The organism is Alishewanella sp. HH-ZS, from assembly GCF_001704375.1.
Classification (GTDB): domain Bacteria; phylum Pseudomonadota; class Gammaproteobacteria; order Enterobacterales; family Alteromonadaceae; genus Alishewanella; species Alishewanella aestuarii.
The window spans coordinates 1-52,500 of record NZ_LZEJ01000023.1; the positions used below are offsets into that span (position 1 = coordinate 1).

Below are 52,500 nucleotides of genomic sequence, written 5' to 3' on the forward strand. Positions count from 1 at the left end.
CATGCTGGGCGCACACAAAAAAGGTGCCAGAGCGGCACCTCAGAACTTCAGCGCCGGTCTCAGGGCTGCACGCTTTGGCTTGGCTGCTGATAACGCTGTTGATAGCGCCGGTGCAGTTGCTTGTGCCGGTTATCTAAATCCACACTACGGCCGTCGATCCACATCTGTTCAACCTGATGGCCGCGATAATCAAAGATATCACCGCTGGATACCACCAGACTGGCGCTTTTACCAACTTCAATCGACCCTAAACGGTCGGCAACGCCGGCAATGGCAGCGGCATCCAGCGTCAGGGCACGTAGCGCCTCGGCCTGATCCAGACCATAGCGGGTAACATGACCGGCAGCGAATACCAGATTCCGGGTATCCCAGAAACCATCCAGCGACAACGCGAATTGCACCCCGGCCCGTTTTAACACGCCCGGCGCACTAAAGGCCTGATCGTAGGCTTCATCGCCACGGGTTGGCAAACCATAGGGCGCGGTATAGATCACAGCGACCTTATTCGCCGCCAGCTCATCGGCAATGCGCCAGCTATCGCGCCCACCAACAATCACCAACTTGACGCCATACTGCTGTGCTAACAGCATCGCCTGGCGCATTTGTCGCGGGTCATCAGCATGCACAAACAGCGGTAATTTGCCTTCGAAGAAGCTTAACATGGCATGCCAACGCGAATCCCGGCCACGATTCAGGCCGGCTTGTTCGGCCAGGTAATAGGCATGGGCGGCGCTGAAGTAATCCTGCAGCTGCGCTAATTGCTCTGCCTGACGTTTTTGCTGCTGCTCGACACTGTCACGCACCCACCAGCCGGTTTGAATCCCCATCCGCGGCCAATTGACATGCAAGCCAACACTGGACTGCACCAGCGCGTCCTGCCAGTTCCAACCATCCAGTTGCATCAGGGCTGAGCGCCCGGTGATCAGCGAGCCGGACGGGTAAATCAGGCTGTGGCTAAAACCATTGCTCCGGATCGTTGGGATCACGACCGAATCGGCATTAAAGGCCACTTCCGTGCGTAGATCCGGATTGGTCGCGCTGATTTCCCGATCGTCACGGGTAGCCCGTACCGCTTCCACCTCAATCAAGCCCAGTTGATTAATCAGCGCAATCAGTCCCGGATACAGGTTCTTGCCGCTAAGATCCTGCACTCTGGCATTGGCAGGTGCCGTCAGGTTAGTACCGACGGCAGCAATTTTGCCATCCTGAATCAGCACATCCTGCACCGCAGGTGCAGCAACCACAGAGTGCACTGTGGCGTTTTTTAGTAACAAGGGTTCAGTCTGTGCCGTGCCCGGGACCGGATTCACCGCACCAGCACTGCCGGCTGCCAGCACACAGGCGACAGCCAGTAAGGATTTAATCAGTTTCATCAGTGTTGTCCTCCGTGGGCATGACCATGGCTATGTAAATGGTCGCCAAAACCAAAACGCAGTTTCAGCCAGTCGTCGTTATCCTCACAATGCCAGATCGGATCGTCCTGTTTGTAACTGTTGGTACTGCCCTGGCGCGCCGATTCACCGGCGGTTAGCACTTTTTGGATCAGCTGCTGGCGCTCGTTTTCCAGTTGCTCACGCTGTGCCAGGTCGCTATTGCGGTCAAAGTAGCGGGCGCCTTCAATCCAGGTTTGCTGTACCACACTGTACACCGACAACGGATGCTGATCCCACAGCACGAAGTCGGCTTGCATACCCTCAGCGATAGACCCCACTCTGTCGTCAATCTTTAGCTGTTTGGCCGGATTAATGGTGACCATCTTCAGCGCTTCATGCTCATCCATATTGCAATACATGGTCGACTTGGCCGCTTCCTGATTCAGCCGGCGCAGCAGGCCCGGATCATCAGAGTTAACACTCACTAACAAACCCTGCTCATGCATCAGACAGGTATTGGTTGGGATGGCATCATTCACTTCCATCTTAAAGCCCCACCAGTCGGCGAAGGTTGACACGCTGGCACCGTGTGCCTGCATCTCACTGGCCACCTTATAGCCTTCCAGAATATGGGTATAGGTATTGACCTTAAAGCCCATCTCATCGGCAACTTGCATCAGCATCAGAATTTCTGAGGCAACATAAGAGTGGGTATGGATATGGCGTTTTCCTTCCAGAATTTCGACCAGCGTTTCCAGTTGATAATCACGCCGCGGCGGCACGGTACGGCCTTGCTCGCGACGCGACAGCTTGTTGTAAACCTGCCAGGCGGCCTGATACTCTTTGGCGGCCTGGAACTGGTCGCGGATAAAGGTTTCAACGCCGATACGGCTTTGCGGATAACGGGTATTAAATTCCGTGCCCCAGTTTGACTGTTTCACGTTTTCACCCAGTGCGAACTTGATGCTCGGTGGCGCGTTACGGAACTTCATGCCCTCGGCATCCGCGCCCCAGCGTAAGCTGATAATCTGCGCCCGGCCACCAATAGGGTTAGCACTACCGTGCAATACCTGTACCGTAGTTACACCGCCTGCCAGGGCACGGTAGATATTAATATCATCCGGATTAATCACATCGCCCAAATGTACTTCAGCAGTATTGGCATGAGAGCCTTCATTCACGCCCTGCTCAGTTGCAATGTGCGAGTGCTCATCGATAATACCCGGTGTCAGGTGCAGGCCGCTGGCATCAATTACCCGGTAGCCACGTGGCGTTGCCAGATTCTGGCCAATTTTCTCAAACTTACCGTTACTGACCAGCAAGTCAGTATTTTGCATTACACCAGCACTGGTCGCGGTCCAGATAGTGGCATTTTTTATATGCAGTTTTTCCGTAACCGGCAAGGCGCTCAGGCCAAAGGCACGGTTTGGATAGGTCAGTCTGGAGAGTTGTGTTGCCGGCTCTGCAGCCGCTTTAGGGGCCTTGGGCTCTACCGCACTGCGTTGCAGAGTCAGCAGTTGCTGCTTACCGGCGGCATCCAGCCAGTAGCCGCTTAACTGCTCGCCAGTCAGCACACCATTAAACTGCAGCACTATCGCCTGCTCAGTTAAGGCTCTTAACGGCAAACTAAATTGCAGCCGCTGATCTTGCACCCGCAGATGCTCCAGTTTGGCTTTTTTCTCACCCAGTACTGCTTCACCTGCAAGCTTGGGTGCAGTACCGCTAATCGTGATATCGATGCTTTGACCGTCGAGATTAAACTGGTACTTACCGGCAAAAACCGGCGGCTGCACCGGCGTAAAGCGATTTTCCTGGCCGCGCAACCAGGTTGCAACAATTTCGCCTTCGGCGAACAGGTCACCACGGCTGATCACCAGATCAGCCTGATAGCCCGGCGCCACCTTACCCAGTTGTTGTCCCAGCCCCAGCAGCTCTGCCGGTACAGTAGTCAGTGCGGCCAGCGCCTGCTGCTGACTAAGGCCATGCTGCACTGCTTTACGCAGATTGGGGATAAAGTCGGCTTTCTTTGTTAAACCATGACTGGTAAAGGCGAAGCGCACACCCGCTTGAGCCAGTACTGCCGGGTTCGCCGGTGCCCGCTCCCAATGCCGTAAATCCGCCAGATTGACGTCCAGTCGCTGCTCAGCAATCGTGACATCCGGCGCAGCCGGGAAATTGAGCGGTAATAGTATCGGCTTGCCGGTCGCTTTAATCTGCTCCAGCCGGCTGTATTCATAACCCGAGCCCAACAATAAGGCATTGCTGATATCAAATTCGGCTAATAAGCGGCTGGCCCGCAGCAAAGAGCGCTCATCGCTGGTATCGAACAATACGCCCTGCTGCTTTATCGTCGCCAGACCCGCCAGAGCGGCATTAAACTCCAGCGGCTGACCATTGACAGTAGTCACTTCGCGCGAGGTCGCCGCCTGATACCAATTGGCATCGGATAAGGTCTGACGGATCAGCGCAATAGCGCCCATCAACGACGAGGGATAGGTTTGTTTCGAACTGCCCTTACTGAAGGCCATAAAATGCTGCGCATCGGCCTTTAGTACCAGATTATTGGGTAAATCATCAGCCAGAGAAGCAACAAAAGCCGTACCGCGGAAAATGCCATCCTGCCGCGCACTTTGTACCACGGTAATACCCTGTTTCAGAAAGTCAGCAGCGGCCTTACTATCCGGCTTAAACTGGGTTACCCAGCGCTGCTGCGCATGGATCGCATCATTGGCGGCATTACCACCACGGCGCTCGTTTTCATACACCGGGCGGCGGCCAAAACTAAAACCTTCCCCCTCACCTGCCTTTGGCACCCCATACTGAGTATAGGGATCAATAAAGCCAGCATAGACCGTATAACCGCTGAGATCCCGCTGCTGATAGCCCGCCGGCACCCGGCCATTACTGCTGACGGCCTCAATTTTACCATCCCGGATCAGGATGGTGGCAGCGGTTAGGGTTTTACCGGGTTCGGTTTGCACAGTGGCATTGGTCAGCGCGACCAGATTTGGTGTTTTATCGCGGATCCCAAGCTGCGGTGTTGTCTGAGCCGCGATACCGGCAGCACTGTAGCCACCGAATAGCGCCAGGCTCAGCAAAGACAGGCGAGCTGATGTCATAACATTTTCCTGAGTGAAGCGGGGTTTACCCCTGCGTTTTTATATTAAAAGTCAGCTGACTTAACTCCTGCTCGGCCAGCGGCATACTAAAATAGTAGCCCTGTACCAGATAGCAGGCATTCTGCTTTAAAAACTCGGCCTGAGCTTCTGACTCCACCCCTTCCGCCACCACCCGCAGCTGCATCTTCTGCGCCATAGCGATGATAGCAGCCACGATATCCATATCATTTTGATCTTCTGGAATATCTTTGACAAAGGAGCGGTCAATTTTCAACTCATCAACCGGAAAGCGTTTTAAATAATTAAGCGAGGAATAGCCTGTACCAAAGTCATCAATAGATAAAGAGACACCGAGACGCTTTAACTGATTTAGCTGTTTAATAGCCGCATCGGTGTCACCCATTAACATACTTTCGGTAATTTCAAATACCAGATAAGCCGGATCGACGCCGGTGCGCCGGATAACCTGCTCGATAATCACCGCCAGTTGCTCATCATTAAACTGGCGGGCCGACAGATTGATTGACACACTGACGGCATAACCGCGGCTATGTTGCCGAGCCAGAAAACGACAGGCTTCCAGGATAATCCATTCGCCGATCTGCACAATTAAACCGGTACTTTCCGCAACCTGAATAAAACGTGCCGGCGGCACCAGGGTATTATCCGGCCGCAACCAGCGGATTAGCGCCTCGTAGCCGACCAGCGTCTCCTCAGCCAAGTCAATTTTCGGCTGATAATAAAGAATAAACTGCTGCTCGCGGATTGCTTCCCGCAGCTGATTCTCAATTAACAACCTTTGGTTGGCGGCATCATTAAGCGCCTGCGAGAAAAAGCGGTAAGTGTTTTTACCGCGGGCCTTGGCTTCGTACATGGCAAGGTCGGCGTGTTTTAGTAACAGCTCCTCGTCAATACCATCGTCAGGTGCAATGGTAATACCAATCGACGAGCTGATCGCCACTTCCTGACGGCCAAGACGTACCGGGGAAGCAAAAGCCTGCTGTAACTCTGCCGCAATCTGCCCAACATGGCCTTTATCTTTAATATCACTCAGAATCACGGCAAATTCGTCGCCGCCTAAACGGGCGATTAAATCGTCGTCACGCAAACGACCGGTCAAGCGGCGGGCAACTTCAATCAACAGCTCATCACCGGCATCGTGGCCCAGCGTATCGTTGATCAGCTTAAACTCATCTAAATCAAAATAAAGCAAAGCAAAACTATAATAACCGCGTTGTGACATGCTGATCGCTTTGCGTAGCTGATCCCGGAAATAGCTACGGTTCGCCAGTCCCGTCAGGGCGTCATAATACGCCAACTGCTCCATTTGCTTCTGACTTTGTTTAATAAAGGAAATATCCTGCATCGTCGCCACATAATGGCTAAGCATACCCTTATCATCCCGGATCGGTGCAATGGCAAGTGTCACCCAGCGCGGTACCTCATCCTGTCCCTGACTGGGTTGTAAAATCACATCGCCATGCCAGTGCTGGCGGTGCTCCAGGGTATGACTGATGTCAGACTGCAACTGTTGTAGATCGGTGGCAAATAACTTTAATAGCGAACTACCGTTGAGTTGGCTGCCGTCCTGCGCCAACATTTCCAGTAGAAAAGGATTCAGGTATTCAATTTCCAGATGACGGTTGGTAATCGCAATGCCCGAACTGGAAAACGACACCGCTTTGCTGAGTTTTCGCGCCTGTAATTCCGCCTGCTCTTTTTCCGCGATCCGGCTATTTAGACCTTCGACCAAATCACTGATTTCGCGTGACATACTAACGAATGCCCGATTCAGCATCCCCAGCTCGTCTGTCTTGTTATCCAAAAATAAGCCAGGTAGTAAGCCCTGCCCCAGCCGGTCAACTGCAAATGCCAGCCGTTTTAACCGTTTCAGTAATAACTGATGAATAAACCAATACAGCAGTAAGGTAAGTAACAGCGCTATTGCGACACAAAGCAATAAGGCTTGCCGCTGCAGTTGTTGCTGTTCCGCCAGCAACTGTCGCCGGTCCTGATACAACAAGAGATACCAATTAAGCGTAGGTAAAGCACTGACCGTCAGCAAGTAGTCCGGTGCCAGCGGAGCCAACGGCTGTGAGAGCCCCGTTTTGGCCAGTGACCTGGCCACCTGCTCTAACTGCGGCTCCGCTGGTCCGCCGGCCCGATAAATGCTGAACATCGGCAGCGACTGCTCCTGGCGCGCCACCAACAGTGATTGTCCGTTAGCGTCCAACAGCTGACTCCGGTTCAGCGGGCTCCAGAAGCCCAGGTTAGCGCGATTTTGCGTCAATTCCTGCAAGTTCACACTAAAGCCCATCACGCCAAGGAAGCGATCCTGCTGATAAACCGGTAGTAACAGACTGACAAACCATTTCTGCCACACTGCATCGTAATAGATTGGGCTCCAGCGCAGTGCCCGCTCCGGATTGGCCACCGGGGCGACCAATTGAAACAACGGATTTTCGGTCGCAGATACCGTGGATTCAACGTGCATCACCCAATCGGCCGGCGCTATTCGTAAATAACCACTGGCAGACATAAAAAATACACTGGCAAATTCTTGCTGTAGCAGCGGCATCATTTGCTGCCAGGCTCGCGCTGTATTATTCAACTCTGGCGAATTAGCTGCTGTCGCACTTCCTGCTGGCAGATAGACGCCTGACCATTCATCGCGAAGACGTTGGCTACCATCATTAGCGTTCAACCGTTCGGTTACAGAGGGAACAGGCAGTTCTGATCGCATCAGGTGCCGCAATAGCACCTGCTGCGCTCTGGACGCTTTTAACTGTAGTTCCTGCAGCTGACGCTCAAACTGCTGCTGATAATTTTCAGCGGTACGATTGATCCCCTGCTGCTGTTGCTGCAGTATGATATTCTGTTGATATGTGGTAAATGCTAAAGTAATAGTCAATCCGGTTAACAGCACCGCCAGAAAAACAATGGCCGATACCTTTAAACCGATTGAGTTTATCCCTGTCGCCTTATTCTGAGTAAGATCCTTCACCTATAGGGCTCGCTACTGTTATAGTGACTTGGAGTGCCAATGACAGGTACAGTTACACCTGTTTAATACTTTACCGTGTTTTACGTTAATCTAACAGAAGAGACTACACAAATGAAAAAAGCCCTGCTTGCTACTCTGTTATCTGCATCCCTGGCCTTGCCGGTAGTTGCCAACACCGCCTTTACTAACGGCAAAGACGCTGTGAGTTACCGCCAGGCCAGTTTCCAGTTAATCCGCCATAATATGGGCGATATTCAGGATATGATCCGTGGTAATGTTGCCTTTGATGCAGAACGGGTGCAACGTCGTGCTGAAGCCCTGGCATTACTGAGTCAGTTACCCTGGGAAAGCTTTACGGTACCCGGTGCTCAGGAAGCTGGCGGCAAGGTTAAACCTGCCATCTGGAACAATTTGCCGGAAGTTCAGGAGCGCGGCGAAAAACTGGCAGCTGACGCTGCAGCACTGTTAGCTGCGGCGAAAACCGCTGAACAGGCAGAAATTCGCAAAGCCTTTGGTGACTTTGCCCGTAACTGCAAAGCTTGTCACGACAAATATAAAGCGGATTAACCGCAGTTTACGTCTGACCAAGAGGGGCAGTACTCGGCACTGCCCCATGTCGATTAATCATTATTAGATAAAACGCAGTAATACTGCGCCCTGCCAGTAATAAAATAGCGCCAGCAAGGCTGCAACCAGCACAAAGTAACTCCAGCTGGCACGCAGTTTCGGTGCATCATTGCGATTCGCTGTTTTACTATAGCCACTTAACATCGCCCAAATCACGTTATCGTAGCGAATACTGTGCCAGAGTGCGGCCAGAATATGCACCGCTACGCACAGTAGGATCAGATCAATATTCAGCTTATGAATTTTCGATGCCAGTGACACCCATTCCTCTGATAAATAGCGTACCAGCGGGCCATCACTGATATAGCTGTTATCAAAAGTCGCCAAACCGGTCAGTAATTGCAGACTCAGCAGCAGTATCAATGCCAGGATCATATAGCCTCCCGCCGGATTATGCCCCAGTACCGGTACCGGCCGCCGTAAATAGCGCACAGCCGCCAGTGGCGACGCAACAAAGTGACTAAAACGGGCACTGGCACTGCCATAAAATCCCCAGCAAATACGGGCGATCAGCAAGGCCGCCAGCGTGTAGGCCAGTAGCTGATGCTGCGCCATCAGGCCTTCATTACCGGTATACCAGAGCCCAGCCAACAGCACGACTTGTGACCAATGAAATACCCGCACCGCTAAATCCCAGACTTGTACCTTGATCAACATTGAGCTTTCCTTTTGTTGTGCTAACCTTTTGATTTTATACCAGCGGATTAGAAAGATGAAAATATTAAGCTGGCTGTTTGCGCTACTATTACTGCTGATTTTAGTCTGTTCCGGCAGCCTGTATCTGTTTTTACGAGGCAGTTTACCGGACTATAATGGCCGCTATCAGGCGGCAGTGGCGGATCCCGTTACCCTGGCACGCGATGCCCTGGGCTACCTGGTGATCCGCGCAACGGAGCGTACTGATGCCGCCTACGCGCTGGGCTTTGCCCATGCACAGGAGCGTTTTTTTCAAATGGATGTCAGCCGCCGTTTCGCGGCCGGTGAGCTCTCTGCGTTATTTGGCTTACGCGCTCTGGCTCAGGACCAACAGCAAAGACCCCACCTTTTTCGTCGCCGTGCTGAGCAACTGCTGACCACATTACCGGCAGACGAATTGCAATTGCTGGCCGCTTATAGCCGTGGCGTAAATGAAGGCCTTGCCAGCTTAGCCCGCCCGCCTTTTGAATACAGCTTACTTAAAGCTGAGCCTGAAGCCTGGCTGGAAGCCGATACCTTACTGGTGATCTATAGCATGTACCTGGATTTACAGGGCAAGGCGGGACGTGACGAATATGCGATGACCAAGCTCAGTGCTGCCCTGCCCGCAGACTGGTATCAGTTTCTGCAGCAACACAGTGCCGACTGGCAAGCAGCCATTGATCACAGCCGGGTTAACGCCGTCCCTGTACCCGATAGCCCTTATCCGGCGATCTTAAGACAACAGCTAAGCTGCAGCCATTGTGCTATTAAAGATGCCACTGACCTTGGCAGCAATAATTTTGCCGTAGCAGGCAGCGCCACCCCGCACGGTGCGGCTATTCTGGCCGATGATATGCACCTGTCACAGCGGGTACCCGGGATCTGGTACAAGGTACAGCTGAACTGGCAGCAACAGGGACAGAGCCGGCAAGTCACGGGTTTAAGCTTACCCGGTACCCCGGCTATCGTCGTTGGCTCTAACGGTCATATTGCCTGGGGTTTTACTAATACCACCGCAGACTGGCATGATCTGGTCAAAGTGACCTTGTCAGAGGACCAGCAGCAATATCTAAGCCCCCAGGGCTGGCAAGATGTAAAGCACTATCAGGAGCAGATCCACATTAAAGATGCCCCGACGGAGCAGCTAACGGTGCTTTACACCGAGTGGGGCCCGCTGCTCCCCTTTCCTGACGAGCAACCTTATGCGCTGCGCTGGATTGCGCATCAACCCTATGCGGTAAACTTTAATCTGCGGCAACTGGAAGTCACCACTGGCGCAGCCGAGGCCTTAGCACTGGCACCGACTATCGGCATTCCGGCACAGAATCTGTTAGTCGCAGATGCCGCCGGCAATATCGGCTGGACAATGTTTGGCCCGATCCCGGAACGTCAGGTCGCCGACTGGGACACCGCTCAGACCTGGCATCAGGGCAGTAATTTTTGGGGAGAGATACTGCCAGCCGACGCTTATCCCAGCATCCTCAACCCGGACTCCGGCCATCTCTGGTCTGCTAATGCCAGAACCATAGGGGGAGATGCCTATCATCTGATTGGCAACGGCGGCTATGATTTAGGTGCCCGTGGCCATCAGATCGCCAGCAGCCTGCAACAGTTAAATGACGCCGACGAAAATGCCCTGCACCGTATTCAACTCGATCATCGCGCTGTGCTGTTAAGCCGCTGGCAACAGCTGCTGTTAGCCGAGCTCAGCCCTACTGTGGCGGAAGAAACGGGATTAAGCGATTTTCGTCAGTATATTGCCGAATCCTCAGATTACGCCGCACCGGATGCCATAGGTTATACCCTGCTGCGGCAATTCCGGCTTAGCATGCTGGAGCTGACCTTTGCCCCCATAGCTGCATTACTGGAACAAGCCGGTGCCCGCAGCAGCGATCTAAAATATTCGCTGGAAACCCCGTTTTGGCTGCTGTGGCAACAGCAGCGCCCGGATACCTTACCGGCGGCATATAGCAGCTGGCAGGAGCTGCTGTTAAGCGCCGCTCGGGATAGCCAACAGAAGATCCTGGCGCAGTATGGCAGTTTGCAGCAGGCCAACTGGGGCAAACGCAACAGTGCGCGCATCGAGCATCCGCTGGCTTCAGCCATACCACTGCTCGGCCGCTGGCTGAATATGCCAGCCACGCCGCTCGCCGGCGACAGCCATATGCCGCGGGTACAGCATGCGGCCTTTGGCCAATCGCAACGTATGGTGGTGGCTCCCGGTCAGGAGCAAAACGGCATTCTGGTGATTCCGGCCGGGCAATCCGGGCACCCGCTGTCGCCCTTTTACCGGGCGGATCATCGTTACTGGCAAGCAGCGATAGCGCTACCCTTTTTACCGGGGCCGGAAAAATATCAGCAACAGTTGCTGCCGGCCCCTTGACTTTGGCCATCCAGACGGATTATGGTGCTGATATGAAAACAGTATCAGTTGTGCTCGGTTTTTTTAGCTTTACCACCTTAGCGAGGAGGTAGCTGACCGTGCGCGCGTGTTAAGCAGAAACCTCCCAAGCCGGGAGGTTTTTTTTTGAATCGTTTTTAGTAGTTATCAGCACAGAGGCCGTTATGGAATTAGATCAGATCAGAACCGCGATCAGCGATACCGATCAGCAGTTATTGGGGTTACTGGCAAAAAGGCGTGCACTGGCATTGGCCGTCGCCGAAGCGAAATTATCGCGGAACAAGCCCATTCGCGATCAGAAGCGGGAACAGGAATTATTACTGTCGCTGATTGAGCAAGGTAAGCCGCTGGGACTGGATGCGCAGTATGTGACACGAATTTATCATGTCATTATCGAAGACTCAGTGTTACAGCAACAAGCCAAAGTGCAGGGCCAGTTAAATGGTGAACATACCCCGGCGGTAAGGGTAGCCTTCCTCGGCGGTCAGGGCTCTTACAGCTACTGGGCAACGCAAAAATACTTTACCCGTCGCGCCGAGCGGATTATTGAACTGGGCTGTGACAGCTTTAATGAAATTGTCAAAGCGGTGGAAACCGGCCATGCCGACTATGCGGTATTGCCGATTGAAAATACCTCATCCGGTTCTATTAACGAGGTGTATGACTTATTGCAGCACACCCGCCTATCAATAGTTGGTGAGTTAACCCATCCGATCGAGCACTGCTTGCTCGGCCTGCCCGGTACTGACTTAAGCAAAGTACGCCAGGTCTGCTCCCATCCGCAGGTCATTGCCCAGTGTAGCCAGTTCTTACTGGGGCTGACTAACGTTAAAATTGAATACTGTGAAAGTTCATCCGCCGCCTTTGCCAAGGTAAAAGCCTTACAGGACCCCACTATTATCGCGATTGGCGGCGAAGAAGGTGGCAAACTCTATGGCCTGGAGGTATTAACCCGCGAGCTGGCGAATCAGAAACAAAACGTCAGCCGCTTTATTGTGGTTGCCCGTAAACCGGTGCAAGTGGCAAAAGCGATCCCGGCCAAAACCACCTTTATTATGTATACCGGCCAGCAACCCGGTGCTTTGGTTGAAGCGCTGCTGGTGCTAAAGCAACATGGCATCAGTATGAGCAAACTCGAGTCACGCCCTATTCCGGGTAATCCGTGGGAAGAGATGTTTTATGTCGATGTCAGCGCCAATCTGAATGACTACGCCATGACGCGCGCGCTGGAAGAGCTGAACAATCTGACCAAGTTTGTCAAAGTGCTGGGCTGCTACCCGAGTGACGAAGTCACGCCAACCGAGATCCAGGCATAAGTCTGCATAGCCAGGCCTGAACAGCCAAGCCTTAACAGAGAAGATCGAGGGCAGCCCAGAGGCTGCCCTCACTGTATCAGAACAGGATCTGCTGGCCCTGCTCCGGGATCTGCGCCTGAATCCCCGCCTCAGCCAGCACCTCTTGCAGCACCTGCTGTGCCTCAGGTTCACCATGCACCAGATAGAACTCGGGCGCACCGCCAATGGCGGTGGCCCAGCGTACGAGCTCAGTTTGTCCGGCGTGCGCAGAAAAGCCGCCAATGGTATGCAATTTGGCTTTTACCACTGTATCCTGCCCGAAAATTTTCACCCGCTTTTCACCATCCACCAAACGCCGGCCGAGCGTGCCTCTGGCCTGAAAACCAACAAAGATGAGATGGTTAGTGTTTTTCCATAAATTATGTTTCAAATGATGTACGATGCGCCCGCCATTACACATGCCGCTGCCAGCGATAATAATAGCGCCATGAGTCACCCGGTTGATTGCCATTGAGTCTTCGACGGTTTCAGACACTTTCAGCATCGGTAACAACTGCTCCAATGTCATGCCTTTCTTATAACCAATCTTGTCCAAATCACTTTGCTCAAGTCGGTGCAGATACTCGCTATAGATCCGGGTGATGCTAATCGCCATCGGGCTATCCAGAAATACCAAACGTTGCTTTAGCCGCCCCTGACGGTGCAATAGTGCCAGGTAATACAGAATTTCCTGCGAGCGCCCCAGGGCGAAGGCCGGAATAAACACATTACCGCCATCGTTATAGGCTTGCTCTAACGCGGTCGCAAACTCCTCAATGGTATTATCCAGCGGTTGATGGTTACGATTGCCATAGGTACTTTCCATCAGCACAATATCGGCCTGGTCAATCTCGGTTGGTGCCGGCAGCAGTACAGTCGCGGGATTCCCCAAATCACCGGAGAACACCAGTTTTTTCATCGCCTGCTTACCCTTTAGCCAGAGCTGCACTATGGCCGACCCCAGAATATGGCCGGCATCAGCAAACTCCAGCTCAACGCCCTGCAGCGGAAAGGCCCTTTTGTTATAGCCCAGCACCCGCACTAAGTCACTCACCCGTTCAGCATCTTGCAGCGACATCACCGGCTCATAAATCTTCTTACCGGCACGGGCGGCTTTGCGGTTTTGCCATTCCAGATCTTTTAAATACAAATTGACGGAGTCCTTTAACAGCACCGGTAACAGTTCGGCGGTGCCCGGAGTACAGTAAATATTGCCGCCAAAGCCTTTCGCCACCAGCAAAGGCAATAAGCCGCTATGATCAATATGCGCATGCGACAGGATGACGGCATCTATGTCCTTTGGTTTAAACGGGAAGCGGAATTTGTGCCATTCTCTGACCTGATCCGCGCCCTGCACCATGCCACAATCGAGTAAAAACTGTTGTTGATTCATCTTTAACAGATAACAGGAACCGGTGACCTGCCTGGCGGCGCCGATAAAGGTTAAACTGGCATTAACTGGCATGGTTAATTTCCTCATGGTTCACCGCGCTAGTTTGCGGTGCTTGTTGGGGTCCATGCAATTTGGCAAGTGCCAGCATAGCCCGGGTTAATTGTTGGTTAAAACGACGCAGCTCGGCAAAACGCAACAGCTGATCGCCGCCAGAGTCATTACTTAAACGTTCGGTCAGCACCAGCAGATACAGCTGTTCTTTCAATTTTTGCCGTTGCCGCATCAAATCACGATAACAGCTACGGATCTGCTGTGCTGCATCCGGCCAATGTGCCGAACTGAGTTGTTGCCATAAAGTCTGTTCTGGCACAAAGGCTTGCGGATCGCGCTCGGCTTGCTCTGCTAACTCAGGTAGTAACTGTAATGTCATTTCTAACCTTAGCTGATTTTTGATTAGTTCGTTTAGCGCGTGCGATTCCTGCTCTGCCAGCTGGCTTTTGCCCAACAAGGTTAAATAGTGACTGATCTCACTTTGTAGCTGCCGGATCTGCTCAATACTCTGGCTTGATAATGTCTTGCCCTGACTTAACAGCAAAGCCTGACCGCTTATCAATTGCCCAACCCTTAAACTCTCCATACTCAGGGTCTTAATGGCTACTGCCGGAATACTCAGGCTGGAGGTATCCAACACTCGTAATTGGCCGGCTTTTTGTGCCCGAAAGCGGCTATTTAAAAACTTTACCAACCTGCTGGTCAGCGGCCACATCAGCAGCACGCCTAAAATATTAAATAAGGTATGAAACAGCGCCAAGCTAAGCGCCGGATTCGGGTCGTGAAACAGCGCGCTCTGTAGCAGGCTGATTAACCACAGCAAGGGCGTCAGGATAATGATAGCGACGACACCGGTTACCACGTTAAAGATCACATGTAGCATGGCTAACCGCTTGGCTTTTGCCGTCGCAGCTAAGGTCGAGATAATGGCGGTAGAGGTAGTGCCTAAATTTGCGCCGATCACAAAGGCAGCCGCCACTGACAACGGAATAACCCCAGTTGAGGTCGCAGTAATAACCAGCGCCAGTACCGCAATTGAAGCCTGCATCACCACTGTCAGCAAGGTGCCAATTAACACCCCGAGTAACAGGCCCCAGGCACCAAGCTCACTGAGCAGGGAAAACTCAATATCAACAAAGACGGTATCAAAGCTGTCTTTTAAGTAAGCCAGCCCCAGGAAAAACAAACCGAAGCCAACCAATGCCTCACCAAAACCTTGTCGCCGAGCCGATTTTGCGAAGAGTTTTAATAAGGCCCCCACGCCGATCAGCGGCATCGCCAGCGCATCAATTTTAAATTGCATGCCGACTAACGCCACAAACCAACCGGTCAGGGAGGTGCCGACATTACTGCCATAAATGACAAAAGCAGCATTTTGCAGCGACAAGATACCAGCATTGACAAAGCCGATGGTGGTAACAGTAATTACGGTTGAGGATTGCACGGCGACGGTGGCGGCCGTACCAAATAGCAAGCCCTGCCAGGATTTTTGCGTGCCGCGCTCCAGAAAATGCATCAGCGCCTGGCCGGCGGCGGCCTTCAGGCCCTTACTCAGCCAGTCCATTCCGAGCAGAATCAAGCCCAGAGCGCCCAGGCCAATTAAAATATCCGTCAATACTGCCTCCCTGTTACCTATCTATGTTATAACCCAACTTTACAACGTCTTAGCTGTTTTGTATCAAGAAAATGTCTGACTTTTTAAAAGGACCTTGTGATGACTGAGCGCAACGCTTTATCGAAACGCCACTTTGCTACCGCCCAAGAGTCGTTAGATGCCATCTCCCGACTACAGGACCATGATTCCTACAAACTGGCCTTTGCCGATACCGGCTTTTTAATGCAGGATGAGCTGCGGCATGTCCGGTTGCAACTGGAGTATCTGAAACCGCAACTGGTACTGGAGCAGCATCAAATTAATGCCACCATAGTGGTATTTGGCAGCGCACGTTTCCTGGCACCTGCTGATGCAGCAAAGCAGCTGTCGGACGTGAAACAGTATGTTATTACAGAGCCAGATAATCCGGCTGCTATTCATGCATTACAGCAGGCCGAACGCGATCTTAAGAATAGTCGCTATTATACTGCGGCGCAGGAATTCGCCCGTCTGGTCACTCAGCATAGCTGTCAGCATCCTGACTGCGCGCTGACCATTATCAGTGGTGGTGGCCCGGGTATTATGGAGGCGGCAAACCGCGGCGCCATGGAGGCTAATGGCAAAAGCATCGGCTTAAATATTGTGCTGCCGAAAGAGCAGCACCCTAACCCCTATATCACCCCGGAATTCTGTTTCCAGTTTCATTATTTTGCCATTCGCAAAATGCATTTCCTGCAACGGGCGCGGGCGCTGGTGGCCTTTCCGGGTGGCTTTGGTACGCTAGATGAGTTGTTTGAAACCCTGACCCTGATCCAAACCAAAAAAGCCGAACGGGTACCGGTGATTCTGTACGATAAAGCTTTCTGGCAACGTTTGATCAATTTCGAGATGCTGGCAGAAGAGGGACTGATTAGCCCGCAGGACCTGGAACTGATTCAGTATGTCGACAGCCCTGAGCAAGCCTGGCAGGTGATTTATGATTTCTATCAGTTGGGTATATAACGCCAGTAATTTCGGGCGCTAACTGCGCCCGTCTGCTGCTTTTTGCAGTAATTGCTTACTTTCCTGCAGAAATTGCTGCGCCAGCTCGCCGAAGAACTGCTGGCCCTTGGCAAATTCCGCCATTAAACCGGCTTTATCCTGTACTGCCAACAAGCCCAATAGCTGAGTAAAACGCTGCTGATAACGCTGCAGCAACGCCGTCACATCAGCCGATGACAGCATAATATCGGCATAAAGTTCAGCATTCTGCGCAAACAAACGCCCCACCATCGCCAGTTCCAGCCGGTAAATCGGTGAACTGAGTGCCAACAGCTCATTTAAATCAGCCTGCTCTTCGGCTAGATGCACACCATAGACCAAAGAGGAAAAATGCCGCATCGCCTGGATCAGTTGCATGGCGCTATCATGTTCTTCTGCCGCTTTGGTCGTCAGCTCCGCGCCCCAGATCACCAGTTGCTTTAATAACCACTGATAGTCTTCCGGCTGCCGGCCGTCGCAGACTACGACGACTTGCTTAATCAGGTTATTGATGTCCGGACCAAACATTGGGTGTAAGCCAACGACAGGCCCGCTATGCTGTGCCAGCATCGCTTGCAGCGGCCGCGCCTTAATACTGGTTAAATCGGCCAGTACGCACTGCGCAGGCAGTGTCGGTAACTGCGCAATCACCTGCTCGGTCAGCGTAATAGGTACCGCCAGTAATACCAGGGCGGCATCCTGACATAACTGGGCCGCCTGCGGCCAGTCCTGAGGTTCCAGTATTGCCACCTGATAGCCGGAGCGTTGAAACAAGCTGACAAAACGATTGCCTAAGGCCCCGGCGCCGCCGACCACCACCACCTTGCCGCCACTGGGCCGGCAACAGACAAAGTGCTGATCCTGGGTGGCATAAGACTCGCGCATCACCCGGCGTAATAAGTCCTCAACCAATTCCGGCGAGACGCCTTGCGCCAGCGCTTGCTGTCGTCTGGCGGCAAGTAATGCCTGCTCCCGCTCCGGTACATAGACCGGCAATGCATAGTGTTGCTTCACCTGCCCAACCTGGGCGGTGACTCTGGCCCGGCGCGCCAATAGCTCGACGAGCTCACTGTCCAGCTGATCAATTTGCTCTCGCAGCGGCTGTAACGCCGCTGCAGCTGCATCACTGGGCTTCACCTTAGGCCACCGCCGCCAGTTGCCGCATTTGTTGCGCTAAACTGTCCAGCAAATCCGCTGTTGTTGGCCAGTCAATACAGGCATCCGTGACTGAGACACCGTATTTTTCCGCTTTGCCATTAACGATATCCTGCCGCCCGGCCTGTAAGTGGCTTTCCAGCATAATGCCGATAATGGCATTATTGCCGGCCAGGCGCTGCGCCAACACCTCTTGTGCCACCTGCGGTTGCCGGTTATGGTCCTTATTGGAATTGCCATGGCTACAGTCTACAACAATGCCGTGCGGTAAATTAAGTTTATTCAACTGCGCCAACGCAGCCTCGATGCTGGCGGCATCATAATTAGGTTTGGCACCACCACGCAGGATAATATGCCCATCCGGATTACCGGCGGTTTGGATCAGGCTGACCTCACCTTTTTGGTTAATGCCAAAGAAGGTATGACCGCTGGCAGCCGACTGCAGGGCATTAAGTGCGACGCTTAAGCTGCCATCAGTACCATTTTTAAAACCTACCGGCATCGACAAGCCGCTGGCCATTTCACGGTGAGTTTGCGACTCCACAGTGCGGGCACCAATCGCCGCCCAGCTAATCAGATCCGACATATACTGCGGGCTGATCGGATCCAAGGCTTCGGTCGCCACCGGCAATTCCAGCTCGACCATTTTCAATAGCAGCTCACGGCCCCAGGTTAAGCCGGTCTCTAAATCGAAAGAGTCATCCAGGTGGGGGTCGTTGATAAAGCCTTTCCAGCCGACTGTGGTACGGGGCTTTTCAAAGTATACCCGCATCACGATATACAAACTGTCCTGATAGGCTAACTGCAGTGCTTTTAACTTATTGGCATATTCAATGGCGGCAACAGGATCATGGATTGAACACGGACCTGTTACCACTAACAGACGTTTGTCACGGCCGTGAATAATATTGGCGATATCAGCGCGGGCTTTGGCAACAAAGTCCGCGCCTTGCTCCGATAACGGCAATACCCGTTTTAATACAGCCGGCGAACTTAAAGGTTTCTGCGCCACTATGCGCAGGTCATCGACGATCATGGACACGATTGAGCTCCTTTGCAGTGCCGCAGAGACTAAGCATAGGCAAGAATCTGGGCTGTGCCGCTTGCTGACGCAAAAAAGCGTTATCTTCCGCCCTCTGTGCTAAGTAAGCTGTGCAAAACCCAACTCAAACCCGTAAACTTATTTATACAGCACGTATCTATAAAATTACAATAGGCTGGAGTGTACGGATAGATGGCTATTAGGTCAACCCTGCAAGGCAATAAAAATAAGGAAAACCCAGCTTTAGCCAGGAAAATAAAATGTACACATATTTTTACAGTGAAGCTAGCAGAATAGCGAATTCAGATAATTAACAGCGAAAAGGGTTATAAACGTTGTAAGATTTTTTGATAGGCCAGCGAGATACGGACAAAGGTGGTTTTATCACCGCCCCGATCCGGATGATGTTTTAGCGATAAACGCCGAAAGGCCTTTTTCAGCTCGCTCAGGCTGCAGGGCCAATCCAGTTGTAGCAGCTGTAACGCCTCTTCATCATTGAGCTGGATCACGCTACTGCTAACGCCATGGCGCTGCTGATAATACTGCCAGAAGCTCGCCAGTCGTTTACTTAATGCCACCGGCGTCATCCGCCAATAGTTTTGCCAGTCGGCATAATAGGCTGCCTTGCTGTCGGTAAGCAGCGGTAGATGGTCTTGCCAGGGCGAAATTTTAATTCGTGCCAGGCCAATATCCAGATAAGCGGTACTGCTGAGCGCCCAACGCTCTGCCAGTCGGTACAGCAAGTGATACAGCACAAAATGGCGTTGGAATAGCGCAAATTGGCTGTCTTGAATGGTACTAAGGGGTTTTAAATCCAGCAGGGTTAACAGTTGTTGCTCGGTCAGCTCGCCAAAACGGCGTAACAGGATCTGCTCCAACCGAAGCTCCAGTTGTTGCAGCTGAGTGGGATTAAGCGGTGCTGTAGCAGTCAGTTCTGCCATAAAAAAACAGGGCCGGCATAGTGCCGGCCCTTAACAGCTTAGTTAAGCTTTTCGCGGATACGCGCTGATTTACCTGAACGATCGCGTAAGTAGTAAAGCTTAGCACGGCGAACGGCACCACGACGTTTAACGGTGATGCTGTCTACCAGCGGGCTGTGCGTCTGGAATACACGCTCAACACCTTCGCCATTAGAGATTTTACGTACGGTGAATGAAGAGTGCAGACCACGGTTACGCTTGGCGATAACAACGCCTTCGTAAGCCTGTAAACGGGTTTTGTCACCTTCTTTAACTTTAACCTGAACCACTACAGTGTCACCTGGAGCGAATGCAGGAACGTCTTGTTTCAGTTGTTCCTGTTCAAGTTGCTTGATGATGTTTTGGCTAACTTTGCTCATAACAATCTCACTTTACCTGGAGTTAACTATCTTGCTGCTGCAACGCCTGGTATTCCTGTTGGAATTCTGCCAGTAACTTGCGTTGCTCCTTAGTCAGAGCCAGGGAATTTAACATATCCGGCCGTCTTAACCAGGTTCTACCGAGAGCCTGTTTCAGACGCCAGCGTCTAATTTCTTCATGGTGCCCACTCAGCAATACGGCGGGTACCTGTTTGTCTGCTAACACCTCAGGGCGGGTATAATGTGGACAATCCAACAAGCCGGCTGCAAACGAATCCTGCTCAGCAGATAAATCATGTCCCAAAACCCCGGGCACCAGTCGCGACACGGCATCAATTAATACCATTGCCGGCAACTCGCCCCCACTTAGTACGTAATCGCCGATTGACCATTCTTCGTCAATTTCGGTTTCGATCACGCGCTCGTCAATTCCTTCGTAACGGCCTGCTACCAGGAGCAGTTTCGGGTGTTTTGCCAGTTCAGCCACACCTTGCTGGTCTAATTTACGGCCTTGCGGCGACAAATAAACCGTATGTACCTTATCCCCTGCTGCGGCTTTCGCCGAGCGAATGGCATCGGTCAGTGGCTGCACCATCATCAGCATACCGGGGCCGCCGCCATAAGGCCGGTCATCAACAGTCCGATGTTTGTCCGTGGTAAAATCCCGCGGGTTAAAACACTCGAGCCGAACAATGCCCTGCTTTACAGCCCGACCAGTGACACCGTATTGCGTAATCGCCTGAAACATCTCCGGAAACAGTGAGACAACGCCCACCCACCTTGGTTGTTCCTGCATTAAAACGCCGGGTCCCAATCTACTGTGATTTGCTTCGCGGTTAAATCCACCTGCTTGATCACGGTCTGATCAAGATAGGGAATTAAGCGCTCACCCTTACCAAAGGCATCAGTCCGGTTGGCTTTCACCACTAACACATCGTTAGAGCCGGTTTCCATTAAGTCGGTTACCACGCCCAGATCGTAGCCTTGCTCATTCACGACTTTTAGATCCATCAGATCTTTCCAGTAGTACTCGCCATCGTCCAGCGCCGGTAAGGCGTTGGCGGCAACCGCGATTTCAGCATTGACATAAGTCTGCGCCTGTTCCCGGACATTAATGTCAGTCAGTTTGGCAATTAAGCCATTACTATGCCGTTTCCAGCTGCTGACTGTTACTGTCTGCCAGTTACCCTGAAATTTGACCTGCCAGGGTGTGTAATCAAAAATCCCTTCCGGGATGTCCGTGTAGGAGTTAATTTTTAGCCAGCCATTGATGCCGTAAACCGCACCAAACTTGCCAAGTACTACAAAATCTTTTTCACTCAACAGTGACAACTCCACACGCCTTGCTAATTAAGCAGCTGCTTTCTTAGCGTTTTTTACCAGAGTGGCCACGCGATCACTCAGTGCAGCACCTTGTGCTACCCAGTGGTCAACGCGATCCAGGTCCAGACGCAGTTTCTCTTCAGTACCGTTGGCGATTGGGTTAAAGAAACCCACGCGCTCAATAAAACGGCCATCACGAGCAAAACGGCTGTCCGCTACCACAACTTGGTAAAATGGACGCTTTTTCGCGCCACCACGTTGTAAACGAATAGTTACCATACCGTCCTCTAATTTCAATCGTTCAGGTTTTAAAAAATAACAAAGCCCGCAGTCGGACTGCAGGGCTGCTGCATTGTACGGATTTTTGCCGCGAATGCAAGGCATTTCGCGGCCTGGCAACCCATCAAGCCAGGCTTAGCGTGGCGGTAACATACCGGGTGGTAACTTGCCGCCCATGCTGCGCATCATCTTCATCAAACCGCCTTTGCCGCTCATTTGCTTCATCATTTTCTGCATCTGGGTAAATTGTTTCAGCAGCTGATTGATCTCCTGCACCTTGGTGCCGGAGCCGGCCGCAATCCGCTTTTTGCGTGAACCTTTTAGCAAGTCCGGAAATTCCCGCTCTTTCGGCGTCATCGAATTAATAATGGCTTCCATCCGCACAAACTGCTTTTCATCTAACTGACCGGCGGCACCGGCCGGCAGATTTTTCATCCCCGGCAGCTTGTCCATCAGTGACATCATACCGCCCATGCTACGCATCTGTACCAGCTGCTCGCGAAAATCTTCCAATGAAAAGCCTTTGCCTTTCATCATCTTCTGCGCCATTTTCGCGGTTTTTTCTTTATCGACCTTCTGCTCAAGCTCTTCAATCAGGCTCAGCACATCGCCCATACCTAAAATGCGCGAGGCGATACGATCCGGATGGAACGGCTCTAAGGCGTCGGTTTTCTCACCGGTACCGATAAACTTAATTGGCTTGCCGGTAATATGGCGGATAGATAAAGCGGCACCACCACGGGCATCACCATCGGCTTTGGTTAAGATCACCCCAGTTAATGGCAGGGCTTCGTTAAAGGCTTTGGCCGTATTAGCCGCATCCTGACCGGTCATGGCATCGACCACGAACAGGGTTTCAATCGGCTTTACCGCGGCATGCAGCGCCTTGATTTCATCCATCATCTCGCTGTCGACATGCAGACGACCGGCGGTATCGACCAGCAGCACATCAAACATCCGGGTTTTGGCATGCGTGATGGCAGCATTAACAATAGCAACCGGCGCCTGCGAGATGTCGCTGGGGAAAAACTCAACATTGACCGCTTTGGCCAGGGTTTCCAATTGTTTAATTGCGGCAGGCCGGTAAACGTCAGCCGATACCACCAACACTTTTTTCTTTTTCCGTTCGGTCAGAAACTTTGCCAGCTTACCAACAGAGGTGGTTTTACCTGCCCCCTGTAAACCCGCCATCAGAATCACCGCCGGCGGTTGGGTATTAAGAGCCAGCTCTTCATTCGCCTCGCCCATGGCTTCTTCCAGGGCTTTACGGACGATTTTCAGAAATTCCTGCCCCGGGGTCAGACTCTTGCTGACCTCCAGACCAACAGAGCGCTCTTTGATCTGGTTGATAAAGTCTTTAACAACCGGCAATGCCACGTCAGCTTCGAGCAGTGCCATTCGCACTTCCCGTAGCGTTTCTTTAATATTGTCTTCAGTAAGACGACCACGACCACTAATATTTTTCAGGGTCCGGCTTAAACGATCTGACAGATTTTCAAACATAGCGGAGATCCAATTCGGTAATTGCGCCGATTATAGCGCGTTGTACTGTTATCGTCAGCCTTAAGCGCATCTTACTGTATGCTGCTGGGCTTTACCCGAAACTTGCAATACAATAATCCACTTACTGCGTCACAGGAGTGTTAAGTATGCCGATGTTGTTACCCGCGCTGGCTTTGGTTGCCTATACGGTTGCAACTGTTACCCTGCTATTGCGGCTATTCCATCCGGCCGGGCCAAACTTTAAACTGGTTTTCAGTGCCGGCACCCTGGGTGTGGTATGCCATATGCTAAGTCTGGCGGGCAGCATCTTTACCGAGCAGGGACAAAACTTTAGTTTGTTGAACGTCAGCTCATTGGTCGCCTGGCTGTTAACCCTGGCGGTAACCCTGATTTCCCTGCGCAGTCCGGCTGTGTTGCTATTACCTATAGTCTACACCGCCGCTGCCTTACTGCTACTGGCCGGTCTGTTTATTCCCGGCACTGCACTGTTACAGCACCTGGGACAAAGCCCGGGGCTGCTGGCCCATATTGGCCTGGCCTTTAGCGCCTATGTGGTGCTGATTATGGCCACGCTGTACTCAATTCAAGTGTCTTATATCAGTTATAAACTGAAACATAAAAATTTCTCTGGTGTCAGTCGCTTTTTGCCGCCATTATTACAGGCAGAGCAACTGCAATTTCGCTTGCTGGCAGCCGGTACCGCCTTGTTAATCCTGGCACTGGCTAGTGGCGTACCCTATATGAAAAGTTGGGTCGACCATAAAACGCTGCTTAGTTTGCTGGCGCTAATTGTATTCGGAGTGCTGTGCTGGGGGCATGCCCGTCAGGGCTGGCGCGGTAGAGCCGCGGTATCTCTGACTTTAGTCGGCAGTGTTGTCCTCACCCTGGCCTATTTTGGCAGCCGCTTTGTAAAAGAAGTCCTGCTGGGCAGATTCTGAAACCGCTCTACACTTTGTCAGGCAATAAAGGTAATTAACTTTTGGACGCAATCTCAACCAGTACACTCTTTATTATTTTGGGAGTGCTACTGTTTATCTCAGCCTATTTCTCGGGTTCAGAAACAGGCATGATGTCCGTTAACCGCTACCGGTTAAAACACCTTGAAAATGAACAACATAAAGGCGCAAAGCGGGTAGCCGAATTATTGGACCGGCCAGATCGGCTGATCGGTTTGATCCTGATTGGCAACAACCTGGTGAATATCGCTGCCTCAGCGATTGCGACCATCATCGGGATGCGACTGTATGGCGATGCCGGTATTGCTATTGCAACCGTGATCCTGACACTGGTGATCCTGGTATTTGCGGAGGTCACGCCAAAAACCCTGGCGGCACTGCATCCGGAGCGGATCGCTTTTCCAAGCTCCGCCTTACTAAAACCGCTGTTAAAACTATTTTATCCGCTGGTCTGGTTAATTAACTGGATCACCAATGGCTTACTGGCCGTGATGGGCATTAGCCCGGAAAAGCATCAGGGCAACAGTCTGAGTGCGGAAGAACTCAGAACCGTGGTGCATGAAGCCGGCGCCCTGATCCCGGAGCAGCATCAAAATATGCTGGTGGGGGTACTGGATTTAGAGAATGTTACCGTAGATGACATTATGACGCCGCGTAACGAAATCGCCGGTATCGATATTAACGACGAATGGAAAGATATCGTGCGCCAGCTGGCAAACGCCCAGCACAGCCGGGTATTGCTGTATCGGGACAGTATTGACGATGCCCTGGGTTTTATTCACCCGCGGGATCTGGTGCGGCTGCTGCTTAAAGATCAGTTTAGCAAAGCAACCTTGCTACGCTCTGTACACGAAATTTACTACATTCCGGAAGGCACCCCACTTAATACGCAACTGCTGAAATTTCAAAGTACCAAGGAACGTATTGGTCTGGTAGTTGATGAATACGGCGATATTCAGGGGCTGGTAACGCTGGAAGATATTCTGGAAGAAGTAGTGGGAGAATTTACGACTGATGTCATCGAAGATAACCACGAGGAAATCATTCAACAGCCAGACGGTTCCTACCTGATCGACGGCAGTATTAGCCTGCGGGATTTGAACCGGCAAATGCAGCTGGAATTTCCAACCGACGGCCCGAAAACACTGAATGGTCTGTTACTGGAACATCTGGAGGAAATCCCGCAGGGCGCGATGAGCGTGAAACTAGCCGGCTATCCACTGGAAATCGTCGATGTGCAGGATAATATGATTAAAACGGTGCGGCTGGTTCTGACACGTTAGCCAGCCGCCGAAACACAGACTAGCCAAATAGCAGGCGGCGTAACCAGCCGCGCTGCAGTTCGTTCTCACAACCGTTCAATTGCTGCTGGTAAATTCGGGCTCTGTCGTCAACCTGACGCGCAGTTCTGAGCAACCAGGCCTTTTGCTGATGGCTGCCGCGCCGATAACCACCCCAGCCCTCGTGGTAGTTCAGATAAAGCCGGTAAGCATCATCTTTCGGCACCTTATTCACCTGATGGGTTTTATCGATATACCAGCCGATAAAATCCACCGCGTCCGCAAAGTTGCTGCGGCTGGCAAACAATCGACCGGTATCCTTGACATAGTCGTCCCAGGTTGGGGTTTTTGCCTGAGAATAGCCATAGGCTGAGCTCGCCCGACCATAAGGGATAAAGCCAAGAAAATAACGCATGGGCGGCCGGGCGTTGTGCCTGAAACCACTTTCCTGATACATAAAACTGATCGGCACAGCGATCGGCATGCCCCATTTGTCACTGGCACTGGCGCTGGCTTTATACCAGGAGCGGTTCTCACGAAAGATCTCGCAGATATCGCTTTTATTCTGCGGTGGCGGCGTCGCACAGCCAGTTAGGGCCGCGGAAAAACCTATAGTGATCAGGAGTTTATTTTTTTTAATCTTTTTTTGAACTATCAGCATAAGGGGGATTCTAACAAGGTGCATGGATGCAACCAAGTTTTTTGTTTTCCCTGGATTCTCCTTTACGGCTACCACCTGGTAGCCGTTTTTTTATCTGCTATTCGCCGGTACAAGCCGGCACTTCACGGAAATAGTCTGCCAGATACTGTTCAAAACTCAGGGTATCAGCCGCTTCGATTTGCTGCTGGCGTATTAAAGATTGCGCAGCCGCCGCAACAAAATCCTGTTCGCTGTAATACTGATATGGCTCTGCCAGTAGCTGGCTACGATAGCTTTCTGCCAACTGCCGCATGTAGGGACCATTGTCCTGCCGGGCGCTCAGCAGATGGTTGAGGATTTTACCAGACGGTGTTTGTGCTGGATCTAATAAGCTCAAGTAATACTGGCGCATTGCCGCCTGATAGCGGTCGGTCTGATACGCCTGATCCAGCCATTTGGCTATTGGCATCATATCGGCAAACAGTTGTTCAGCCCAATCCTGCATCAGGCGTGGCTGACCATCCTGCAACAGCTCCAGATTTGTGCGCCGGCCATCAGTCACCACCTTTTTCAGGTTCTGCTCAGTAACCTGCTGCTCGGCAGCTGATAACGGCGGGCTTTGCTCCAGTAAACAGTACAGTAGGAACACATCGAGAAAACGCATTTGTTCAGCACTAATACCAATACTACTGAACGGATTGACATCCAGCGCCCGTACTTCGATATATTCCACGCCCCGCTTGGCCAGGGCACAGGTCGGCCGCTCGCCCGATTCGGTGGTGCGCTTAGGACGAATAGTCGAGTAAAACTCGTTCTCAATCTGCAGCACATTACTATTCAGCTGCTGAAAAACACCATCCACCTTGACACCAATGCTCTGATACTCGGCAGAGGGCTGGGTTACAGCCGCATGCAAACCACTGATATATTCCGGCAAACTATTATAAGTAATATTTAAACTGGATTGAGCGCTGTTGGTATAACCTAAATCACTCATCCGCAGCGAGGTCGCATAAGGCAGGTAAAGCGAACCCTTACCCAGTTTCTGGAACGCATAACGCGACTGACGGCCTTCTAAAAAGGACTGACACATCGCCGGCGAGGCGCCAAACAAGTAGACAATAAGCCAGGCAACACGCTTGTAATTGCGGATCAATGACAGATACTGTGCCGAGACAAAATCTTGCAGCGTCGCGTCGTCCTGTAACAACTGCTGATACGCTTGCCAGAAGCTTTGCGGTAACGAGAAATTAAAATGCACGCCACTGATGGCCTGCATCATGCTGCCGTAACGGTTTTTCAGTCCTTGCCGGTACAGAGTTTTCATCTTCCCGACATTCGACTTTCCGTACTGTGCTAACGGGATCTGGTGCTGATCGGTAATAAAACAGGGCATACTGGCCGGCCATAACCGTTCATCACCCAGTTGTCGTAACGTAAAGCGATGAATATCCGCCAGTTGCGCCAGAGTTTGTTCAATGTCCTCACCGGCAGAGGTAATAAACTCGAGCAGTGATTCTGAAAAATCGGTGGTGATCCAGGGGTGTGTCAGGGCAGAACCCAGCGCACTGGCATGGGCGCTTTGTGCCAGACTGCCATCCTGATTAACGCGTAAGGTCTCGCGCTCGATCCCACGCTTAATACCAAGGATACTCTGCTGTAGTCCCTGCTGTTGCAGCGACGACAAAACTGCGGTGATGCTAGCGCTCAAGATGATTCCTTACTAAGAATGGCGTTCCCCAATGATTGGGGAACGCCAAGCTGATATCAAGAGGTGGAACACAAAATTGGGTATAACGCTGTGAGCCTGGTAGCAGGATCAGTTGCCGGCGTCAGTTTTTTCGGGTTTGGCGCTCTCCGCGTTAGCGGTTGTCTCATCCAGAAAATCAGCATCTTCAGAATCGCCCACCACATGCTCCAGTTTAAGTTTGCGTACGCTACGAAAGGTCGTAATGGGTCCCGAGCAGGCATAAGCAAAGAAAATGATAAATAACATTTGCGCCGGCCGTGCAGCGATAACCACAAAGACCAGCACTACCAGCAAGATCGTCAGAAAGGACACCCGATCGCGCCAGTTCAGGTTTTTAAACGAGTTGTAGCGGAAATTACTGACCATCAAAAAGCCAGCGGTGATAGTCAGTAAACCGACCAGATAGCCGTACTTATCACCATCAATCTCAAAACTGGCACCGTTCCAAACCATACCGGCCACCAGGGCAGCCGCCGCCGGACTGGCTAAGCCCTGAAAGAAACGGCCATCTGTTACGCCCAGATTGGCGTTAAAGCGTGCCAAGCGTAACGCGGCACAGGCAACATAAATAAAGGCCGCCAACCAGCCGAACTTGCCAAGATCTGCCAGCGCCCAATTATAAGCAACTAACGCCGGTGCCACACCAAAGGCCAGTAAATCAGACATGCTGTCGTATTGTGCCCCAAATTCACTTTGGGTATTGGTTAAACGCGCTACGCGGCCATCCAGGCCATCGAAGATCATTGCGATAAAAATCGCCACAGCAGCGGCTTCAAAACGACCGTTCATTGATGATACGATGGCAAAGAAACCCGAAAAAAGCCCGGCGGTTGTCAGCAGGTTAGGTAACAGATAGATCCCTTTACGCGGACTAGTATCACTGTTTTTTAATTCTGTCATAAGGCAACTTCTAAAATAACGATTACACTGATTATAAGGGACATAACATAACATGGATAGAACCATGGCAAAAGTGAAGTACATCTTTCTCGGCACCCTGTTATGCCTTGCTCCGCTGACCATCGCGCAAACGGTTTACAGCTGGCAGGACGCAAAGGGTGTGATCCATTTCTCACAACAGCCGCCCGCTGAGGGAGAATATCAGTTAGTCACGATTAAGGTCGGTAGTGGTTCTTCTGCCGTCACCGCCGTCGCACAAGGCGTAAGTTCAGGCGCAGTGCTGGATCCGGTGTTGTGTCAACAAGCCCGCGATCAGCTAACGCTGTTAAATAGTGAACAGGAACTCTTTACCAAAGAAGCCAACCAGGAGGCAGTGCGCTTACTGACAGCAGAAGAGCGCCAGCAGCAGATCCTCCTGGCGAACTTTGAGATCAAAAGACGCTGCCCGGCCACACCTTAGCCGGGCTGCTTCGCTGACGCTAATGCCGGCTCTGCACCCTAAACTGCTGACCATCGTGGTCAACCACTATCGTGCTACCCGGCAAAAAGTTGCCTTGTAATAACGCCTGTGCCAGTGGGTTCTCCAGATACTGCTGAATCGCCCGTTTTAGTGGCCTTGCACCATATAAGGTGTCAAAGCCAACCTCTGCCAGTTTCTCCAACGCCGCATCACTGACTTCCAATTGGAAGTCACGTTGCTGCAAGCGTTGCCGCAACCGCTGCAACTGAATACTGGCAATTTGTTTAATTTGCCGATCATCCAGCGGATGGAATACCACCGACTCATCCAAGCGGTTTAAAAACTCCGGCCGGAACTGCCTGCTTAGCACATCCATTAGCATGGTTTTCATTTCGGCGTAGCTGTACTCGCGATAATGCTCCTGGATCAGATCTGATCCCAGATTCGAGGTCATGATGATCACGGCGTTTTTAAAATCCACCGTCCGTCCCTGACCATCGGTCAGACGACCATCGTCCAACACCTGCAATAAGATGTTAAAGACATCAGGATGAGCTTTTTCAACCTCGTCCAGCAGGATCACTGAGTAAGGCTTCCGTCTGACGGCTTCGGTCAGATAACCGCCTTCTTCATAACCAACATAGCCCGGCGGTGCGCCAACCAAGCGGGACACCGCATGTTTCTCCATAAACTCCGACATATCGATCCGCACCATCGCATCCGGGCTGTCAAACAGGAATTGCGCTAACGCCTTAGTCAACTCCGTTTTCCCTACCCCGGTTGGCCCGAGGAATAAGAAAGAACCAATGGGTTTATTCGGATCAGACAGACCGGCCCGCGAACGGCGGATTGCATTTGCCACCGCACTGACCGCCTCATGTTGCCCTACCACCTTATCGTGCAAGGCCTCTTCCATCCGCAGCAATTTGTCACGCTCGCCTTCCAGCATTTTACTGACCGGAATGCCGGTGGATTTTGACACCACATCCGCAATTTCCTGATCGGTCACCTTATGCCGCAACAGCGTCATTTCCTGCATTTCCGCCTGCGAGGCTAAGTCCAGCTTTTTCTCCAGCTCTGGAATGCGGCCATACTGCAACTCAGACATCCGTTGCAGATCACTTGCCCGCCGTGCGACTTCCAAATCCAAGCGGGCTTGCTCCAGATCGGCCTTAATATACTGGGTGCCCTGCAATGCCGCCTTTTCGGATTCCCATACCTCATCCAGCTCGTTGTATCGTTGCTCCAGCTCGTCAATTTGCTCGCGAATACTATCGCGACGCTTTTTACTGGCATCGTCGGTTTCTTTTGCTAAGGCATTATCCTCCAATTTCAACTGGATAATACGCCGCTCTAAGCGGTCTAACTCTTCTGGTTTGGAATCCATCTGCATCCGGATACTGGAAGCCGCTTCATCAATTAAATCAATGGCTTTATCCGGTAACTGCCGATCACTGATATAGCGGTGTGACAGTGTTGCTGCCGCGACGATCGCCGGATCGGTGATCTCTACCGCATGGTGCAGCTCGTAACGCTCTTTTAAACCGCGCAGAATCGCGATGGTATCCTCAACCGTTGGCTCCTCCACCAAAACTTTCTGGAAACGCCGCTCCAGCGCAGCGTCTTTTTCAATATATTTGCGATATTCATCCAGGGTGGTGGCACCAAGACAGTGCAACTCACCGCGTGCCAGCGCTGGCTTTAGCATATTGCCGGCATCCATAGCACCATCAGCCTTACCAGCGCCAACCATGGTATGAATTTCGTCAATAAACAGGATGATCTGGCCTTCTTCTTTGGCAACTTCGTTCAGTACTGCTTTTAACCGCTCTTCAAACTCACCGCGATATTTGGCCCCTGCCAGCAGCGCGCCCATATCCAGTGATAATACCCGCTTATCTTTTAAGCCTTCAGGAACTTCTTTATTAACAATGCGCTGCGCTAAACCCTCTACGATGGCGGTTTTACCGACACCGGGTTCACCAATCAATACCGGGTTATTTTTAGTGCGTCGTTGTAATACCTGCACGCAGCGGCGAATTTCTTCATCCCTGCCAATCACCGGATCCAGCTTGCCGGACTCTGCTCTGGCTGTCAGATCAATGGTATATTTGCTCAGCGCCTGACGGGTATCTTCCGCATTGGCATCATCCACCTTCTGACCAGCACGGATTTGCTCTATCGCAGCACTGACCTTGTCTTTATTTATCCCCAATAACTGCAGAATGCGGCCCAGCTCTGATTTATCCTCAGTCGCGGCCAACACAAACAGCTCACTGGAGATAAACTGATCTTTACGCTTTTGCGCCAGCTTATCGCATTGTTGTAACAGCTGAGCTGTGGCTGCTGATAACTGTAAGCTACCGGCATCACCTTCTACTCTTGGCAGACGCTCTATCGCCTGGCTGACTTTTGAGCGCAGTTCATTAAAGTTTACCGCCAGCTTATTTAATAATTCGCGTACGGTGCCGCCTTCCTGATTCAGTAAGGCAAACATGATATGTACCGGCTCGATAAACTGTTGATCACGCCCCAGTGCCAGCGATTGCGCATCGGCAATGGCTTCCTGAAACTTACTGGTGAATTTATCTAAACGCATTGGCAGGCTCCCGCTCTTACCCTAACTATGATGTGTAATAAGATTGGGCGCTGTTGTGGATTTTTCAAGCAGCGAACGTCAAAAAATTGACTTGCATCAACTTAGCGCGTCTACCTCAGGGTTCTAACCAGATAGCGCTGGCCTGGCGGCCGGTTTGACCATCACGCCGGTAGGAGAAAAAACGTGCTGAGTCAGTAAAGGTGCAATACTCTGCACCATAGATGGCTCTGACTCCGGCACGCTGCAGCCGCAAACGGGCCAACGCATAGATATCTGCCAGATACTTGCCGCCAGCTGAGCCGGTAAAAGCGGCTTCAGCCTCTGGCATCATCGCCACAAAGGCCTGACGCACCTCAGCGCCAACTTCAAAAGCCGCCGGCCCAATTGCCGGCCCGAGCCAAACCAATAACTCTGCTGCCGGAGCCTGAAAATGCTGCAGGCTTTGTTCAATCACCCCGCCAGCAAGACCACGCCAACCAGCATGCACCGCGGCGACTTCGGTGCCGGCTGTGTTACAAATTAACAACGGCAAACAGTCTGCTGTCATCACCAGACAAACCTGTCGTGGCTGTCTGCTGTAGCTGGCGTCTGCAGTCGGTAATGGCTCAGGCGAGTGCAGCGGTAAAGTTAGCACCTGATTGCCATGCACCTGATTCATCCATGTCGGAGCTGCCGGCAGCCGGGCCAGTTGTGCAAAACGCTGGCGATTAGCACTGACGTTGACAGCATCATCCCCAACATGCCCACCAAGGTTCAAACTGGCGTATTGTCCGCCGGATACCCCGCCAAGCCGGGTTGAACTAAAAGCTTTAACACCGGCTGGCGCCGGCCAGTCAGGGTAAAGTAACTCAGATGGCAGATCAGGGCGCATAACGTTAATCAGGTCCATACTTTGACTTACACAAAGTCCATACCGTGTAACTGGGTATCGGCTTTTAAAGCGGCATTCAGTGCCACCATATCGTCCGGCAATGGCGCATGCCACTCCAGCAACTGGCCGGTTATCGGGTGCGCCAGTTTAAGCATAATGGCATGCAGCGCCTGGCGTTTAAAATTACGCATTAACTGCAATAACTGTTCGCTGGCCTGGCGTGGCGGTCTGGGCCGGCCACCATATACCGGATCGCCAACCAGAGGATGGCTGATAAAGGTCATATGTACGCGGATCTGATGCGTCCGGCCGGTTTCCAGCCGCAGTCGCAGGCGGGTATGCGCCCGGTACTTTTCCATCACTCTATAGTGGGTAACAGCCGGTTTACCATTTTCATTAACTGCCATCAGGGTTCTTTTGGTCTGGTGCCGGCCGATCGGCTGTTTTACCGTCCCGCCGCCGGTCATAGTGCCGTAACAGACCGCTTCATATTCACGGGTAATTTCCCGCGCTTGCATCGCCTCGACCAGATGCGTTTGCGCTGGTATCGTTTTCGCGATGACCATCAGGCCGGTAGTGTCTTTATCCAGCCGGTGAACTATACCGGCACGGGGAACTTCTGCAATACTCGGGCAGTGATGTAACAAGGCATTGAGTAAGGTACCGTCCTGATTGCCTGCTCCCGGGTGCACCACCAGACCGGCAGGCTTATTGATCACCAGAATATGTTCGTCTTCAAACACGATATCCAGGGCGATCGGCTCGGCGTCAAAACGTTCTTCTTCCGGCAATTCAGCCTGAATATCGATTTGCTCCCCACCCAACATTTTCTGCCGCGGAGTGGCACAAGGCTCACCGTTTACCTGCACGCTATTGGCCAGGATCCACTCTTTTATCCGCGAACGCGAATAATCGGGGAACATTTCGGCCAGAACCTGATCTAAGCGCTTACCAAAAAGGTGCTCAGGTACGATTTCTGAAAGTTTTAGCTGTTTTGTCATAACGGAAGCAGTTATCCTGTGTGCAACCCCGCGATATCTGGGGTAGAATCGCATGAGCGGGTATTTTAACGATTTTACGCCGGACTAGACAGCCATTTAGCCGAAGTAGTAACGGATTTTTACATGAAACTAAAATTTATTCTGATAGCCCTGTTAGCTGTGACCCTCACCGCCTGTGCCGGAAAACCTAAAGAAGCACAAGTTACCTCCAATCAAACGGCGCAAGCGATGTATCAGCAAGCCAAGGATGTACTGGATGCAGGCCTTTATAACCGCGCTATTGAACTGTTAAAAGGGGTTGAAAGCCGCCATCCGTTCGGCCCCTTGGCCCGGCAAGTACAGCTGGATTTAATTTATGCCTATCACCAGGCTGGCAATCTGCCGCAAGCGCTGGCAACCATTGACCGTTTTATCCGGTTGAATCCGAATCAACCGGATTTGGACTATGTATATTATATGCGCGGTTTAACCAACCTGAAGGCAGATGAAAACGCCTTTCAGGAATTTTTTGGCATTGACCGTGCCGATCGCGATCTGGCCAGCACCCGGCAGGCGTTTGATGATTTTCGTATCCTGTTAACTAACTATCCGGGAAGTAAGTATGCTGCCGAAGCCCGGGCGCGGATGGTTGCGATTAAAGATAAGCTGGCCCGGCACGAGTTACTGGTAGCAGATTACTACCTGCGCCGCGGTGCCTTTCTCGCGGCCGCCAACCGGGGTAAATATGTTGTTGAGTTTTACCGTGACTCTCCGCTGGTAGAGCAGGCTCTGGAGATTATGGTAGAAAGTTACGATAAATTAGGGCTGGATAAGCTCAGAAGTGACACCGAGCAGGTATTACGGCTTAACTTTCCACAGAATCGCCGCTTCCGCTAAGCTCAGGTAATTACACTAAGTAATACCCTCAATACAAGCGCCTCTGCCTACGCAGAGGCGTTTTGCTTTATAGCGCTTCCAAGGCCTCAGCCAGGCGTGCCACAGCGACCACTTCCATCCCGGCAATAGGTTCCTTCGGTTGATTAGCCAGCGGCACTATCGCCCGTTTAAAACCATGCTTCGCGGCCTCTTTCAGTCGTTCCTGACCACTGGGCACCGGCCGGATCTCACCTGCTAATCCCACTTCACCAAATACCACTAAATCATTCGGTAATGGCTTATCCCGAAAGCTGGAGACTAACGCCAGTAAGGTCGCTAAATCAGCGCTGGTTTCATTAACCTTGACCCCACCGACAACGTTAACAAACACATCCTGGTCCGCCATCTGGATCCCGGCATGGCGGTGCATCACTGCCAGTAACATCGCAATCCGGTTTTGCTCCATCCCCAGTGTCACCCGTCGTGGATTATTCAGTGGCGAATAGTCAACCAACCCTTGAATTTCTACTAAAAGCGGTCGGGTACCCTCCCATAGCACCATGACGATACTGCCGGATTGATCTTCCTTACCACGGGTCAGAAAGATCGCGGAAGGATTCTTTACCTCCTTCATCCCCTGGCCAGTCATGGCAAACACCCCTAACTCATTGACCGGACCAAAGCGGTTTTTATTGCCGCGCAAGGTGCGGTAGCGATTGTCAGCGTCACCATCCAGCATCACTGAGCAATCGATACAATGCTCTAATACCTTAGGCCCGGCCAGAGATCCATCTTTGGTTACATGCCCGACCATGATAATAGCGATATGATGCTGCTTGGCGAAGCGGGTTAAATACGCCGCGCTTTCCCTGACCTGTGACACACTGCCCGGTGCCGACTGAATATCAGCCAGATGCATCACCTGAATTGAGTCAATCACCATAATGCGCGGCTTTTCCTGCTGCGCCAGCTGACAGATAGTTTCGACGTTCGTTTCAGCCAACATTTTCAATTCAGACATCGGCAATCCCAGGCGCTGTGCCCGCATCGCAACCTGCTGCAACGATTCTTCCCCCGTCACATACAGTGCGCCGCCCTGTGCGGCCAGGCCGCACATAATTTGCAGTAACAAAGTACTTTTTCCGGCACCGGGGTGACCGCCGATCAGGATCGCAGAGCCCGGTACTATGCCGCCACCCAGTACCCGGTCAAACTCAGCAAAGCCAGAGCTAAAACGTGGTACATCCTGCAAGTCGACCTCATCCAGTCGCATCACACGGGCCACTGTCGCGCCGGCATAACCACCCAGCCGACTGCTACCAGCTTTCACGGCGCCCAACCGGACTTCGCTGATACTATTCCAGGCACCGCATTCAGTACACTGCCCCTGCCAGCGCATAAAGTCAGCACCACATTCATTACACACATATGCCGTTTTACTTTTTGCCATTCTTACTCCAGGAATTATTGGAAGGCACGGATATTGCTTTTAAAACTTATTAAGCTAGTTTAACCTTATTATAACCGGACGCTGCCATATTTTTGGCAACTGAATCATCAGATTATGACGTCAACAGACCTTCAGGCATATCAGGGTATTATCACCAGACTTCGCGGCATGCTGGACTTGAGCGAGTTTGAGCAGACTTTTGCTTCGGTGACCAATGGTTTACCCAAATCCAAGCAATTTCTGCTGCGAATGGAACTCAGACGTCTGGCCCAGCCCTGCAACTACTACATCGATTTGCGTGGTCATGTGGACGGAGATGTAAAGCCTTACGAATATCGGGGCAAAACCCATTATCTGGATGATCAGGCGCGGCAAATCTTTGAGCAGGGCCTGGAAGCTTACGGTAAGTATACGGTCGGCGTTTATGAAGAAGTAATGAATGCTGACAATAATTACCGGGTCAGACATCGGAAAGAAACTGACGAGCATATTCGCCATACACTACAGAACCTGCGCAAAGGTCCTCAGTTGCCTGAGCCCTCGCCTGCCGAGTCCTTTACCACGCCAGAGGATAATGCAGCACCCTCAGCGCATCGGTTTATCCGCTTCGGACACTACATTAGCCGGGCAGAGGAGCGGATGAACTTTAGCATTGAGGTGGAGATAAAACACCCCGATGGTAATAGCACCGCTATGACCACCGACCTGTCAGTATCGGGTTGCCGCTTGAAAGTACCGTTCGGGAAAACCGCAATGGCCGGCGATGTGGTCCGGCTCGCGCTGACCGGGCTAGAGCGCGAATATGCACTGGATTTGGTGGATACTTTGCAATATCAAATCCTTGAGATCAAAGAGCAGGATAAACATGCCTATTGGCGCCTGAAACGTCTGGAGCCGGAGAGAAATCCGGCATTCAATCAGTTTCTACATAGCTTTATTCAGGGCAATAAAAGACGTTATAAGCTGAATCTGGACAATATTCTCGACGGCGCCCTGACCAAAGGCTATGAGCAATACTACCTGCCCCGGCTACAAGGCCTGCCGGTTTTCCTGACCGTTGCCGAGGGCAGCCTGGCCAGTCGCTTTGCATTGACCAGCGACTATAGCAGAAGTATCTGGCACTATTTTATCGACGAGCAACAACAATCGGTACTGGGTCAGGTACTGAATGCCCGCAGACTCAAACAGCTGCTGAATAATAGTGAGCGCAGCGCAACCCTATACTGCTTTACCCATGCCGCTAAGGGAAAATTGTATTTTTATACGGCATTAGCCAGTGAACTGGCAGCTTCCAGCGAGCTGCGGCAGATGTTCTGGGGCTTCGGTGCTGGTAAACCGAGCTGGCGGGTATTTCAGTTAAGTTTAATGTCTGTGGCGGCAGAGGATGCGACCAGCAAATTTGCTTTGCCGGGAGAGCATGGGTTAGTCCAACCCTCCCCACTGGTAGCCAGTATGCTAAGAGATGTGCGTTATATGATTACGCTGGCGGATATCAGTAGTGCCTCGCAGCGGCATTATTACGCCGCGTATCGCTTTGACAGCACTAAGCTGGCCGCTCTCAATCAATTTGGCCTGAGCAAGGCCGGCAAAGTTGTCACCTGTGAAGCGATACCGGTTCACTATGTCAATTTACGCAGTGAATCACGTTACCTGTATAAAACTCAGGTTTTACTGCGCACCAGAGTGGATGACACCCCGATACCCGCTTACAGTCGCGACTTCTCTGCCGGAGGCTTGCAGCTGGAAACAGAAATAGCGGTCGATTTTAAAAAAGGCGAAGTATTACTGGTGGATTTACCTGATCTGCAAAAAATTACCAGCAAATATCAGCTCAGTGCCCTGCCTTACGAAGTGATGGCGGTGAGTAAAAACCGGACTATTATCAATCTAAAAGCCGCTAAGACGGAATCACATCTGGGCCGACAATTTTTTAGCCAGCTGATCCAAAGTAATCGCAGCAAACTGACCGTAGCGCAGGAAACCCCAAAATATCCTGGTCTATCCGAAGCCTTGCGCAATATGTATCTGCAAAGCTGCAAATCGCTGGTACTCTATGTCCATCGCTATGGGCTGCGGCACGATATCGCCGTTGTGGGTTGCGGGAACAAAGGCAATCAATTACAGGCCTTGTTGCAATTGCCACAGCAACAGCCCGCATCCGCGCCACTGAGTGTCCTGACGAAACATCCACTCCTGGAGCTAAAATTAGCCGAAAAGCTAAAGCAGATGAAACGACAGGATCCACCGTTTCATTACGAACTCTATCTGACAGTGCAACAAAACGACGACGGTAGCTTGCAACTAAGTAGCGACTTTGACTTTGAATTTAATTCGGCGGCGGAGCTGAAGCAGCACCTTGTCGATGCACTCTCGGCACATACGTTGTTAGGGTTCCGTTGCTCACTGATCCGTGCAGGTAAAATGGATCCGGAGTATTTGGCCAGGGAGCTGAATTACATCAGTATTTATGCCATTCATAAAGCCAGGGTGCTGGAAGAAGAACTCTGGCATGTCGAGGGCGTAATTGAAGGTTTTGATATTTCATCTGAACTGGTTAACCGCTTGCAGCCGGAAGCTGCACAGCAGCAGGAACTGCAGCGACAGTTTATTCTGCAGTCACTAACTGAACAAGCCAGTTTACCAACTCTGTAAAATGTTCTGCTTTAGCAGCCGCGGCAGTCAGCATCGAAATATGATCATAAGGGTGCTGATAGCCATTCGCGCGGCTTAGTAAGGTATAGCGCCCCTCTGACTGAGCAGCTTCGTGCATAAAAGCCTGCACATCCTGCGGATGGCCGAGCAGTTGGTCATGTTCCGCAGCAAAATGCCACAGCGGCGGCCAGTTTAGTTGCTGACAGGCTGCCTGATAGTCAAAACCATCACTACAATCAACAAAGGGAGCGCCCTTGATCCAGCGTACCGTATCACACAGGAATTGCGTGGGTTCATCGTCAGCACCAAAACGCCAGCGTTTAGCGGGCACATAACCATAGCGTTGCCCCAGCCAGGGCGCCAGGGTGTTCCAGCAAAGGTCGATTTTTAATTTTCGCGCCAGGCTGTTCACACTAATCACTCTTTTGGTACCAAAACAGACCTTAGCCAGCACTTTGTCCGCCAGCTCAGGAAATCGCGCCAGACTGGCCGCTGCCAGCACGCCGGCCCAGGAGTGGCAAATCAGAATGACTTTCTGCTGATGTTGCTGGTAAACGTAATTCAGTAGCGCCGGTATATCCCGGCAAATCATTTGTTGTTGATCCTGCTGCAAGCCTTCAGCTAAGCTCGGCTGTGATAAGCCCCGACCAGCAAAGTCAGCGGCGTAGCCAATAAACCCCTGCTCCGCCAGAAAGCAAGCCAGGCCTTTACCGTTCTGGCTGTAAAAAATCCGGCCATTCTCTATCGCACCGTGCAGATATAATACCGGCGCCAGAGGCGTCGCTACCGGCTGTAGCTGCCGCAGATGCAAGCGGTAAGGAGGCAGCTCAAGAAACAGCGAGCTTTGCTGATGGTTCACGGACAATCCAACAGATACAGCAGTTGTAATAAGGAACCTGTAGTAATCGCCGCGTTTGCCGCCGCCTGCACCTTCGGCTTAGCATGAAAAGCGACACCTAGCGCAGCCTCGGCCAACATCGGTAAATCATTGGCGCCATCACCAATAGCAACGGTCTGCGATGGCGCTATCTGATAACGCTGCGCCAGTTCAGTCACAACTTCAGCTTTGCGTTTCGCATCAACAATATTGCCAAGTACCCGGCCGGTTAATTTACCGTCAACGATTTCCAGCTGGTTAGCAAAGGTCGCACTCAGGCCAAGCCGCTGCTGTAGCGCCTCGGTAAAATAGGTAAAACCCCCGGAGGCAATGGCAAGCTGCCACTGATGCTGTCTAAGTTGCTGCACCAACTCCGTTAAGCCCGGCATTAACGGCAGTGTTTGTAATACAGCGGCTAATACCGACTCTGGCGCACCGGCTAACGCCTTAACCCGCGCTAACAGACTTTGCGCAAAATCCAGCTCGCCGTTCATTGCGCGGGCCGTAATCGCAGCCACTTGCTCGCCGACACCCGCCAAAGCGGCAATTTCATCGATACATTCGATTTCAATCGCCGTGGAATCCATGTCCATCACCAGCAAGCCGGGTTTGCGTAACGTCGGCTGCTGCGCCAGATAAACCAGCTGACAGTCGTGATCAAGGGCTAAACGACTGAGTAACGCCGGCGTAGGCTGATAAGTCAAAGGCAGGTGTAACCGCAGTGCTGCCGGCAGCGCCGGATGCGGTTTACTCAGGCTAAGCGTGAAGATACCTGATGGTAAGGCGAGTGCCTGCGCCAGGGTGCTAAGTAGTTCCCAACTGAAGTCACGGCCAAAACAAAGCAGTACCGGCAATTCGGGTTTAGGCGCAGCGACTTTCACCTCGCTAAACTGACCGGCATGCCAGTTAAGGTGACACTGCCCACCATAGGCTGTAACTAACTGCAGTGGCGCGAGATCATTGAACGGATTGGGCTGTACTGATGAGTTCAAGTTAAATCCTGTATTTTACTGTCTGTACTTTATTATCTGTGCTGTATCGTCTGAGCTTTAGCTATTGCGCTGTGACAACCATTCGCCTAAGCAGACAAAATGGTTAGATCTGTACGTATCTGTGCTTATCTGTACATATCTTTACTTTTCTGTACTTGGAGCAACAGGCATGGCATCCTAGCGCCTATTCAGGCGAACCGGTATTGTCGTTAAGAAATATGCAGCACCATAGCTTATCCGCTAACCCTTCTTCAAGTGTTATTACGTTGCTACAGCTGGCGCTGGCTGTACTTGGGATCTGGTTTATTCTGCACAGCTGGAGTAGTGCCCGGGCGGAAGGACAGCAGGTACTACAACAGCAAAACCAGCTGCTGATGCGTGAGACACTGAGCGCGCTGTCTCATACTGCCGGCTACTTACTGGAAAATGATCAGCTGGAAGGCTTGCAGCAACTGACACAACATATTGCAGAAAATCCGTTTTTGCATGATGTGGTGGTTTACGATGCCAACGGTGTGCGCCTGAGCTGGTCTGAAGCTAATACGCCGGCGCGTTTACTGTATAGCCCGGATCAGGCGTTACCCTTGATCCCAATGGTAGAGGAAATAAGGGTTAATCAACAATTGCTCGGCTACATTAAGGTGAGCCTGCTACATGATAAAAACCTGTTCCCGGGCTATGACTTCTGGCAGCAACTAATGCAGCAGATGCTGGGACTGTTTTTATTAACTGCCGCCATCGGCATGTTGTTAAAACGCAGCTTTTACCGTCTGATCAGCCGCTATCGTAAGCTGCCGGTCAAGCAGCAAACCTGAGTTACCGCCTCAGCGGCTTAATCTCAGCACTGTCAGGCTATTCTGCCATAGCGCCGCAGCAAGATGCTCTGGTGGCTCTGGCCGCAAATTACATAAGCTTTCAAACACCCGTCGTAATTGTGCCGGCGTATTGGTTTGCCCCTGAAAGCCAGACAGCGGCATTGCCGGTGCATCCGTCTCTAACACTAAGGCCGCAAGCGGCAGCCTTGATACCGCTTTACGGGTTTTCTCGGCACGCTCGTAAGTGATAGTGCCACCGATACCCAGTTTAAAACCTTGCTCGATAAAGGTCATCCCCTGCGCATAGCTACCCGAAAACGCATGCAGAATGCCACCAGCGGCAAAACGTTGCCGTTTTAACTCAGCCAGCAGCTGCACCTGACTTTTGCGATGATGCAGGATCACCGGCAGATCCAGACGGTTAGCCAACGTCAGTTGGGCACTAAATAGCTGCTGCTGCAGCTCGAAGGTGTCGCTATCGAGCGCAAAATCAAGGCCAATTTCACCTACTGCAGCTACCTGCCCGCGGTGCTGTTCCAGTAAGTCAGCCAGCTGTGTCACCTGCTGCAAGCTATGCTGCGCCGCCCACCAGGGATGTATCCCCAGCGCAATTTGCCAAGCCGGTTCTGTGGCGCGTAATTGCAGTAAGTCAGGCCAGGCTGCAGCCGAGACCGCCGGGATCAGCAGTGCTCTGACACCGACTAGCTGTGCCTGCTGCCAATGCTCCTGCTGCCGTGGCGCCAGTTGTGGTAAGTCGAGGTGACAGTGGGTATCAAAAAGCGCCAAGCCGCCTGATGGCAGGCGGCTTGGGTTAATTGTTGCAGAGCTAAATGAGGCCATGGCTTAATTAAGGACAAAGCCGCTCAATTTGCCAACTGCCATCTGCCTGACGCTGATACATAAAGCGATCGTGTAAGCGGTGTTCGCCCCCCTGCCAGAATTCTATTTTCGACGGCTTCACCAAAAAACCGCCCCAAAACGAGGGTAACGGCACTTCGCCATGCTCAAACTTATGTTTGATCTCGGCAAACTTTTGCATCAGGGCATGCCGGGTCGAAATCGGCCGGCTTTGTTCTGAGGCCCAGGCCGCCAGCTGACTTTCTTTGGGTCGTGACAGAAAGTATTTTACCACCTGACTACTGGGTACACGCTCGGCGGTGCCGTAAACAATCACCTGGCGCTCCAGTGGATGCCAGGGAAAGTGCAGACTGACCTTCGGATTAACCGCCAGCTCAGAGGCTTTACGGCTGCCAAGGTTAGTATAAAAGGTAAAACCACTGCTGTTGACGTCTTTTAACAGCACCAGCCGTTGCGACGGCTGGCCTGATGCATCCACCGTCGCGACACACATTGCCGTCGGATCCGGCAATTCAGCAGCAATCGCATCTTTTAGCCATTGCTCAAATTGCACTATCGGATCAGCGGCTAAATTATCCGCATCCAGCTTATCTTTGGTGTAACTACGGCGAATATCATCAATTTTCATCTTACATACGCTCCATCACCTCAATACCCAGCAGGTCCAAACCCTTGGCCAGCAGGCGGGCACTGATAATACTGAGCATTAAACGGCTATCCCGCTCAGCAGGATCAACACCATCTTTCAGGATTGGGCAGGCTTCATAGAAGGTCATAAACAAACTGGCCAGCTCGTACAGGTAGCTACAAAGTAAATTCGGCTGGGCATCCTTCATCACCTGCTGCAGCGTTTCTTCAAAGCGCAGGATTTTCACCGCCAGCAGCCTTTCCTGCTCTGCGGTCAGTACGATAGGCGCTTGGAAGCTGTCTGCAACCTCAGCTTTACGCAAAATGCTGCGCACCCGGGTGTACGCGTATTGCAGATAAGGCGCCGTGGCGCCTTCAAAAGCCAGCATCGCATCCCAGCTAAAGATATAGTCACTGGTGCGGTTCTTCGACAGATCGGCAAATTTCACCGCGCCAATCCCCACTTTACGTGCGATCTCGGCGATCTCTTGCTCCGACAGCTCGCTGGACTTTTCCCGCACCACCGCATCCGCCCGCACTACTGCCTCTTCCAGCAGTTCAGCCAGCTTAACAGTGCCGCCGGTACGGGTTTTAAATGGCTTACCATCTTCGCCCATCATGGTGCCAAAGGGGCAATGATCGTAAGCGGTGTCGGCGCGCAATAAACCTGCTTTACGGGCCGTCAGTTCAACCTGTTTAAAATGCAGCGCCTGGCGGGCATCGGTAAAGATAATAATCCGGTCCGCCGCCAGCTGATGGCTACGATACTGACACGCAGCTAAATCAGTAGTGGCATACAGGAAACCACCGCCGGTTTTCTGAATGATAAAGGGCGATGGTTTGCCTTCTTTATCGGCCAGTTCGCTTAAAAACACTACTAGCGCGCCCTGATCTTCAACCGCAATGCCAGCTGCAACCAGTTGATCAACAATCGGCTGTAGCATCGGGTTGTAGGCGCTTTCCGGTTTGATATCGGCATCGGTCAGCGTCACATTTAGCTTCTGATAGACTTCATTACTGTGCTTAACCGAGGTATCGATAAAGAGTTGCCACAGTTTTTGACAATGTGCATCCCCGCTTTGCAGTTTCACCACATAGTCACGGGATTTATCCGCAAAGCCGGCTTCATCATCAAAACGCTTTTTTGCCTGACGGTAGAATTCCTCCAGATCGGCCAGCGCGACGCTTTCCAGATCCACGCCCTCAGCCAGCTTATCTTCCAGATGCGCGATCAGCATCCCGAACTGGGTGCCCCAATCCCCCATATGGTTTTGCCGGATCACCTTATCACCCCAGAACTCCAGGGTACGAACCACGGCATCGCCGATAATGGTCGAACGCAAATGACCGACGTGCATTTCCTTCGCCAGGTTTGGTGCCGAGTAATCCACCACTACGGTTTGCGGTTGCGGATTCGCACTGACGCCCAGGCGGACGTCGCTGGCGGCTTGGGCTAATTCACCGGCCAGCCACTCAGGCTTTAAGGTCACATTAATAAAGCCAGGACCCGCGATCTCAACCTTGCTAGCCAGGTCATCCAGGGCTAACAAGGCAACCAGTTGCTCAGCCAACTGGCGTGGGTTGGTTTTTAACTGTTTAGCGGCGCTCATCGCGCCATTGATCTGGTAGTCACCAAATTCCGGCCTAGTGCTTTGTGTCACCGCCGGATTGGTCTCAGCCGGCAAGCCTAACTTAATAAAGGCGTCCTGAGTTTTATTGGCTAAAAGCTGTTTAATATTCATTACTTAACCTGTTAGTGTTCACGGGTTTTGAAGAATTTGATCTTCGGATAACGCTCCATCGCCAGGTTAAGGTTAACCATGGTCGGTGCAATATAGGTCAGGTTATCGCCACCATCCAATGCCAGGTTAGTGCTGGCTTTGTTCTGGAATTCCTGCAGCGCTTTGGCATCATCGCAATAAACCCAGCGCGCCGTGCTGACGTTTACGCTCTCGTACAAGGCATCAACGTTATATTCTGATTTTAAGCGATGCACCACCACGTCAAACTGCAGTACGCCAACGGCACCGACTATCAGATCGTTATTATCCAGCGGCCGGAACACCTGTACTGCGCCTTCTTCTGACAGCTGAACCAGGCCTTTTAATAATTGCTTTTGTTTCAGCGGATCACGCAGCCGGATGCGGCGGAACAATTCCGGGGCAAAGTTCGGGATACCGGTAAACTGCATATCTTCGCCAGTGGTAAAGGTATCACCAATTTTGATCGTACCATGGTTATGCAAACCGATAATATCACCCGGATAGGCTTCTTCCAGATGCTCGCGGTCGCCAGCAAGGAAGGTTAAGGCCTGCGGGATCAAAATATCTTTACCAATCCGGACATGCCGTACTTTCATACCTTTTTCATACTTGCCCGACACGATACGCAGGAAGGCGACGCGGTCGCGGTGCTTCGGATCCATATTCGCCTGGATCTTAAATACAAAACCGCTAAAGCCGCTCTCTGTTGGCTCAACCTTACGACTGGTGGTTTCACGCGCCTGGGGTGCCGGCGCCCAAGCCGTCAGGCCATCCAGCATATGATCGACACCAAAGTTACCCAGCGCCGTACCGAAGAATACCGGTGTTAACTCGCCTTTTAAAAATAACTCGCGGTCAAATTCATGACTGGCGCCCTGCACCAGCTCCATTTCGTCCCGCAATTGTTGCGCGAAATAGCCAAGACGTTGATCCAACTCAGGATTATCAATACCTTTGATGATATCGACATCCTGAATGGTATGGCCAAAACCCGACTTATAAAAAATCACCTCATCGCGTAGGATATGGTAAACGCCCTTAAATTCCTTACCCGAACCAATAGGCCAGGTAATAGGGGCGCAGGCGATTTTCAATACGCTTTCCACTTCATCGAGCAAATCAACCGGATCGCGGATATCCCGGTCCATTTTATTCATAAAGGTCAGAATAGGTGTATCGCGTAGCCGGGTAACTTCCATCAGCTTGATGGTCCGATCTTCAACACCTTTGGCGCCGTCGATTACCATCAAGCAAGAGTCTACGGCGGTCAGGGTGCGGTAGGTATCTTCCGAGAAATCCTCGTGACCGGGGGTGTCCAGCAGGTTAACCAGACAGTCTTTATAAGGAAACTGCATCACTGAGGTAGTAACCGAGATGCCCCGCTCTTTTTCCATCTCCATCCAGTCTGAGGTGGCATACTGGCCGGATTTTTTGCCTTTAACGGTACCGGCTTTTTGAATAAGTTGCCCGAATAACAACACCTTTTCGGTGATAGTGGTCTTACCGGCATCCGGGTGCGAGATAATAGCGAAGGTTCTGCGGCTGTCGACTTCCGCAATAAAGGCTTGATTGGTCATAATTTCCGTAACTAATAGCGCTGAGAACTTTTGTCGCAGCTGTATTGGTAAATGCCGGCTATTATAGCAGCCGTAACGGCTCACTCACAGCATCTTGAACAGCAAGCAGATGTTACAGCGGTAATGCCATTAAAACGGCGGCTTCACGACCTGCGGCATTAACGTAATAGTTGACGCGGCGGCCGGTTTCAATAAAACCATACTTTTGATACAACTGAATGGCATGCTTTGCTGATTCACGCACTTCGAGCCAGGCATCCAGCACCTGACGTTGCTGGCACTGAGCGATAAAATGCTGCAGTAACTGAGCCCCCAGCCCCTGCCCTTGCGCATCAACCCGCACACAGATATTAAACAGTTGCGCTTCGACAGCGATATGCTGGCCAAAATAGAAACCCTGTAATTGTCCCTGCAGATAGATACCAAAACTAAAGTAGCGCTCGCCAAAGCAAGAGGCAAATACCTTCTCTGACCAGGGATAAGGATTGGCAGCTTGTTCAATCAGATAAAGCTCGGCTATCTGTTTAGGCTCTAACGGGCGGATCTCAGTCATTGATATAATCACCCAGCAGTGTCCAGAGCGCGCGTTTTTGTTGAGGAGTAAATTGGAACTGGGGATCGAGCAGTAATTGTTGGTGCTGCACGCTAAACGTATTCTGCTGCGCCGCTATGCGGTAACCTTGCAAAGAGGTCAGCGTCAGACAGGTTTCCAGATCAGCAACTAGCTGACCACTCAAGCGTTCACCAGCTGGTGGCAGAGTCATTTCCGGCATAGCGAAAAAACCCTGCTTCGGCTGTAGAGGCTTAATACCGAGTTGCTGTAACAGTAATAATTGGGTCGAATTAAGATTTGTCATATCAGGAAGTGGCAGGGGCAGAGGGATTCGAACCCCCAACCATCGGTTTTGGAGACCGCTGTTCTACCAATTGGAACTATGCCCCTAGCGTTGGAGTCGCCATTATACAAAGAAGCCAACAAAGGTAAAGCAGAAAACTGCAAAGCATTATTCAAGTGCATACAAAACATACATTATGTGCGATTAAACTGCACCTTAGCATGCAGCTCAGATCGCTGCAATGCTGGTTAACTAGATTGCCAGAGCGCTGTTGTTAGGTATTGGCATTAATTCGGTTGGCTTTGCAGATAGAGGCGGCTTGGTCGTAGTGCGATGTGTCATTGATGGCGCGGATATCGCTCGTTGCTATTGGTCTGCTTTATTGTCTCGCTTGAATGTCTTTATCACTATCGCAGGATGACTCCGGTACGGCGGGCGTACCGGAGTCTGGGTGTCGTATACTCGTTTAGTTTGGCGCCTTGTTCAGAAGCCGCTCGGTCGTAGTGTGGTGTGTCATTGATGGCGTGGTTATGGCTCGTTGTTATTGGTCTGCTTTGCTGTCTCGCTTGCGTGTATTTATTACTATCGCAGGATGACTCCGGTACGGCGGGCGTACCGGAGTCTGAGTGTGGTGTCATCTTCTAGTTTGGCGCTTCGTGCAGGGCGTGCGTGGTCGTAGTGCGGTGTGTCATTGATGGCGCGGATATCGCTCGCTGTGATAAGTCCTTGATGGCGTTTGGCTTAATCTTGTCTATCACTATCGCAGAATGACTCCGGTACGGCGGGCGTACCGGAGTCTGGGTGTGGTGTACTCGTTTAGTTTGGCGCTTTGTACAGAAGCTGTGTAATCGAAGTGCGATGTAGCATGGCGACAAAAACGCCGGGAGCGTTTTTGGACTGCCGCAGGCAGGTCCCACAGGGACGAGCCACAGGGATGGGGCGAGCACAAAAACGCCGGGAGCGTTTTTGGACGTTGCGAAGCGACGGCCCGAAGGGCGAAACACAGGAGGTGTTTCGCAATGCCACACCCGGTAGGGGCTGTGGCTGGCATGGGAGAGTAGTACCCCCGCGTAGCGGATAATGCAAAAAGCCCACTCGATAGGGTAGGCCTTTTGCTTGAATGAGGTGCCTTCATGCCCCTCTCAGAGCTCGGGGCGTTCAGCCGGCGCCAAGCCAAACTGTTGGCTTGGCGTCTCCCGGCTTCACTGTACTAAGTTGCTCACCCCCTCCCTGGGGTTCGCCGCTTCGCGGCCAGCTAAAGCTGTCCCAGTTCGTTCCTGACGAACTGGTCGCATGGTATCGCCCTGCTCGAGCAGTACACCGCGTCAGAACAGCAGCCAATAAAAAAGCCCCACTCTTTCGAGTAGGGCTTTTCTATTGAATGAGGTGCCTGGCGGTGTACTACTCTCGCATGGCGAATGCCACACTACCATCGTCGCAGCTGCGTTTCACTTCTGAGTTCGGAATGGAGTCAGGTGGTTCCACAGCGCTATTGNACCAGGCAATAACTGGTTTGTCTGTTCTTTAACTTAGCAAGCTTCTAGTTCGCACACTGTAAACTTTCTTTAAAACATCTTGGGCGTTGTATGGTTAAGCCTCTCGGGCAATTAGTATGAGTTAGCTCAACGCCTCGCAGCGCTTCCACACCTCACCTATCAACGTTGTGGTCTCCAACGACCCTTTAGTACCCTCAGGGGGTAAGGGATAACTCATCTTGTGGCCGGCTTCCCGCTTAGATGCTTTCAGCGGTTATCCGTTCCGAACATAGCTACCGGGCAGTGCCATTGGCATGACAACCCGAACACCAGCGGTTCGTTCACTCCGGTCCTCTCGTACTAGGAGCAACTCCACTCAATTATCCAACGCCCACGGCAGATAGGGACCGAACTGTCTCACGACGTTCTAAACCCAGCTCGCGTACCACTTTAAATGGCGAACAGCCATACCCTTGGGACCGACTTCAGCCCCAGGATGTGATGAGCCGACATCGAGGTGCCAAACACCGCCGTCGATATGAACTCTTGGGCGGTATCAGCCTGTTATCCCCGGAGTACCTTTTATCCGTTGAGCGATGGCCCTTCCATACAGAACCACCGGATCACTATGACCTACTTTCGTACCTGCTCGACGTGTCTGTCTCGCAGTTAAGCTGGCTTCTACCATTACACTAACCGTACGATGTCCGACCGTACTTAGCCAACCTTCGTGCTCCTCCGTTACGCTTTAGGAGGAGACCGCCCCAGTCAAACTACCCACCAGACACTGTCCGCAATCCCGATCCAGGGACCTACGTTAGAACATCAAACATACAAGGGTGGTATTTCAAGGACGGCTCCACCAGGACTAGCGTCCCAGCTTCAAAGCCTCCCACCTATCCTACACATGTAGGGTCAATGTTCAGTGCCAAGCTATAGTAAAGGTTCACGGGGTCTTTCCGTCTAGCCGCGGGTATACGGCATCTTCACCGCAATTTCAATTTCACTGAGTCTCGGCTGGAGACAGCCTGGCCATCATTACACCATTCGTGCAGGTCGGAACTTACCCGACAAGGAATTTCGCTACCTTAGGACCGTTATAGTTACGGCCGCCGTTTACCGGGGCTTCGATCAAGAGCTTCGCTTGCGCTAACCCCATCAATTAACCTTCCGGCACCGGGCAGGTGTCACACCCTATACGTCCACTTACGTGTTTGCAGAGTGCTGTGTTTTTAATAAACAGTTGCAGCCAGCTGGTCACTGCGACTCTCATATGCTTACAGCGCAAGGCCTTCACACACAAGAGCGTACCTTCTCCCGAAGTTACGGTACTATTTTGCCTAGTTCCTTCAGCCGAGTTCTCTCAAGCGCCTTGGTATGCTCTACCTGACCACCTGTGTCGGTTTAGGGTACGGTCACCAATACCTGAAGCTTAGAGGCTTTTCCTGGAAGCAGAGCGTCAGCAACTTCGTCACCGTAGTGACTCGTCTCGTGTCTCAGTCTTAGAGAAGCGGATTTACCTACCTCTCCAACCTACGCACTTTCACGCGGACTACCAACGCCGCGCTTGCCTAGCTTTCTCCGTCCCCCCATCGCAGTATTGGCCGGTACGGGAATATTAACCCGTTTCCCATCGACTACGCCTTTCAGCCTCGCCTTAGGGGCCGACTCACCCTACCCTGATTAGCATGGGATAGGAACCCTTGGTCTTTCGGCGGGGAAGTTTTTCACTCCCCTTATCGTTACTCATGTCAGCATTCGCACTTCTGATACCTCCAGCATGCCTCCCGGCACACCTTCGCAGGCTTACAGAACGCTCCTCTACCACTCATCCATAGGATGAATCCGCAGCTTCGGTGGATGATTTTAGCCCCGTTACATCTTCCGCGCAGGCCGACTCGACTAGTGAGCTATTACGCTTTCTTTAAAGGATGGCTGCTTCTAAGCCAACCTCCTAGCTGTCTATGCCTTCCCACATCGTTTTCCACTTAATCATCACTTTGGGACCTTAGCTGGCGGTCTGGGTTGTTTCCCTTTTCACGACGGACGTTAGCACCCGCCGTGTGTCTCCCGAGTAGTACTCACCGGTATTCGGAGTTTGCATGGGGTTGGTAAGTCGGGATGACCCCCTAGCCCAAACAGTGCTCTACCCCCGGTGGTATTCGCTCGAGGCGCTACCTAAATAGCTTTCGAGGAGAACCAGATATCTCCGAGCTTGATTAGCCTTTCACTCCAAGCCACAAGTCATCCCCTACTTTTTCAACAGTAGTGGGTTCGGTCCTCCAATTAGTGTTACCCAATCTTCAACCTGCTCATGGCTAGATCGCCCGGTTTCGGGTCTACACCCTGCAACTATTCGCCCAGTTAAGACTCGGTTTCCCTACGGCTCCCCTATTCGGTTAACCTCGCTACAGAATGTAAGTCGCTGACCCATTATACAAAAGGTACGCAGTCACCCAACAAAGTGGGCTCCCACTGCTTGTACGTACACGGTTTCAGGTTCTATTTCACTCCTCTTACAGAGGTTCTTTTCGCCTTTCCCTCACGGTACTGGTTCACTATCGGTCAGTCAGGAGTATTTAGCCTTGGAGGATGGTCCCCCCATCTTCAAACAGGATACCACGTGTCCCGTCCTACTCGTTTTCACTATAAAGGTGTTGTCGTGTACGGGGCTATCACCCTGTATCGCTCAGCTTTCCAGATGATTCCACTAACACCAATCTAGCTTAAGGGCTAGTCCGCGTTCGCTCGCCGCTACTGACGGAATCTCGGTTGATTTCTTTTCCTCGGGGTACTTAGATGTTTCAGTTCTCCCGGTTTGCCTCCTTAACCTATGTATTCAGTTAAGGATAGTGAGTAAACTCACTGGGTTTCCCCATTCGGATATCTACGGTTCAGCGCCTCTTACCGGCTCCCCATAGCTTTTCGCAGGTTAGTACGTCCTTCATCGCCTCTGACTGCCAAGGCATCCACCGTGTACGCTTAGTCACTTAACCATACAACCCCAAAATGTCTTTAAAAGCTTAAACACCTAAGCGCTTATATTTGAATTTGCAGAGCAATCATTATCAGTGTCACGCAAGTAGTGATGGAGTTAAGCGGGGTAAACGCTGTCTCGTGCGAAGCACTGCTTCGCAAAGCGTTTACGCGAGGCCGTGGATGGCCGAGCCGGAACACACCACCAAGGACGGTACCTACTCCTTACTCGCTACTGCAACACACCAATATATGGTGGAGCTAAGCGGGATCGAACCGCTGACCTCCTGCGTGCAAGGCAGGCGCTCTCCCAGCTGAGCTATAGCCCCATGTATTGGTTGGTCTGACTTATAGCTTCGCATTTTAACCTTATGCGTCGCCTTGGTTCGTCATTCACTCAGTCATGTACCTGATGTACACTCCTTCGCTCACTCCTCAGTCGGCTCGCCTAAGCTTAAACTTCTCGCTCTAAGTCTTCTCTGGTAATTTCGTGCCAGGCAAGGCATTTTGAAGCGAAGTGTACTTAGGTACACGAGCTTTAAAATAACGCCGCATGGTGCGAAATTGGTTGGTCTGAGTAGACTCGAACTACCGACCTCACCCTTATCAGGGGTGCGCTCTAACCACCTGAGCTACAGACCAATTTTAAAGCGTTAAACTCACATTTAACGTTAAAACCGTTTGCTCTATCTCTTCCAATCAATTATTGCTTCGCTGCTCACTCGCTTATTCGGTCATGTACTACCTGTACACTCCCTCATTCGCTCACTCCGCCGCTCGCACTAAGCAAAACATCCTGCGTTAAACTCACATTTAACGTTAAAACCGTTTGCTCTATCTCATGCAATCAATCATCTGTGTGAACACTTATGAATCGTTCTAATAGGTAAGGAGGTGATCCAACCGCAGGTTCCCCTACGGTTACCTTGTTACGACTTCACCCCAGTCATGAATCACAAAGTGGTAAGCGCCCTCCCGAAGGTTAAGCTACCTACTTCTTTTGCAACCCACTCCCATGGTGTGACGGGCGGTGTGTACAAGGCCCGGGAACGTAT

General features: G+C 51.8%; 39 protein-coding genes, 3 tRNA genes and 3 rRNA genes (1 of these 45 only partly in view). 10 read left to right on the forward strand and 35 right to left on the reverse strand.

Annotation, left to right across the window (positions count from 1 at the left end; genetic code table 11):
- Positions 1–59: 59 nt before the first annotated feature.
- Genes A9165_RS10330 through A9165_RS10340 form a run of 3 tightly spaced genes read right to left on the reverse strand, consistent with a single transcriptional unit; the run spans position 60 to position 7,496 of the window.
- A complete protein-coding gene (locus tag A9165_RS10330; RefSeq protein ID WP_083216264.1) occupies positions 60–1,373 on the reverse strand; it encodes an amidohydrolase family protein in 1,314 nt (437 codons plus the stop codon).
- Complete coding sequence (locus A9165_RS10335) at positions 1,373–4,492, reverse strand: amidohydrolase family protein (RefSeq protein WP_008609849.1); 3,120 nt, start codon at positions 4,490–4,492, stop codon at positions 1,373–1,375. Before A9165_RS10335 ends, A9165_RS10330 begins: the two co-directional genes overlap by 1 nt.
- Before the next feature lie 25 nt (positions 4,493–4,517).
- A complete protein-coding gene (locus A9165_RS10340) occupies positions 4,518–7,496 on the reverse strand; it encodes an EAL domain-containing protein (RefSeq protein ID WP_008609848.1) in 2,979 nt (992 codons plus the stop codon).
- Between the two features lie 111 nt (positions 7,497–7,607).
- Between A9165_RS10340 and A9165_RS10345 the strand changes: the two genes are divergently transcribed.
- On the forward strand, positions 7,608–8,063 hold the full coding sequence (locus A9165_RS10345; protein ID WP_008609847.1) for a cytochrome c: 456 nt from the start codon (positions 7,608–7,610) through the stop codon (positions 8,061–8,063).
- Positions 8,064–8,126: 63 nt separating this feature from the next.
- On the opposite strand, the gene A9165_RS10350 is transcribed toward A9165_RS10345, so the two are convergent.
- Entirely contained in the window at positions 8,127–8,780 is a 654-nt protein-coding gene (locus A9165_RS10350) for a cytochrome b/b6 domain-containing protein (RefSeq protein WP_008609846.1), read from the reverse strand.
- 55 nt (positions 8,781–8,835) lie between these two features.
- Here A9165_RS10350 and A9165_RS10355 point away from each other — a divergent pair, with 55 nt between their 5' ends.
- Together A9165_RS10355 and A9165_RS10360 are read left to right on the forward strand one after the other, a co-directional pair.
- Positions 8,836–11,184, forward strand: a complete 2,349-nt coding sequence (locus A9165_RS10355; RefSeq protein WP_065955814.1) for a penicillin acylase family protein — start codon at positions 8,836–8,838, stop codon at positions 11,182–11,184.
- Between the two features lie 182 nt (positions 11,185–11,366).
- Positions 11,367–12,518, forward strand: coding sequence for a chorismate mutase (locus A9165_RS10360; RefSeq protein ID WP_065955815.1), 1,152 nt, complete (start codon positions 11,367–11,369; stop codon positions 12,516–12,518).
- Between the two features lie 76 nt (positions 12,519–12,594).
- Here the strand turns inward: A9165_RS10360 and A9165_RS10365 are convergent, their stop codons facing one another.
- Positions 12,595–14,001 (reverse strand): MBL fold metallo-hydrolase RNA specificity domain-containing protein, encoded by a 1,407-nt coding sequence (locus A9165_RS10365; protein WP_065955816.1) that lies wholly within the window; start codon positions 13,999–14,001, stop codon positions 12,595–12,597.
- Positions 13,991–15,595, reverse strand: coding sequence for a Na/Pi cotransporter family protein (locus tag A9165_RS10370; protein WP_255365698.1), 1,605 nt, complete (start codon positions 15,593–15,595; stop codon positions 13,991–13,993). The genes A9165_RS10365 and A9165_RS10370 overlap by 11 nt, the downstream gene beginning before the upstream one ends.
- A gap of 99 nt (positions 15,596–15,694) precedes the next feature.
- On the opposite strand from A9165_RS10370, the gene A9165_RS10375 reads away from it, so the two are divergent.
- Positions 15,695–16,576, forward strand: coding sequence for a TIGR00730 family Rossman fold protein (locus A9165_RS10375; RefSeq protein WP_065955817.1), 882 nt, complete (start codon positions 15,695–15,697; stop codon positions 16,574–16,576).
- Positions 16,577–16,594: 18 nt separating this feature from the next.
- Here the strand turns inward: A9165_RS10375 and tyrA are convergent, their stop codons facing one another.
- The 8 genes from tyrA to ffh form a co-directional block, all read right to left on the reverse strand.
- Positions 16,595–17,731: a bifunctional chorismate mutase/prephenate dehydrogenase gene (gene tyrA, locus A9165_RS10380; protein ID WP_065955818.1), complete on the reverse strand. Its 1,137-nt coding sequence runs from the start codon at positions 17,729–17,731 to the stop codon at positions 16,595–16,597.
- Between the two features lies 1 nt (position 17,732).
- Positions 17,733–18,785 carry a 3-deoxy-7-phosphoheptulonate synthase gene (locus A9165_RS10385; protein ID WP_065955819.1) on the reverse strand — a complete coding sequence of 351 codons (1,053 nt, stop codon included), beginning with the start codon at positions 18,783–18,785 and terminating at the stop codon, positions 17,733–17,735.
- Between the two features lie 332 nt (positions 18,786–19,117).
- Complete coding sequence (locus A9165_RS10390; RefSeq protein WP_065955820.1) at positions 19,118–19,732, reverse strand: DNA-J related domain-containing protein; 615 nt, start codon at positions 19,730–19,732, stop codon at positions 19,118–19,120.
- Between the two features lie 38 nt (positions 19,733–19,770).
- Positions 19,771–20,130 (reverse strand): 50S ribosomal protein L19, encoded by a 360-nt coding sequence (gene rplS, locus A9165_RS10395; protein ID WP_008609837.1) that lies wholly within the window; start codon positions 20,128–20,130, stop codon positions 19,771–19,773.
- Between the two features lie 22 nt (positions 20,131–20,152).
- Positions 20,153–20,926 carry a tRNA (guanosine(37)-N1)-methyltransferase TrmD gene (gene trmD / locus A9165_RS10400; protein ID WP_065955821.1) on the reverse strand — a complete coding sequence of 258 codons (774 nt, stop codon included), beginning with the start codon at positions 20,924–20,926 and terminating at the stop codon, positions 20,153–20,155.
- Positions 20,926–21,462 (reverse strand): ribosome maturation factor RimM, encoded by a 537-nt coding sequence (gene rimM, locus A9165_RS10405; protein WP_065955822.1) that lies wholly within the window; start codon positions 21,460–21,462, stop codon positions 20,926–20,928. The genes trmD and rimM overlap by 1 nt, the downstream gene beginning before the upstream one ends.
- A gap of 18 nt (positions 21,463–21,480) precedes the next feature.
- A complete protein-coding gene (gene rpsP / locus A9165_RS10410; RefSeq protein WP_065955863.1) occupies positions 21,481–21,732 on the reverse strand; it encodes a 30S ribosomal protein S16 in 252 nt (83 codons plus the stop codon).
- A 135-nt stretch (positions 21,733–21,867) separates the two neighbouring features.
- On the reverse strand, positions 21,868–23,235 hold the full coding sequence (ffh, locus tag A9165_RS10415) for a signal recognition particle protein (protein WP_065955823.1): 1,368 nt from the start codon (positions 23,233–23,235) through the stop codon (positions 21,868–21,870).
- Positions 23,236–23,381: 146 nt separating this feature from the next.
- Here ffh and A9165_RS10420 point away from each other — a divergent pair, with 146 nt between their 5' ends.
- Together A9165_RS10420 and A9165_RS10425 are read left to right on the forward strand one after the other, a co-directional pair.
- Positions 23,382–24,173, forward strand: coding sequence for an inner membrane protein YpjD (locus A9165_RS10420; RefSeq protein ID WP_008609829.1), 792 nt, complete (start codon positions 23,382–23,384; stop codon positions 24,171–24,173).
- Positions 24,174–24,214: 41 nt separating this feature from the next.
- Positions 24,215–25,474, forward strand: coding sequence for an HlyC/CorC family transporter (locus A9165_RS10425; protein WP_065955824.1), 1,260 nt, complete (start codon positions 24,215–24,217; stop codon positions 25,472–25,474).
- A 19-nt stretch (positions 25,475–25,493) separates the two neighbouring features.
- On the opposite strand, the gene A9165_RS10430 is transcribed toward A9165_RS10425, so the two are convergent.
- The 3 genes from A9165_RS10430 to pssA all read right to left on the reverse strand — a co-directional run bounded on the left by A9165_RS10430 (position 25,494) and on the right by pssA (position 28,761).
- Complete coding sequence (locus tag A9165_RS10430; protein WP_176714611.1) at positions 25,494–26,132, reverse strand: hypothetical protein; 639 nt, start codon at positions 26,130–26,132, stop codon at positions 25,494–25,496.
- A 97-nt stretch (positions 26,133–26,229) separates the two neighbouring features.
- The gene (gene gshA / locus A9165_RS10435; protein WP_065955825.1) at positions 26,230–27,822 is read right to left on the reverse strand and encodes a glutamate--cysteine ligase; all 1,593 of its coding nucleotides are present in this window, start codon (positions 27,820–27,822) and stop codon (positions 26,230–26,232) included.
- A 108-nt stretch (positions 27,823–27,930) separates the two neighbouring features.
- Positions 27,931–28,761: a CDP-diacylglycerol--serine O-phosphatidyltransferase gene (gene pssA, locus A9165_RS10440; RefSeq protein WP_065955826.1), complete on the reverse strand. Its 831-nt coding sequence runs from the start codon at positions 28,759–28,761 to the stop codon at positions 27,931–27,933.
- A gap of 64 nt (positions 28,762–28,825) precedes the next feature.
- On the opposite strand from pssA, the gene A9165_RS10445 reads away from it, so the two are divergent.
- A complete protein-coding gene (locus tag A9165_RS10445; protein WP_008609824.1) occupies positions 28,826–29,221 on the forward strand; it encodes a DUF4124 domain-containing protein in 396 nt (131 codons plus the stop codon).
- A 19-nt stretch (positions 29,222–29,240) separates the two neighbouring features.
- Here the strand turns inward: A9165_RS10445 and clpB are convergent, their stop codons facing one another.
- The 3 genes from clpB to rluD form a co-directional block, all read right to left on the reverse strand.
- Positions 29,241–31,820 (reverse strand): ATP-dependent chaperone ClpB, encoded by a 2,580-nt coding sequence (gene clpB / locus A9165_RS10450; RefSeq protein WP_065955827.1) that lies wholly within the window; start codon positions 31,818–31,820, stop codon positions 29,241–29,243.
- A 115-nt stretch (positions 31,821–31,935) separates the two neighbouring features.
- On the reverse strand, positions 31,936–32,691 hold the full coding sequence (gene pgeF / locus A9165_RS10455; protein WP_008609820.1) for a peptidoglycan editing factor PgeF: 756 nt from the start codon (positions 32,689–32,691) through the stop codon (positions 31,936–31,938).
- A 26-nt stretch (positions 32,692–32,717) separates the two neighbouring features.
- On the reverse strand, positions 32,718–33,692 hold the full coding sequence (rluD, locus tag A9165_RS10460) for a 23S rRNA pseudouridine(1911/1915/1917) synthase RluD (protein ID WP_008609818.1): 975 nt from the start codon (positions 33,690–33,692) through the stop codon (positions 32,718–32,720).
- Positions 33,693–33,815: 123 nt separating this feature from the next.
- On the opposite strand from rluD, the gene A9165_RS10465 reads away from it, so the two are divergent.
- Positions 33,816–34,568: an outer membrane protein assembly factor BamD gene (locus A9165_RS10465; protein ID WP_008609817.1), complete on the forward strand. Its 753-nt coding sequence runs from the start codon at positions 33,816–33,818 to the stop codon at positions 34,566–34,568.
- A gap of 67 nt (positions 34,569–34,635) precedes the next feature.
- Here A9165_RS10465 and radA read toward each other — a convergent pair whose 3' ends face one another.
- A complete protein-coding gene (gene radA / locus A9165_RS10470) occupies positions 34,636–35,997 on the reverse strand; it encodes a DNA repair protein RadA (RefSeq protein WP_008609816.1) in 1,362 nt (453 codons plus the stop codon).
- A 114-nt stretch (positions 35,998–36,111) separates the two neighbouring features.
- Here radA and A9165_RS10475 point away from each other — a divergent pair, with 114 nt between their 5' ends.
- Complete coding sequence (locus A9165_RS10475; protein ID WP_065955828.1) at positions 36,112–38,649, forward strand: PilZ domain-containing protein; 2,538 nt, start codon at positions 36,112–36,114, stop codon at positions 38,647–38,649.
- Here the strand turns inward: A9165_RS10475 and A9165_RS10480 are convergent.
- Together A9165_RS10480 and serB are read right to left on the reverse strand one after the other, a co-directional pair.
- Complete coding sequence (locus tag A9165_RS10480) at positions 38,603–39,508, reverse strand: alpha/beta fold hydrolase (protein WP_065955829.1); 906 nt, start codon at positions 39,506–39,508, stop codon at positions 38,603–38,605. The genes A9165_RS10475 and A9165_RS10480 overlap by 47 nt on opposite strands.
- Positions 39,505–40,518 (reverse strand): phosphoserine phosphatase SerB, encoded by a 1,014-nt coding sequence (gene serB, locus A9165_RS10485; RefSeq protein ID WP_065955830.1) that lies wholly within the window; start codon positions 40,516–40,518, stop codon positions 39,505–39,507. The genes A9165_RS10480 and serB overlap by 4 nt, the downstream gene beginning before the upstream one ends.
- A gap of 203 nt (positions 40,519–40,721) precedes the next feature.
- Here serB and A9165_RS10490 point away from each other — a divergent pair, with 203 nt between their 5' ends.
- On the forward strand, positions 40,722–41,333 hold the full coding sequence (locus A9165_RS10490) for an AhpA/YtjB family protein (RefSeq protein WP_255365701.1): 612 nt from the start codon (positions 40,722–40,724) through the stop codon (positions 41,331–41,333).
- Positions 41,334–41,342: 9 nt separating this feature from the next.
- Here the strand turns inward: A9165_RS10490 and A9165_RS10495 are convergent, their stop codons facing one another.
- From A9165_RS10495 to A9165_RS10550, 12 genes are all read right to left on the reverse strand, one after another.
- The gene (locus A9165_RS10495) at positions 41,343–42,119 is read right to left on the reverse strand and encodes a TatD family hydrolase (RefSeq protein ID WP_255365702.1); all 777 of its coding nucleotides are present in this window, start codon (positions 42,117–42,119) and stop codon (positions 41,343–41,345) included.
- A gap of 61 nt (positions 42,120–42,180) precedes the next feature.
- A complete protein-coding gene (gene pdxH / locus A9165_RS10500) occupies positions 42,181–42,819 on the reverse strand; it encodes a pyridoxamine 5'-phosphate oxidase (RefSeq protein ID WP_065955833.1) in 639 nt (212 codons plus the stop codon).
- A gap of 1 nt (position 42,820) precedes the next feature.
- On the reverse strand, positions 42,821–44,560 hold the full coding sequence (argS, locus tag A9165_RS10505) for an arginine--tRNA ligase (protein ID WP_065955834.1): 1,740 nt from the start codon (positions 44,558–44,560) through the stop codon (positions 42,821–42,823).
- Between the two features lie 11 nt (positions 44,561–44,571).
- Entirely contained in the window at positions 44,572–46,158 is a 1,587-nt protein-coding gene (gene prfC / locus A9165_RS10510; protein WP_065955865.1) for a peptide chain release factor 3, read from the reverse strand.
- A gap of 112 nt (positions 46,159–46,270) precedes the next feature.
- Positions 46,271–46,711, reverse strand: a complete 441-nt coding sequence (gene rimI, locus A9165_RS10515) for a ribosomal protein S18-alanine N-acetyltransferase (RefSeq protein ID WP_065955835.1) — start codon at positions 46,709–46,711, stop codon at positions 46,271–46,273.
- Positions 46,704–47,015: a hypothetical protein gene (locus A9165_RS10520; RefSeq protein WP_065955836.1), complete on the reverse strand. Its 312-nt coding sequence runs from the start codon at positions 47,013–47,015 to the stop codon at positions 46,704–46,706. The genes rimI and A9165_RS10520 overlap by 8 nt, the downstream gene beginning before the upstream one ends.
- A gap of 9 nt (positions 47,016–47,024) precedes the next feature.
- Positions 47,025–47,101 (reverse strand) — tRNA-Trp (locus tag A9165_RS10525).
- A 1,281-nt stretch (positions 47,102–48,382) separates the two neighbouring features.
- Positions 48,383–48,496, reverse strand: a 5S ribosomal RNA gene (gene rrf, locus A9165_RS10530).
- An 84-nt stretch (positions 48,497–48,580) separates the two neighbouring features.
- Positions 48,581–51,465: ribosomal RNA gene (locus tag A9165_RS10535) — 23S ribosomal RNA — on the reverse strand.
- 233 nt (positions 51,466–51,698) lie between these two features.
- Positions 51,699–51,774, reverse strand: a tRNA-Ala gene (locus A9165_RS10540).
- Positions 51,775–52,010: 236 nt separating this feature from the next.
- Positions 52,011–52,087 (reverse strand) — tRNA-Ile (locus A9165_RS10545).
- 245 nt (positions 52,088–52,332) lie between these two features.
- Positions 52,333–52,500 (reverse strand): 16S ribosomal RNA (locus A9165_RS10550); it runs 1,368 nt beyond the window's last position.
- The 16S, 23S and 5S rRNA genes sit together here with 2 tRNA genes alongside, the layout of an rRNA operon.

Bases quoted from the DNA above. Each gene is read 5' to 3' on its own strand.
- prfC (WP_065955865.1), bottom strand. From the start codon at position 46,158: ATGACCAATCAAGCCTTTATTGCGGAAGTCGACAGCCGCAGAACCTTC.
- A9165_RS10385 (WP_065955819.1), bottom strand. From the start codon at position 18,785: ATGATCGTCGATGACCTGCGCATAGTGGCGCAGAAACCTTTAAGTTCG.
- trmD (WP_065955821.1), bottom strand. From the start codon at position 20,926: ATGCAGGAACAACCAAGGTGGGTGGGCGTTGTCTCACTGTTTCCGGAG.
- A9165_RS10360 (WP_065955815.1), top strand. From the start codon at position 11,367: ATGGAATTAGATCAGATCAGAACCGCGATCAGCGATACCGATCAGCAG.
- A9165_RS10465 (WP_008609817.1), top strand. From the start codon at position 33,816: ATGAAACTAAAATTTATTCTGATAGCCCTGTTAGCTGTGACCCTCACC.
- A9165_RS10475 (WP_065955828.1), top strand. From the start codon at position 36,112: ATGACGTCAACAGACCTTCAGGCATATCAGGGTATTATCACCAGACTT.
- A9165_RS10335 (WP_008609849.1), bottom strand. From the start codon at position 4,492: ATGACATCAGCTCGCCTGTCTTTGCTGAGCCTGGCGCTATTCGGTGGC.
- A9165_RS10330 (WP_083216264.1), bottom strand. From the start codon at position 1,373: ATGAAACTGATTAAATCCTTACTGGCTGTCGCCTGTGTGCTGGCAGCC.
- A9165_RS10355 (WP_065955814.1), top strand. From the start codon at position 8,836: ATGAAAATATTAAGCTGGCTGTTTGCGCTACTATTACTGCTGATTTTA.
- rimI (WP_065955835.1), bottom strand. From the start codon at position 46,711: ATGACTGAGATCCGCCCGTTAGAGCCTAAACAGATAGCCGAGCTTTAT.
- A9165_RS10420 (WP_008609829.1), top strand. From the start codon at position 23,382: ATGCCGATGTTGTTACCCGCGCTGGCTTTGGTTGCCTATACGGTTGCA.
- rplS (WP_008609837.1), bottom strand. From the start codon at position 20,130: ATGAGCAAAGTTAGCCAAAACATCATCAAGCAACTTGAACAGGAACAA.
- A9165_RS10520 (WP_065955836.1), bottom strand. From the start codon at position 47,015: ATGACAAATCTTAATTCGACCCAATTATTACTGTTACAGCAACTCGGT.
- pgeF (WP_008609820.1), bottom strand. From the start codon at position 32,691: ATGCGCCCTGATCTGCCATCTGAGTTACTTTACCCTGACTGGCCGGCG.
- rluD (WP_008609818.1), bottom strand. From the start codon at position 33,692: ATGACAAAACAGCTAAAACTTTCAGAAATCGTACCTGAGCACCTTTTT.
- A9165_RS10430 (WP_176714611.1), bottom strand. From the start codon at position 26,132: ATGCTGATAGTTCAAAAAAAGATTAAAAAAAATAAACTCCTGATCACT.
- A9165_RS10350 (WP_008609846.1), bottom strand. From the start codon at position 8,780: ATGTTGATCAAGGTACAAGTCTGGGATTTAGCGGTGCGGGTATTTCAT.
- A9165_RS10390 (WP_065955820.1), bottom strand. From the start codon at position 19,732: ATGGCAGAACTGACTGCTACAGCACCGCTTAATCCCACTCAGCTGCAA.
- A9165_RS10445 (WP_008609824.1), top strand. From the start codon at position 28,826: ATGGCAAAAGTGAAGTACATCTTTCTCGGCACCCTGTTATGCCTTGCT.
- ffh (WP_065955823.1), bottom strand. From the start codon at position 23,235: ATGTTTGAAAATCTGTCAGATCGTTTAAGCCGGACCCTGAAAAATATT.
- pdxH (WP_065955833.1), bottom strand. From the start codon at position 42,819: ATGAAAATTGATGATATTCGCCGTAGTTACACCAAAGATAAGCTGGAT.
- A9165_RS10365 (WP_065955816.1), bottom strand. From the start codon at position 14,001: ATGCCAGTTAATGCCAGTTTAACCTTTATCGGCGCCGCCAGGCAGGTC.
- A9165_RS10345 (WP_008609847.1), top strand. From the start codon at position 7,608: ATGAAAAAAGCCCTGCTTGCTACTCTGTTATCTGCATCCCTGGCCTTG.
- A9165_RS10375 (WP_065955817.1), top strand. From the start codon at position 15,695: ATGACTGAGCGCAACGCTTTATCGAAACGCCACTTTGCTACCGCCCAA.
- pssA (WP_065955826.1), bottom strand. From the start codon at position 28,761: ATGACAGAATTAAAAAACAGTGATACTAGTCCGCGTAAAGGGATCTAT.
- argS (WP_065955834.1), bottom strand. From the start codon at position 44,560: ATGAATATTAAACAGCTTTTAGCCAATAAAACTCAGGACGCCTTTATT.
- rpsP (WP_065955863.1), bottom strand. From the start codon at position 21,732: ATGGTAACTATTCGTTTACAACGTGGTGGCGCGAAAAAGCGTCCATTT.
- clpB (WP_065955827.1), bottom strand. From the start codon at position 31,820: ATGCGTTTAGATAAATTCACCAGTAAGTTTCAGGAAGCCATTGCCGAT.
- radA (WP_008609816.1), bottom strand. From the start codon at position 35,997: ATGGCAAAAAGTAAAACGGCATATGTGTGTAATGAATGTGGTGCTGAC.